Genomic DNA, 54996 nt, shown 5'->3' on the forward strand with positions numbered 1-54996 from the left:
ACGATCGTCATGACCGAGGCGTGCAGAGCAATGGCGGGAGCGAACCGGAACAACAGGATCGCGCCTGCGTTGACGACACCGGCGTGCATCAGGGCGGACACAGGAGTGGGTGCCGCCAAAGTGAACGGCAACCAGCCGTGAAAAGGGATCTGGCTGGAGCGTGCGAACGCACCTGTCGCCAGCAGCCCGGCCACGATCACCTGCACCGGCACCGGCAGGCCCGTGACCACAGCACCCAGCCGGGCCCAGGACAGGTCCCCGCCACCCGCCACCAGCAGCACCACCACCGCGGACACGAACGCGGCATCGGCGAGGATGAACCTCACCGCGGTGGCCCGCTTCCCGCGCCGAGCCTGAGCTAGCGGAAAATACGTTCCCAGCAGCAGTACCAACGCCGCTCCCGCGCCGATCCACCCGACTGCAAATACCGCGACGGAGCCTGCACACACCATCAGAACGGTGAACCCTGTCAATAAGGCGGAGGCGGCCACAAACCAGAGCTGGCGTGAGTCGCCTCGAAGGTAGCGGATCGCGAAGCTCTGGATCAGGGCGCTGAGGCCTAGCACCAACGCCGATAACACCACTGCCAGGCCATCCACCTGCAGCGTCGACCGCTGGATCCCCACGCGCAGAGAGCCCGAGGAGAAGATGACCGGAATGGCAACGACCGTGACCAAAAATCCGACCCCCATGACCACCGCTACGAGACGTGCGACCACCTCCGCCGGCTGGTTCAGTTGGTTGCCGTTCATACCCGCCCCTCATAACACGTAACATAAAACACGATAAATATAACACGTGTTGTGGATCGGAAATTAGCAATGGGGAAAAGCGGGTCCCGTGGGGGTCAATAATTTGATGACGCACTGGACGTTTCTGACCAATCACGCGCACGTGCTGCTGTGTGTGGCCGATAACCCGAACGTTCGGCTGCGGGACGTGCCAGTGCAAGTCGGCATCACCGAGCGGGCAGCGCAACGCATTGTCACCGAGTTGGAAGAGGCCGGCTACCTGGAGCGGGAGCGAGACGGGCGGCGCAACCTCTACCGCCTGAACACGGCGATGCCGCTACGGCACCCGCTGGACCGCGACCACCGCATCGGGGAACTGCTTGCTTTTCAAGCTCTACGGCCCGCCGGCACGACCGGGCTGCCTCAGGGCTCCAAGGCCCAGGCCGAGCAGGTCCGCTCGATCGCCGTCGATCGACTGGGCGCGATCCTCTGGCACGCCCCTGCAGAGGTCATGGCGCGCCTTGACTTCACTTGCAGCTATAGAGAAACTGCCCTCCACGGCGAGATCCACTCCCGAACGTTGGGGTGTCCGCTGACCGTTCGGCTTACGGTCGGTGGTGGATGGTGGCATTCTTCAACTCTGGCTATCCATAGACAAATTCGAGGATGATCGTTTGGGGAAACGGATGAGTGTGAATTGCTTGTATTTCAGGTTTTTCTCCTGTGCGATCAGGCGTGTGTGTTGGCAGAATTGTGTGCACCGGTCGAAGTGAACTTTCTGTCTGATGACCATCTGCCTACGGATCTGGATCCGACCATTCAGGCCATCAAGCCGACAACAGTCCCTCTGGTTAGAGTGGCGAGGCCCTATCATTCTGGGATACACGAGTAAATCGTTCGGGGCCAAGCCTGGGAGGGACCAATGGAGATTGTTGAACTTGGTGAAACTGCCGTCATCGGAATCGAAGTTGTCGCTGACTTCGGCCAGCTACGCTCCGAGATGCCTGCGGCCTGGCGCGAGCTGTTTTCCCGTCAAGACGAGCTGCCCGCCTTAGGCACAGGCGTCTTCGTCGAGGCCAGCAACCATTTAGGCGATGGCCGTTACCGCGAGATTATTGGAGCAGTAGCTGTCGTCGCCGACGTTGCAGTGCCTGATGGTATGGCTGTTGCGCTCCTTCCCGGTGGAAGATTCGTCCACCACCGGCATGACGGTTCGGTGGCAACCATCGCAGGCGGTTACCAGACGATTTATGACTGGGCTGCAGAGCAGGGATTGACTCTCGGGAACCGCAAGCTCGATGTCGGATACACGGCCGATGATGTTCAACAACCGCACGAACTTTACGTCGACATTCTCATCTGACGGCCGCCCCCATTCACGACGAGATCAGGCTATACCGGCCGAACCGCCGTGCAATGCCAGTGATCCGCGCAGCTGTCGAAGTCGTCCGGATGCGGCAGCCTCGTCTACTTGTTGAGAGAGGGACTCGGTGGCAGGTCATCTTTCCCGTGTGGCACAAAATCAGCGAGTTCGGCAATTCACGTAGTCCACCCGAGATCTCTCCCGTTGACTGTTTCCCTTGCGGGCGTTCTCGTCCAGCCCGCCCACATTGCTCCTCCGACTCGCTGGGTGGAGCAGCCTTCGGTCGACAGACCTTGATGGCCGGAGGCGTTCTCGTCCTCGTCGCACTCATCGCATTTTTCAAGGCAGTGCTGAGTCTGCGGAAGCTATCGCGAGCGACCGGGTGGTTTTCCGCGCAATGACAAACCCAGATACGGCCAACCGCTCGGGCTGTCAGATGGCCTGGACGAATCTCACCGGCGCGTCTCGATTGCCCTCTTCGACGGTTTCGAGCTACTCGACGTTTTTGGCCCGTTAGGCCTACTCGGAATGCTGCCGCAGGCGTTTTCTGTCGAATTGGTCGGCTCCTCTCAAGGGCTTGTGAGGAGCAGCCAGGGTGCCGAGGTCGTGGCGACCGTTGGGTATCGTGACGCGAAACTTCCCGGCATCGTCTTGTTCCTGGAGGACGAGGTACTCGCTCGCTCGTCAACGACGCCGAATTCTTCGAGAGGCTGGCAGCGTGGGCGAGCGAGGCAAGACTCGTGACGTCGGTGTGCACCGGGGCCGCTGTGCTCGCCGTGGCCGGGCTGCTCGACGGGTTTCGAGCGACGACTAATAAACGTGCGTACTGATGGGCGACGTCGTATGGTTCGTCCGTCGAATGGGTCACTCAAGCACGGTGGGTAGAGGACCGCAGCTGATGGACGTCTTCAGGCGTTGCGGCAGGAATTGACATGACCGCCGCATTGGTTGCGCATCTCTTCGGACCAGAGACTGCTGCGGCGGTGGCCGCCGCTGCCGAGCTCAAGATCCACACGGACCCGCGCTGGGATCCCCTCGCTGCGGCAAACGGACGAAAGCCGTCCCGCAGAGGGTTCCCTTTCAAACACGAGGTGCTCGAGACCCCGCCTCGCGTGCTGGCACAGCCCGATGTCCCCCTGACGTGCCGATCCGTACACTGGTCACATGTCAGCCAGAGTTCGCCTTGCGCGATCGGGAGACCTCGACGTCATCGAGAAGATTGAAAACGATGCCGACCAGCTCTTGATCAACACACTCAAGCCGGAGGGTTGGGCTGCCGCCCCCTCGGGAGCTGCTTGTGAGTCGCAGCCCGGCTTCATCCTTGTCGTCGAGCTCGACGACGGTCACGTTGGCGGGTTTGTTCATGTTCTCGAGGTCGACGGCCTGTGCCACTTGGAGCAGCTGTCCGTAGCGCCGGCGGAGGCGCGGAAGGGTTGGGGGCGGGCGCTCGTGGAGGCCGCCAAAATCCAAGCGCAGGAGCGCGGGTACCACCGCATCTCGCTTCGAACCTACGCGGACGTCTCGTGGAATGCCCCGTTCTACGCAAGTGCCGGTTTTGTCGAGGAAGAGCCATCCACGCAATTTCATCGTTCCCTGGTCGGCGTCGAGGCCGAACTTGGACTTGACCGATATGGGCACCGGGTACAGATGGTTGCCTACGCTGAACCATCAACCCCGTAAGAGGTTCGTCTTTCGGAGTGAGGTCGTTGTGGAATCGGGCGGCCAATCCGGCGATGCGACGAAACCGTTCACTGTGATGAAGATCGTGCGCTACCCCGGCAAGTTCGACCCGACGCCGAAGCAGGGCGTTGGCGCGCATAAGGATTCCGGCGTGTTGACACTCCTGCTCGTCGAACCGGGCAAGGGCTGCCTGCAGGTCGAGAAGGACGGTGCCCGGATCGATGCGCCGCCGCTGGATGGGGCCTTCGTGGCGAACATCGGCGAGCTGCTCGAGGTGGCCACCGACGTCTACCTGAACGCGACCGTGCACCGGGTGATCTCGCCGCTCCTCACCCTGCCCGACGAGTTGGAGACCCCAGGCATCATGGCAGAACCGGAGAACCCGATCTTCACCACGTACGGCGAGAATGCGCTTAAGAGCCGGCTGCGCACGCATCCGGATGTGGCCGCGATCCACTACTCCGACCTCGCCAAGTAACCCCCGGCCGCGGGCCGCGGTTATGGCTGGAGCCGCTCCATCGTCCAGCCACCCGCGTCACCGGCCGTGAACCGCAGGCGGTCGTGCAGCCGGGACGTGCGGCCCTGCCAGAACTCGATCGCGCGGGGAACCACACGGAACCCGCCCCAGTCGTCCGGCCGCGGAATGTCCGTGTCGTCCGGATAACGCTCTTCCACCCGGCGTACCTGCTCCTCGATCAGGGCGCGGCTTGCGATGGGCCGCGACTGGTCGCTGGCGACCGCGGCGACGCGAGACGCCCTCGGCCGGCCTACGAAATAGGCGTCGCTGGTGGCGGTATCCGTGGGGCTTGCCGTGCCGTAGACGATCACCTGGCGCTGCATGGCATACCAGGGGAACAGCAGCGAGACGTCCGGGTTGACGCTCAACGCCCGGCCTTTGCGGGACGCGTAGTTGGTGACGAATTCGAAGCCGCTGCCGTCGAGGCCCTTGAGCAGCACGGTTCGGCTGCTCGGCCAGCCTTCCGGGTCGACGGTGCTTAGCACCATGGCATTCGGCTCGTAGAGCCCGGCCTGCTCCGCGGCAGCCAGCCACACGTCGAACTCGACCATCGGGTCGGGGTTGACCCCGGACTCGTTCAGGCTCACTGCGCCGTAGTCGGTGTGACTCGTCAGGGATTCCATCAGTATTCTCGCCCTCGGTTTGAGCCGGCGGAATACGAAAGCTCCCCGGCCTGCCCCTCCAGCCTAGGAGGAACAGGCGGACGGGGAGCCTGTGGCCGCGTGTGTGTCAGTCGCGCTTTTCATAATCGTGGCCTGAGTTGTGGCCCTGTAGTGGTTCCCTTTGCGGGTAGTTCGACTTCCGATGGTGCGCTCGAAGTTCGTGAAATCCTTCGACGTGGACATCATGGCGTCAGTGCCCGGTGTACAGTCCCGCCATGCCCTCGCTTATTCAGCAGAGAATGGCCCTAGAGCGTATTCGCACGTCCGCCATTGTGTGGACCGTGTTCGGCGGGTTTTGGGGCCTGCTTTCAATCGCCAACCTGCTTGTGGGCACAGAGCTGACGCGAGGGGCCCTATACCTCGCCGTCGCGGGAGGGCTGATCGCCGTTGGGCTTGTCAAAATGAGGCGATACCGACGTGAAATTACAGCGTTTGCGGTCGAGAATGGCCCCGACGCAGGCTAGCGTTAACTCCAGTCCGGGCGTCTCGCAGAGGGTTCCGCATACGGCCTGCGTTAGCGCCCGTAGTGGTATCGACATCCGGCGATACGGACTTCGTCGTTCTCGACCTTGTAGATCAGGCGATGTTCGTCTGTAATCCGACGTGACCAATACCCGTGGAAGCCGTGCTTGAGGGGTTCGGGTTTTCCGATTCCTTCATTGCCGTTTCGAATAACGTCGCTCAGGAGCGTATTGATGCGTTTGAGGATCTTGCGGTCTTGCGTCTGCCACCAGCAGTAGTCGTCCCAGGCGTCTTCGTCCCAGATCAACTTCATTCGTTAAGGTCATGCTGCGTGCCGTGGCCAGCCTCGAGCCGCTCGATCGATCCGAGGAGGCGGCGCGCGTTCGCAGGGTTCTTCAGCAGATACGCGGTTTCCTTGAGCGACTCGTAGTCGTCGAGCGAGACGATGACCACGGGTTCGTGTCCTGCACGAGTGATAACAACTTCTTCTCGGTCATCCACCACTGCTGAGAGTGTCTCGGCGTACTTCGCCCGGGATTCTGAATATGTCATGGTGCGCATTGGGATCCCTTCACGTACAGAAAATTGTACGTCATCTTGGTCGCGACTACAAGATGCACCCACGGCTCCACCATCGTCGCGTAAGCCGTTCGGCTTGTGGGATATCCCTGCGGGGCAGGTCGCGCGTGGTGCTCAGCCTGACCAGCGGTGGGCTGTCAACCTATCGAGCGTGATACCGGGCTGGCCGGGTGACCGGTCAGGTCAGGCATTGCGCCCGTCAGAGCCAGAATTATTTAGTGGAGCTTGCGCTTGTACTGCGTTTCAGTCGATCGGCGAGACACGAATGAGGTTGCCATCCGGGTCGGCGACCACGAACGTGCGCCCGAAGACGTCTTCGTGCGGCTCTTCGATGACAGTGGCGCCCTTGGCCGTCCACGCGGCGAAGCAGGCGTCGACTCCAGATGCTGATCCCGGCAGCATGAGCCCCAACTCGCTGGTTCGCGGCGTCGCAGTCGTGACTGTGTCGCCGCGGCCAGACCACAGGGCGAAGAGCACGCCCGGGGCTACTTCGAACGGGACGTATCGCGGGGTAATAGTGACAGGTTCCATCTCGAAGAGATCGGTGTAGAAGCGAGTGGAGCGCTCAACATCCGTGACGTACATGAGGAACAGGTTCGGTGTTGCCATGGGATCTCCTTGGTTGACGTTCTCGGCTCCGCCTAGCATTTCATCAATACATGACAAAGCATGTCTGGTATCCGTCGATACTGGTGAGATGAAGTCCCAACGCCTGCTTTCGATGATGTTGCTGCTCCAGACGCGCCACCGCATGACGGCACCTGAGCTGGCAGAGCAGATGGGAGTGTCGGTCCGAACGGTACTGCGCGACGTCATCGCTCTGGCGAACGCAGATGTACCGGTGTTCGCAGAGCGAGGCCGATATGGAGGCGTAGTCCTCCTTCCGGGGTCACAACTGGATGTGTCCACACTCAGCCCCGCCGAAGTCGACGCGCTGAAACTTCTGGGTCTGGACACTGGGCAAGCCCGCCAACTTGGCATCGATTCAGCGACGCGCAGCGCCCAAAGGAAGATCGCAGTCCGACGCCCGCCGTGCCGCGAGTCGGAATTGCCGTTGTCTGAATTGATTGTTGTCGACAACACTCCATGGTTTACCCCGATGCCAAGCGTCGCCGGCATCTCCGAACTCGCCAGAAACCTGCAGTCGGGCAGGCGTTTGCGGATTCGCTATCGACGAAGTGCCGAGAAAGGTGCTTCATGGCACCTCGTTGACCCGTACGGTCTTCTGGCGAAGTCCGGCCGCTGGTACTTGGTAGCCGATGTTGACGGCCTCCCGAGGCTGTATTCGCTCGAAAGATTGGAGGGCTGGGAGGTCCTGCCAGAGGTTCGGCACCTTCAACCGAACGCAACGCTCGCCAATGTAAGCCGAGACTTGAGTGCGGCGGTGGAGAACCTGGGAGCCATCACAATCAGCGCAACGTTGAAGAAGGACAGGCTTGACCTCGCTCGACGGATTCTAGGCTCGCGTCTCGCCGCCAGTAAGCCCATTGATGCTGAACAAGTCGAGATCACCGTGATCTACGACCAAGTGGATTCCGTGCGTCAGCTGTTGCAATTCGGCGCCCACCTCCACGTCACGAGTCCGCCGGAGGCACAGGCCGTTATGCGTGACGTTGCCAGTGCCACGGCAGCCCTGTACTAAGGCTGATCCTGCCGCAGAGCCCGAAGCACCCCACCCTACGGCTTTGCCTCTGGGCAATGGTGAGTCCGAAACGTGGAGCCGAACGCGTCCCGCAAGGGGTTCCCCTTACGGGGCTTGGAAATCTTCGTGCCATCACGCTCTATCGCCACTAGCCTTGACCCACAAGTTAGCAGGAGCAATTCTTGACTGTGATTCACTCTCCACTGCAGAGCCCAGCCGTACTTCTGCTGGGAATCGCTGCCATGTGCACGTTCGACCAGAATGGCATCGCGTGGTTTTGGGCCGATCAACCGCAGGGTGCATTTATTCTTCTCGCCGCTTTCACCGGTCTTTGGGTTTTGGTGCTTCGTAGCGCTCGCAGGGCCCGCACTGCCAAGGACTGAACGTTTCCGCAGGGGTTCCCTTCTGGGCGTTCTCGTCCAGCCCATGCAGTCGTCGGTCGACAGGGCAGATGTCCATGCCCGGTTAGTGCGACAGCCCGCTCTGGTAGGCGTGGGCGACGATTTGGGCGCGGGAGGTGAATCCGAGTTTGGTGAGAATGCTGCTGAGGTGTGTTTTCACCGTTGACTCGCCGATATGAGCGCTGTGGGCGATGTCGCTGTTGCTCAGCCCGCGCGCAGCGAGCAGAAAGATTTCCCGTTCGCGTGACGACAACGTGGCGATCGAGTCCCAGTCAGTGAAATCAGGCCGAGGATCGGGTACGGGAGACGACGCGTCTCCCGTCAGCGCGGGCCGATTCCGTGGCACCTCCGCCGGATGTTGGCGGATCAAGATGGATGGAGTCAACGGATCGTGGTGGGCCGTCCCCATTGCCTTCCCAAGCGCCGACCAGACGGCAGGCGACGGAATGTCAACCTTTACGAAACCGGGCGTCGACTACTTCAATCGATCGGGAATCGTCAAGGTGAAACTTCGGCCGGATGCAACAAGCGCATCTGACCTCGGGCTTCCTGTCACTGGAGAAACCGTGACGACATCCCTGCGTCCGCTGGAGATCCGGGTAGTGGGGCACAAGAGGGCACTCATCTTGGGCGCGGTTGACTCGTTCACGATCCGGTCGAAGAGCGATCGAATCGTTTCAGTCGACGCCACGTACGCGGGAAACGGCGACTACAAAGAGGTCTTCTCCGTACTGGAGCAGCTAGCCCCCAAACTGCGGCTGGACGGCGGCGGACCTCAAAAAGCTTGAGTCGGATCTGGTTGTGGACCAGCGCGCCAAGCAAGGAGATCTCTACTCCGCACAAATTGGCCCATCGGATGCCATTGGCGCGGGCGTATCTGCAACGGTAACCGTCGACCTGAAGGCAACGGGGACTCAACTGACCTTCCATGTAGCTGCTGAATCGCCGTGACGACTCGGTCAACGGGCCAGCTAAACGCTCGAGCGATCCGGTTTTCAACACTCGAGGCAATCTGCCGCGTCCTGAGTTTCTAGCCCGGCGACATCCTGGTCTGCGACGACGAGCCCGGAGGCTAGCCCTATCCGATAGATTCGGCCCATGACCAAACCACAAAGCGTTGGCCCGTATGTGAAAGTGACGAAGCGCGGATGGCCGGAATGGGTTGCCGTGATCGACGCTATGGGTGGCCGGGAGCTTCCCCATCCCGACATCGTGCCGCTGGTACAACATGAAATCGCGCATCTGGAATTGAAAAATCACGGGTGGTGGGCGCAGGGCATCACGATCGCTTACGAACAGCACATCGGCCGCCGGACAGCGCGGCCCTCACTGCTATCAAGATGAACAGTCCGCTGATCGACCATGGCCAGAGGTTCGGGTTGAGGATCATGAATGGTTCGGCGTCGAGGTGCACAAAACCCTGAAGTCGGTCCCAGAGCAGCGCTACAGCCGGGTGGCACACCGTAGTCAAAGATGCACATTCCCGCCGGGCGTCAGCACTGTGCCAGTCTCAATGAATGGATTGGCCAAGATCTGCACCTATTACGACTGCGCGCCTCGTGCTGGAACCGCTGTCGGTACTTCATGCCCCTTCTATGGTCGACGTCCTGGCCGCCCCCTCGCTCTATGACTTCACCGGCGGGGACGCGCCGTCGCTCGAGCAGTTGGAAGACCGTTATGCGGCACAGGCAGTCGGGCACTCGGCGGATGGTTCGCAGTGGTGGTTGAACTGGGTCGTCATTCAGCGAGATGGCGCCCAGCGGCTCGGGTTCGTGCAGGCAACCGTCGAGAACGACGGATCGACACTCATAGCCGACATTGCCTGGGTGATCTCACCGACCTGGCAAGGGCACGGTTTCGCGTCGGAGGCCGCTCAGGGGATGCTCGAATGGTTGCGATCAAACGGGGTGAACCATTTCACGGCACACATCCATCCGGCCAATCATGCGTCAATGCGCGTCGCGCACAATCAAGGATTACACGTGACGTCGTCGAAGAAAGATGGCGAAAATCGTTGGGAATAGGGGCTGCGCTGGGGGCTTCGGCCACCCCTCAGATCAATTTTGCCTTGTGGTCACACTCGGCTGGCGCACGCCGAACCATCCGAATCTCCTTGATTGCGTATTCTTCCTTGCACGAACCGTCGGGAATAAAACCGTGCTTACGGTAGAACGCCTGGGCTCGCGGATTGGGGTCTGCTACCCAGAGCCCCGCCGCTGTCTCGGGAGAGATGACAGCGTCGAGGAGAGCTTTCCCGGCGCCGGTGCCGTGCGCGGATGCAAGCACGTAGAGGACGTTGAGTTGCTGGCTCCATGTCGCATCGGTTTCCGCGGGGGCCGCGCTCTGTGCGATTCCGATCAGGTCGCCGTCCTGTTCAGCGACCGCGATTCGATCGTGAGCGAATCGATCATCCGTGAGCCCGATCGTCCAGAAGCGCTCTCTCGTCGACACGAACGCTGGGTCGTCCAACATCTCGTCGCGCATGATGCCCCGATAGGTTTCCTGCCAGGTCGCAACGTGCAGGCGTGCCATGGCCGCCGCGTCCGTTGGTACCGCCGATCGGATGACAGGTTGCGTCTTCATACGTTCGATACTAATAACGAATGTTTCGTCAGGCTACTGATCAGCAAGTTTGGTCTCCTAGGCGCCATGTAGACGACTAGCCGAATGGCGACCGACACGGGATCGACCGGGTCGGATGCGGCAAGAGACGATGCCTTGGTCAGAGCGCCAACCGGGGAGACGGCGACGAGATAAGCAGTCGCAGCGACTAGAGCGGATGCGGGGCGGTTGGCGGTATGCCCGCCCTGCGACTACGCCCCCGCGCCGAGACCTTGTTGGGGGAACGCAGCTACGGCTTCGATTTCGACGAGAGCGCCCGCGCGTGCTGGGGTGACCGCTAGTACCGTGACCGCGGTGCGACGGTTTTCCCAGACCGTGGCAGTGGCGGCGTACGCTTCACCGGGGTCGATGCCGGTCGCGAGATAGATCGTCAGCTTGACCACGTACTCCGCTCCGGTTCCCGCTTCGGCCAGAACGGCGAGCACGTTGCGCAAAGCCTGCTCGGTTTGCGCTCCGAGCCCATCGAGCAGCGCGCCGCTGCCATCAGTGCCGTTCTGCCCGCCAACGTAGAGCGTGGGCCCTGCGGGCGCGATCATGCCCTGCGCGAAGGCGGGGCTCTGAAAAAGCTCGGGCGGGTCGATCGGTGTGGGAAATGAAGTCATGGTGGTGTCCCTTCAGTCGGTGCGCAGGCCGTAGGTGAGCAGGGCATTGCCCTTGCTCGTCATCAAAGACCTTTGCAGGGTCAATCGCGTCAGGGGATCGGTCGGCTCGAACAGGTGACGGCCAACGCCCGCCACGACGGGGTGCGTCATCACGGTGAGCGAGTCGAGCAGGCCGGCGAAGAGCAGTTGGCGTACGAGCGAAATTCCGCCGACCAGCGAAATCTCCCCGCCCGCCGTGTTCTTCAGGTCGGTCACGAACTCTTCGAGGTCGCCGGTGATCAGCGTGGAATTCTGCCAGGCCAGCCCGCCGGTCAGCGTGCGCGAGGCGACGAGCTTCGGCACGGGATTGATGAAAGCGCCGAACGGGTCGTTATGCTCGGCGCTCGGCCAGTAGCTGGCCCACTGTTCGTAGCCAACCCGGCCGAGCAGCACGGTGTCGACGCGGTCCATCATCGCGGTCATTTCCACGCCGAGCTCTTCATCGAAGCTGTCGAATTGCCAGAGGTTGGGCGATTCGACGACGCCGTCAAGGGACATGAACAGGCCGGCGGTCAGTTTTCGCATCAGGGCTCTCCTATGAGTCGGTGTGAAAGGGCATACTAACGCAGCCGGTCGAGGTAGCGAAGAATGACGCCTTCGCGCAGTGCCCACGGCGACACCTCGAGTTCGGCAGCCCCGAATGCGGCCATCGCTGCGCCCAGTACGATGCCTCCGGCCACGATCTGAAAGGTGCGGTCGGCGGTGATCCCGGGCAGGGCTGGGCGGGCTTCGGCGGGGATGCGCGCGAGCCGCGGCACCCAGTCATCCAGCTCGGCACGCCCCAGGCGCAGCCGGTCGGCGGCACCGACGCCATCGGAGGTGGTGCCGGCCAGGCGGGCCAGCGAACGGATCGCCTTAGATGACCCGACAATGTGGTGTGGGGCCGGCAGGTGCGCGAACGCGTCAACCGCATCGCGCAGAACGGATGCCGCGTGCTTACGCAACGCAGACACCTCCTCCGGCAGCGGGGGATCGTGGTGCAGAAAACCGATCGTGCTGCGTCCGGCCCCGAGCGGAAGCGACAGCGCGACCTCGGGAAACTCAGCTCCGCCGGCCGCGATCTCCAAGGACCCGCCGCCGATGTCGAACAGCAGAATGTTGCCGGCCGACCAGCCGTACCAGCGCCGCACCGCCAGGAAGGTCAGCCGGGCTTCGTCTTCGCCGGATAACACCTGCAGGGCCACACCGGTTTCCCGTTCGACCCGGTCGAGCAGTTCGGGGCCGTTGGTAGCGTCGCGCAGCGCCGAGGTCGCGAACGGCAGCAACTCGTCGATGTTGTGCTGCTGGGCAACATCTGCTGCGTGTTGTACAGAGGTGAGAACCGCCGAGACACCCTCGTCATTGATCGCGCCCTCGGGAGTGATGTAACGCATGAGACGCAAGACGCTCTTGTCGGCGGCCATCGGCACCGGCGGAGCGCCTTCGTGCGCGTCGACAACCAACAGGTGGACGGTATTCGAACCGACGTCGAGAACTCCTAGGCGCACATGTGTACGATACCGCTTGCAGCGCGCTAGCGCTGAGCGGGCGTGACGAACCGCTGCCAGGCCCACGCACTGGCGCACACTGCGGCGAAGGTTGCCGCCGTGATCCACAGCGTCAGGCCGGTACCCGCACTCTGCACCTGATCCACCATCGGTGACAGCGCCGCGAACAGGATTCCGTACGTGACGACGGTCAGACCGGTCCAGACCAGCGGCGACCAGGACAGAATGCGACGCCCGCTAGTATGACCGACGGGAACCAGAATCAGCACCGCTGAACCGATGGCGGCGAGCACGATCGTGTTGCCCGTCTCCGCGGCCAGCGACGTGACGAAATCACTGGCAGCGGGAAGCAGCGAGCCGAGCGACCAGGCGAGAACGGCGAAGGCAGCCAGCGCGCCCACCCGCACCGCGGCGAGCTGGCCGCGCTGTGCGGTCGTGGGCTCTGCGGCCGCGGGGTGCGCGCCGTGCGGGCTTACGGCATCCGTTGCGGCGGTGAGGGTGATGCTGCCGAGCAGCCCGAACAGCAGGGCGGGGTGAATGTCGAACAGGCGGGACGCGATCGCGGCCGCCGCGATGAGCAGCAGGTAGCGCGGCAGAAAGGTGATCGTTCCGCGCAGCCGCAGTACGCGCGAACTCCACCACAGCGGAACCAGAATGGCCACCGCATTGACCAGTACCAGCCCGATGATCACGGCGACGAGCAGGCGCAGGTAAGCCGGTTGGTCGACGATCGGACCGGACAGCATGACGAACGTCGCGGCCGCCAAGAGCGCCGCTCCGCCAGGCAACCAGCGGTTGAGCCGCACGGTGGGCGCGACCTCGTACTCCTCGCGCACCCGGTTGCGGCCCGCCAGTGAGGGCAACGCCCGAAGTGGTCGGCCGCCGCGGGAGCGGGAGATGGTGCCCGCGAGCAGGCGCAACGGTACGGCGATCAGCAGCAGCGCCCCGAGGGCGAGCAGACCGGCCTGCAACCAGGGAAACGGCGAGCCGGTGCCCGTCGGGCCGATCGCCGCCGCAAACCGAGTCGGGTCATTCCACTGGCCGGGAAAAGCGGATGCCGCAGCCCCCTCGTTCTCCGGCTCCGCCGCTTGCGGGTCTGGCGCGGTGGTCCCCGGCCCCGGGGTCGGCGACGGCTCTGCCGTCGGGCCGGGTGCGGCAACCGCGCCATCCGGTGACGGTGAAGCCGATGGGCTCGGAGTCGGCGTGACCGGTGGCGTTGCCGAGGCGGACCCAGACGGCGTCGGCGTGCTCTCAGCCACATAACTGACCGATGCGGGCGTCGAGCCCGGGCCGACATTGCCGGCGTTGTCCTTCTGTACGGCGATGACCGAGTACGACCCGGCGGCCACTCCACCGGCCGAGCAGGTCCAGGTTCCGCCGATCACCGGGGCGGAGCAGACCGAGTAGGCGCCGGCAAACACCGTCACCGTGGCGCCGGTTTCACCGGTACCGGTGTACTGGGCGCCGGCCACGGACACCTGCGCACCAGCGCTCGGAGAGGTCACGACCGGGGCATTCGGCGCGGTGACGTCGAACACGATCGCGACGGGCGTACTTGAGTTCGAGGAAGACGGTTCACTGAACGATGATGTCTGGCTGGCCGTGACGTTCAGGCTGCCGTTGCCGAGGCCGGAGAACAGGCAGGCCCAGGCACCGGAACTGTCGGCGGTGCTGTTGCAGGTATCGCCGTTGGGCAGGGTCGCCGTCACGACGGCCTGGGGGTGCCCGGTTCCGCGCACCCAGCCGTTGGACTCCGACCCGGTCAACCCGCCGAGCACCGTCGGGGCGCCGAGTACGGCAACGGAGATCTCGGCGCTCAGAGTCGGACTGCCGGTCACCACCACCCGCAGCGTGATGTTGGGTCCGTTCTGCAGGTAGACGTTGTCGCAGCTCCACGAGGTCGACGTGTCGTTGACGATGCACAAGGGGTCACCGCCGCGCGGCGACAGCAGCTGGATTTCCTGGCTGGCAGCCTTCGACCCCAATACGGTGGTGCGGTTGCTGCCGACGAATTGCCCGTTCTTCGGTTGGCTGATCTGCGGAGCCGGCGCCGGGCCGGTCGTCGCGCTGGGATTCGGTTCCTCGGTCGCGGTCGGAGTAGACGCGGCCGGTGTTGACTCGGTCGCTGTCTCGTCTGCCGTAGTCTGCGGCGCCGAAGTCGCCGGAGTCTCTTCGGCCTGTGCGGTCGATAGCGCGGGAGCCGCGAGCGCAATGGCGCAGCCGAGCAACAGGGCTGCGATCGCCGCAACGCTGCGGGAGTGCCGTGGGCGCGCCGACGTGCTCAAGACTGCGGTACGAGCCGATGCGGACACAATTCACCCCCTGCCCCAATTTGAGGGGTAGTCGGCGGCAAAGTCAACCTCCCGCGCCTGCAAACAGAGTAACAAACCAGAGGAATTCTTCGCGGACCCCAAAACCTACCGTCAGTCGGTCGTAAACGTGACACCCTCAAGAGAAGCGGATGCCCCGCGCCGCCCGCCGAAAAGAGCCGCACCCACCATGAATCCCCCGCCCCGCAGCCCCGCAGCACCAGCGAATCGCGCCATCGCCGCCCGGGACTGGGAACACCGCGCCGGCGAGCTCGGCGACCGCCTGCCGACCGGGTTCGAGGTGGCCGTGGCCACCTCCGCCTTTCAGATCGAGGGCGCCGCGCGCGACGGCGGCCGCGGCGACAGCGTCTGGGACACCTTCAGCCAGGTGCCCGGTCGCATCCGCGACGGCTCGAACGCCTCCGTCTCGACCGACCACGTGAAGAACTACGGCGAAGACACCTCCCTGCTGCGCGACCTCGGCGTTGATTCCTACGCGTTCTCCTTCGGCTGGACCCGGCTGCAGCCGGAGGGCCGTGGCGCCCTGAACCGTAATGGACTCGCGTTCTACGATCGTTTGCTTGACGCGTTGTTGGCTGACGGCATCCGTTCGAGCGCTACGCTTTCGCACTGGGACCTGCCAGCGGCCCTGCGCGGCGGCTGGCTGAACCGCGACACGGCGGGCCGTTTCGCCGACTATGCGCACGCCGTGGGGGAGGCATTCGGCGACCGGATCGACGCCTGGGTCACCCTGTTCGAGCCGGCCACGGTCACTACGAAGGGGTATGCGCTCGGCACCCACGCGCCCGGCCGTACCCTGCTGTTCGACGCGCTGCCGACGGCGCACCACCAGCTGCTCGCACACGGACTCGCCGTGCAGGCCCTGCGCGCAGCGGACGTGCGCGGACGCATCGGCCTCGTCAACTCGCACACCCCCGTGCAATCCGTCACCGACCGTGACCAAGACCGCTCCTACGCCGCCCTCTACGACCTGCTGCAGAACCGCCTGTTCGCCGATCCCGTGCTGCTCGGGCACTATCCTGACCCGCTCGAACCGTTCGCGGTTGAACTGCGCACCCTGCTCGAGGCCGACCCCGAGGACCTCCGCACGATTCACCAGCCGCTCGATTTCTATGGCCTGAACTATTCTGAGCCCGCTCGGGTCGCCTCCGGCGCGACGGTGCTGAAGGCCCCCGATGGTCGAGCGATCCCGATCACGTCGTGGCCGTTTCACCTCGAGGCCTTCCGCGAACACCCCACCACTTCGGCCGGCGTCGTCAACGCCCCCGAATACGTCGCCGTGGCGCTCGCCGAAATTCTCGCACGCTACCCCGACCTGCCCCCGGTGTACCTCTCGCTGGCCGGCGGCGCCTTCGCTGACCAAGCGGATGCCCGCCACCAGGTGCAGGATCCCGCCCGCGTCGACTATCTGGCCGAACACCTCGTAGCAGCGCTCGACGCGACCGCGCCCGGTGGTGCGGCCGCCGCCATGGATCTTCGCGGCGTCACCTTCTGGTCGCTGCTCGACGCCTTCGAGTGGAACGCCGGCTACACCCAGCCCACCGGTCTCGTGCACGTCGATTTCACCGACGACCGCCGCACCCGCACCCCCAAGCTGAGCTACCGCTGGCTGCAGCACGCCCTGGCCAACCGCTAAGAACCGCTACACGTAGCGCTGGGTCGGGTTTTCCGCGGAGTTGCGAGTGTTTGAGTGGGGAGCGGAGACCCGGCTCAGCGCCCCCTGACCGGCCTCATGGCGTGCGCCGCCGCAGCGTCACCGAGCCGAGCACGACGGCTCCCACGATCCAGGCGCCGATAATGATCAGTTCCCCGCCCACATAGGCGGCATTCTGCGAGTCGGTCGCGACCGCCTGCAGGGCGTCGATCGCGTGTGACAACGGCAACCAGTCGCTGATGGCCCGCAGCACATCGGGCAGCTGGTCGCGAGGCAGAAAGATGCCGCCGAGCAGAATCTGCGGAAACACCAGCGCTGGCATGAACTGCACCACCTGAAATTCCGTGCGAGCGAACGCGCTGGCGAGCAGGCCGAGGGTCGTGCCGAGCACAGCATCCGCTACCGCGACGGCGAGCAGCAGCCAGAGCGATCCGCTGATCTCCAACCCGCACACCCACACCGCGAACCCCACGGCGACGGCCGATTGCGCCACCGCGAGCAGCCCGAACGCGAGCGTGTAGCCGAGAATGAGATCGCCCTTGCCGAGCGGCATCGACAGCAGGCGCTCGAGTGTGCCGGTGCGGCGTTCCCGCAGGGTGGTGATGCTGGTCACGAGAAACATCACGATGAAGGGAAACAGCGCGATCATGCCCGGCCCGATCGTGGCGAATACCGGGGTGTCCGAGAAGATCCAGGCCAGGAGCCCGATCAGCAGGCTCGGCACCACGAGCAGCAGCACGATCGTGCGCGGGTCGTGCCGCACCTGGCTGAGTACCCGACCGGCAGTCGCGAGGGTGCGCTGCGGATTCATGAGTGGCTCCCGTCGCCGGGACCGGCAAGCGGATGCCGCGCGATCAGCACCAGGAACGCCCCCTCGGTATCCGCGGTGCCGGTCGAAGCCAGCAACCCCGCCGGGGTGTCATCGGCCAGAATCTCGCCGTCCCGCATGAGCAGCAGCCGGTCGCAGCGGCTGGCTTCGTCCATCACGTGGCTGGAGACGAGCAGGCTCGTTCCCGACGCGGCGAGCTGATGAAAGAGCGTCCATAGTTCGACTCGCAGCAGCGGGTCGAGGCCCACGGTCGGTTCGTCGAGAACGAGCAGATCGGGGGAGCCGAGCAGGGCGCCGGCGAGCGACACCCGGCTGCGCTGCCCGCCGGAGAGCGACCCGACCAGCTGACCCGCCTGAGACGTGAGGTCGGTCAGGGCCAGTACCCGGTCGACGTCGGTGCGCGGGGCCCCCAGCACGGCGCGGAAATACTGCAGGTTCTGGCGCACGGTGAGGTCGTCGTAGACGCTGGCATCCTGCGTCACGTAGCACACCCGGTGGCGCAGCGACGCCGATCCCGCCTCCCGGCCGAGCACCGTCACCGTACCGGACTGCACCACCTGCACGCCGACGATCGTTCGCAGGAGCGTGGTTTTGCCGCATCCGCTCGGGCCCAGCAGGCCCACCACGACGCCGCGGGGAACACTGACCGACAACCCGTGCAGCACCGGATGCTTCCCCCGTCGCACGTGCAGATCGGTCACGTCGACCGCGGGGGCGGATTCGTTCACCATGGTCGAACTCTCCGCCGCTGCACCCGCCGTGTCAAGCCCACAATGGGCGGTTTTGGCGGGCTCCGATGACCCATACGTCTGTCATCGCAACGAACTCACTGCAGAGAGGCCGTGATCTCCTCGGTGGTGGCGATACGTGCGAAGCCGCCGGCCTGCAGGTTCAATGCGGTCGTGGCCATGAGTTCATCAGCGCTACGACTTATCGTTCCCAGACCCGGAACCGTGGTGGTTAAGTCGAAAGTTCTTGTGGCGTCGAGTGGGACCACGACGTCGTAGCCCAGATTTCCGGCCATTCGCGCCGTGGTTTCGACACACATGTTGGTCTGGATGCCGCAGATAACCAAGCCTTCGATGTCATGCGCCTGCAACCACTCGTGCAGCGCGGGATCTCCGTAGAAAGCCGAGTTGACCTGTTTCGTGACGAAGAGACTTGGGGCCGCGTCGGCGATGAAGGACATGAGCCGATTTCCGTCCTGGCTGGGATGCAGCGTTGATTCCGGCGATTCGGAGTCGTGGCGCACGACGATGATGGGCCAGTCGTGTGCCCTCCACACGGTGAGGAGGGTTTCGATCTTGTCTTCACACTCGGGGTTGGAAAAATTTCCCCAGAAAGCGGTGTCGTTGAATCCCTCCTGCACGTCGATCACGATCAGGGCTTGGCGCTCGCGGTTCTGTTTCTGACTCATGAGATCCATCGAAGCGGATTCTCTTCGAACAGAACAGTGGCCGAAGCGACAGTGAACGATGAAATCGCGCCAGATGTCTTGGTGTCGCACGCTGGTGAGTGGCTTGACGGCCGCACTTGGGAGCGAGAACCCAGTCATCTGCAGTAGCTTCGGTGCGTGACCGAGCAACAGCCCTACCAAATTGTGAAGCAATATGAGGATTTCGAATTGCGCCGATACCCCGCGCATCTGGTGGCCGAGGTCACCATCGATGGCCCATTCGAAGACGCCGGTAATCGGGCCTTTCGCTACCTGTTCGCGTACATCACCGGCGCCAACCAGTCACTTCGTAAAGTCGCCATGACGGCGCCAGTGCTGCAAACGGATGCCGCCGAAAAGATCGCGATGACCGCGCCGGTACTGCAGCAGAGCGTGAAAGATGTCTCTGGCGCTGCGGCCGGGGAACAGTTCCGGGTGGCTTTCGTGCTGCCCAAGGCGATGACGGCCGAGACCGCGCCGCAACCCACGGACCCGACCGTGCACCTACGCACGGTGCCCGCCAGCCTGGCCGGTGCCCTCCGCTTCAGTGGACGCTGGACTCAGACTCGATACGAACAGCATCTCGAGGAGTTACACGCGGCGCTCGGCGCCGCCGGCCTCACAGCCCTGGGGGCACCCAGATTCGCCCGATTCGACCCGCCGTTCAAGCCATGGTTTCTACGCCGCAACGAGGTACTGCTGGACGTCGAAGAGCCCGGCTGAGCAGCGCTCGCCCTGCCTTTCCGGAAATCCCTACGCGCCTTGAGCTTGCTTGGAGTGTCATGGGAAGCGGGTGGGAGCCTCCGGGGTCGCGGTTAGTATTGGCAGGTACGCACGGGGGGTCGTTTTTGGCCAGTTCATGTCTCCGTGCCAACGTACACATCTCGCCAATTTGCAAGGAGACGCTGCCATGGAATGGCTCATCCCGGTTTTGATCGTTGTCGCACTCGTCGCCATCGTGGGTATCTACCTGTGGTCGACCTACAACTCCCTCGTCACGCTCAACGTGCGCGTCGACGAAGCGTGGAGCGACATCACGGTGATGCTCAAGCGTCGTGCCGACCTGCTGCCCAACCTGATCGAAACGGTCAAGGGCTACGCAGCGCACGAGAAAAGCGTGTTTGAGAACGTGACCAAGGCTCGGGCCGAGACGCTGTCTGCACAAGGTCCGGCCGACGCATCCGCTGCTGAGAATCACATGCAGACCGCCCTGAAGAGCATCTTCGCCGTCGCCGAGGCGTACCCGCAGCTTCAAGCCAGCCAGAACTACCTGCAGTTGCAGGGTGCAATCGTCGACACCGAGGACAAAATCCAGGCCGCACGCCGTTTCTACAACGGTGGCGTGCGCGAAATGAACACCAAGATTAAGGTGTTCCCGAACCACCTCTTCGCCGTGAACCTCGGTTTCACCGAACGCGAATTCTTCGAGGTGGCCGATTCCGCAGCGATTGCGGAGCCGCCCCGCGTGCAGTTCTAACGGAGCACTAGATGTACAGCGCGATCGCCAAGAACAAACGCAACACCGTCTTCATCATCATCTTTTTTCTCGCCCTGATCACCGGCCTCGGCTGGCTTGCGGGCGTGGCCTACGGCATGAATGGGTATACCGCCCTTATTCTCACGCTTGTCATTGCGTCGGCCTATGCGCTGATTCAGTACTACGCGGCGGGACGCCAGGCCATCTCGATGAGCGGCGGAATCAGAGTCAACAGCCAATCCGACCACCCGAGGCTGTGGCGCACGGTCGAAAATCTTTCCATCACGACGGGCACACCCATGCCTGAGGTCTACATCATCAACGACCCGGCCCCGAACGCGTTCGCGACCGGTCGCGACCCCAAGCACGCGATCGTCGCGGCAACGACAGGCCTGCTCGACATCATGGATGACGCCGAACTCGAGGGCGTCATGGCCCACGAGATGGGCCATGTGCGTAACTACGACATTCGGCTCTCGATGATCGTCTTCGGACTCGTCGTGGCCATCGGCTTCGTGTCAGACATCTTCTTGCGCATGGCGTTCTTCGGGCGCAACAACAACAGCAACGGCAACCCCGTTGTCATGGTGTTCGGCCTCGTCGCCATGATCGTGGCTCCGCTGATTGCGACGGTCGTTCAGCTCGCCGTGAGCCGCCAACGCGAATACTTAGCGGATGCCACGAGCGCGCTGACCACGCGCCACCCCGATGCACTCGCCTCAGCCTTGGCTAAGCTCGGCGAATACGGTCGCCCGATGAAGAAGCAGAACACCTCGATGGCGCACCTGTGGATCGCTGACCCGCTCAAAAAGGGCGCAATGGCGAAGCTCTTCGCTACGCACCCGCCGCTTGAGGACCGCATCGCGCGCCTCACCGCCATGGGCAGCAAGTTCTGACCTAACCGTCCCCCAAACCGGTGCGCGTCGGTCGATGGCGGTTTCGACGAGCTCGACCAGCGACTTGATGGCGACGCGCCTACTGAAGTTCGGCGGCCAGGCCGTCGGCGAGGTTGCCGCGGGGTGCCACCACGATCTCACCGAGCCCCTGCCACAGCGCGGCCTCCCGCAGCACCTGCGCGAGCCGGCCCGCGGAATCCGCTGGCGCTGCAGGCTCGGCCCAGACCGCCTGCACGCGCAACACCCCGGCCTGCCGGTCGTTTTTGAGGTCAACCCGACCCACGACCGTATCACCGAGCAGAATCGGCAGCGAGTAGTACCCGAAGATCCGCTTTGGTTCGGGGGTGTAGATCTCGATGCGATAGTGAAAGTCGTACAACCGCAGCGCCCGGGCGCGCTCCCAGACCACCGGGTCGAACGGTGACAGGATCGCCTGGGCGTCCATGGTGCGAGGGAGTCTGGCGTCCCGATGCAGCCAGGCCGCCCCGACCGTGCCGCGCGGCCCCCAGCCCGGCACCTCCACCGGAATAAGCTCGCCAGCGTCGGCCAGCTCCCGAATGGCCACCAGGGCGGGTGCTGACTTCAGCCGAAAGTAGTCGGCGAAGTCCTTCACGGTGCCGATGCCGTGGGCACGGGCCGAGCGGCGCACCAGCTCGCGGTGGGCATCCGCTTCTGAAATATCCTGGCCGAGCAGCTCCGGCGAGAAGACCTGCTGGGGCAGGGCATAGACCCGTTCGAAGCGGATGCGCCCAGCGCTCACCACGTCGCCCCAGCGGAACAGCACTTCGAGCCCGGTCTTCACGTCGGACCAGCCCCACCACGGGCCGCTGCGCTTGTTGGCGTCGTGCTCGATCTCGCTCGCACGCATCGGGCCGTTGGCGGCGAGTTCGGCCAGCAGCCAGGCCAGCATCTTCTGGTTGGCGCTCGACCAGTTGCCCACGGTGCGCGCCGACCGGTCCCGATTTTGGTGCATGCGCCAGCGAAACAGCGGCCAGACGTCGGTCGGCAGAAAGGATGCTTCGTGCGCCCAGTACTCGGTGAAACGGGCCTCGCGTCCGGTCGTGAGGCGGTCAAGCTGGGACTTGTCGTACGGGCCGAGGCGGCTGAAGGCCGGCATATAATGGCTGCGTTCAAAGACGTTCACGGAGTCGATCTGCAGCAGCTCGAGCCGGTTCACCAGGGCGGTCAGCTGGCGGATACCGACGGGAGTCGTCGGGCGGGCGCCGAACCCCTGCGCGGCCAACGCGATTCGCCGCGCCAGTGCGGGGGAAATCGTCGCGGGGGAGACTGTGTGAACCATCTTTTCGACTCTATCCGGCGAAGCGGTATACCGGCCATTCGGGCGGCGCAATCATCTGTTACGCCGCACGTGAGGATCGCGTCGTGAGGCCACGCAGCAGTCCTAGACTGGGCAAGTGAGTGAATCTACGGGCAATCCGGGCGCGCGCGCCCTGCTACGTCTGCGCCGCCGGCAGGGTCTTCAGCGAGCCCGTGCTGAGCGTGCACGGGCGAGCGCCGATCAGGCCGGTTCCGAACTCCTCCTCACCCCGGTTGAGGTGGTGACCCCGGCCCCCGTGCCCAACGGGGTTGACGAGAATCTGCCAGCCGGCATCCGCTTGGCTGGAGCGTGGTCCTGGCGCCTGATCATGATCGCCGCGGCTATCGCCATTCTGATTTTTCTCATCATTCAGCTACGCCTCATCATCATTCCGCTGCTGGTCGCGGTGCTGGTGTCCGCGCTGCTGGTTCCCCTCGTGGCCTTTCTGGTACGGCATCGGTGGCCCAAGGGGCTTGCCGTAGCCGTTGCGATGTTGGGCACGCTTGTGCTCGTCGCCGGCCTGGTCACTTTGGCTTCCACCCAGATCGCTGAGGGCACGGTCGGCTTGAGCGATCGCCTCACGGCAAGTTTCGACAGCCTCAAGTCAGTGCTCGCGGCCTCACCGCTGCAATTGTCCGAACAGGAGATCAGCAGCTATCTGGATCAAGGGTGGAAAGCGATTCAAAACGACAGCGCCGTATTCATCAGCGGCGCCCTCTCGGTCGGTACCACCCTCGGGCATCTGCTCACCGGCCTGCTCCTGGCGCTGTTCAGCCTGCTGTTCATTCTTATCGACGGCAAGGCCATCTGGGCCTGGATCGTGCGATTCTTTCCCCTGCGCGCCCGCGCCGCCGTCGACGGCGCCGGCATCGCCGGCTGGACAACCCTCGGAAACTTCGCCAAGGTGCAAATTCTGGTGGCCTCCATCGACGCCGTCGGTATTGGTGTCGGTGCCGCTCTGCTCGGGGTTCCGATGGCCATCCCGATTGGTATTCTGGTGTTCCTTGGCTCCTTTATTCCCATCGTCGGTGCCGTGGCGACCGGCTCTGTCGCCATTATCATCGCCCTGATCTTCAACAACTGGGCTGTCGCCCTCGGCATGCTCGGAGTGGTTCTGCTCGTGCAGCAGGTTGAAGGCCACGTTCTGCAGCCGCTCATCATGGGAACGGCCGTGAAGGTGCATCCGCTTGCTGTCGTACTCGTGGTTGCCGCCGGTGCGTTGCTCGCCGGCATTCCGGGCGCCCTGTTCGCCGTACCGATAGCCGCCGTTTTGAACGCGATGACCAGTTACATTGCCGGTGGTACCTGGCGGTCGAGTCCGCCGACGGCGGTGCCTCCGACCGGATCGGTGCTGTGGCAGACAGTGCCGCAGAGCAGACCCGGCTACCGTTCGAGCGGTGCACCGGAACGCACCGCGCGGGTGCGTCCGCGGAGCATCCGCACGGCTCGTGATGGCTCAGCCCGCAGGACCCCCTCAGATTTGAGCGCACCTCGCGCGCCGCAGGACAGTTCGGAGAACTAAGACATGCCAGAGACCACCCTCGTCGCACCCACCCTCGCTGAGTTCGAGGCGGCGCGCGCGGTTGTCGCCCAAGTCGCCGATGTGACACCGATGGAGAGCTCGCGGTACCTCGCCGACGTGCTGGGAGCGCCGGTGTACCTCAAGTGTGAGAACCTGCAACGAACCGGCTCCTACAAGATTCGCGGCGCCTACAATCGGCTGTCCAAACTGACCGACGAAGAGAAAGCCCGCGGCGTCGTCGCGGCCTCGGCCGGCAACCACGCCCAGGGCGTGGCCTTCGCTGCCCGTGAGCTGGGCATCAAAGCCACCATCTTCATGCCAGTCGGCGTCGCGCTGCCCAAGCTGTCGGCCACCCGGGACTACGGCGCCGAGGTCATCCTGCGCGGCACGACCGTGACCGAACCGCTGCTCGCCGCAGCCGAATATGCCCGCGAGACCGGGGCGATCCTCATCCCGCCGTTCGACCACGTGGACGTTGTCACCGGGCAGGGCACACTCGGCCTCGAAATCCTCGACCAGGTTCCCGACCTCGAGACGGTCATCGTTCCCATCGGCGGCGGCGGCCTGATCTCCGGGGTGGCCAGTGCGCTCAAGCAGCGCGCCGCACGCGATGGGCGCCGCATCCGCATCATCGGGGTGCAGGCGGAGAACGCCGCCGCCTACCCGCCCTCACTCGAGGCCGGTGAAGCCACGATGATCAGCATGCTGCCGACCATCGCCGACGGCATCGCCGTCGCCAAACCGGGACTGCTCAACTTCGAGATCGTGCGCGACGCCGTCGACGAGATCGTCACCGTCAGCGAGGACGACACCGCCCGGGCGCTACTCGTGCTGCTCGAGCGCGCCAAGCTCGTCGTGGAACCGGCCGGAGCCGTGGCGGTCGCCGCCATCCTGGCCGGCAAGGTCACGCCCGCGGGGCCGACCGTCGCTATCCTCTCCGGCGGCAACATCGACCCGCTGCTGATGCAGCGGGTGATCAGCCACGGCCTCGCCGCGTCTGGCCGCTACCTCACGCTGCGCATCATGCTGCCGGACCGCCCCGGCCAGCTCGCGCGAATCTCCGAGCTGCTGGCCGAGGCCACCGCGAACGTCATCGAGGTACTGCACACCCGGCACGGCGTCGGCCTGCAGCTCAGCGAGGTCGAGCTCGACGTCAGCGTCGAAACACGGGGGCCAGAGCACCGCCAGCACGTCGTCGACACCCTGCGCGCGGCCGGCTACGACCCGCAGATCGACTAGCCGCGCTTCCGGGCTCCCGTTACGGGCCCGGCCCCCGCGTATAACTCCTGCATTTTGTGACCGTTCCCCAACGGATGCCCGGAATTCCGGGCATCTTTTCTGCCCCGTCAGCAAATTGCAGGAGTTGTGGTGCTAAACCGACGGGTCGGGTCGGGTCGGTCAGGCTCCGGTGAAGGTCTCCACGTTGGTGACGTGCACGGTGATTTCCTTGCCGTTCGGCGTGGTGTAGCTCGTCTTCGCGCCCACCTTCAGGCCGATGATGGCTGCGCCGAGCGGGCTCTGCTCGCTGAATACGTCGAGGTCGCTGTTGGCGCCGATCTCGCGGCTGCCGATCAGAAAACGGCTCTCGTCGCCGGCGATCGTGGCAGTGATAACGGTGCCGGGAACGACGATGCCGTTGCTTTCGGGGGCGTGGCCGACTTCAGCGGTGCGCAGCAGCACGGTGAGGGTGCGAATGCGCGCCTCCATCTTGCCCTGCTCTTCTTTGGCCGCGTGGTAGCCGGCGTTCTCCTTGAGATCGCCCTCTTCGCGAGCAGATTCGATCTTCTTCGCGATGTCACCCCGGCCGAAGTTGCTCAGTGTCGCCAGTTCCGCTGCGAGGCGGTCGTGGGCTTCCTGAGTTAGCCAGGTGACCGTTGTGTCGGTTGTCACGAGTGATCTCCTTTATTACGGTCGAATGTGACGCCCGAGCGCAGAAAAGCCCGAAGGTCGCGGATACAGTCGACGCCCCGACGATTGCCGAGGCGAATACGTCAGTTTAGGTCAGCCAGCACTCGTAAATCAAACCAGTGTTGCTCAGGTCGGTGGTACGTAAAATCTCGGTGAATGACCGGTTGTACAGCGTCGACGGCGGCAGATCGATGATCTTCCAGCCAACCACAGAATAGCTTTCGTTGAGGGCCTGCACCGCGCAACTCGCCGTGCGGTTCACTGGGAGCGACACTTCGAACGTCACGCTGACGGTGTGCTCATCGATGATGGTGTGCCCAATATCGCGTGCCTCGATTTGAGTGGATGCTCCATCCAGACCGGTCCACAACACCCACGCTCCGAGTACCAGCACAAAAATACCGCCCAGAGCCCAGAGGATCCGTCGGTCGCGACGCTTGCGATCGGGTGTACGCCCGTAGCGCGATTGGATCACGGCACTCTCGATCGGCGTGGGGGCCGACGTGCCTTCGGATTCGTCCAGGCGGTAGGGCTCGCGGCTCGGCTGAACTCCGGCAGGCGTGCTGTTTTGGGGCACTGGCGATTTCACACTTTCACGGGAGCGATTAGGCTGGTAACTAGGTTATCTGGCCTAAGGTTATCCGGCATTCCTGAGGAGTATGGTGACGCTGCGACTGATGGCTGTGCATGCCCATCCCGACGACGAGTCGAGCAAGGGCGCTGCAACGTATGCCTACTACCGCAGCCTTGGCGCCGAGGTGATGATCGTGAGTTGCACGGGCGGCGAGCGGGGCAGCATCCTGAACCCGGCCCTGAACGGCCATGCCATGGCTGAGCGCGATATCTCAGGCCTCCGCCGCCTCGAGATGCTGGGCGCGCAGCGTGCCCTCGGGGTCCAGCACCGCTGGCTCGGCTTCGAGGATTCCGGCATGAACGAGGACAAGTCGGTGCCGCCGAACTCGTTCGCTGATATTCCGCTGGAGTATTCGGCCGAACCCCTGGTCACGCTGGTGCGGGAGTTTCGTCCCCAGGTTCTGATCACCTACGACGAAAACGGCGGCTACCCGCACCCCGATCACATCCGTTGCCACGAGGTCTCCCTCGAAGCTTTTCGCGCGGCCGCTGCCCCCGACCGGTACCCGCAGTCGGGCGAGCCGTGGCAGATCGACAAGCTCTATTACGACCGCATTTTCAACCTCGAGCGCATCGATGCGATGTACCTGGCGCTCAGCGTCGCCGAGCCCGATTCTCCGCTGCTGGAACCGCTCGGGGCGGCTCGGGAACGCATGGAGAATTACCCGCAGCTGGCCACCACTCACGTGCCGGCAGGAGACTTCCTCGAAGCGCGCGACGAGGCCCTGCGCTCGCACGCGAGCCAGGTCGCCCCCGACAGCAGCTTCTTTTTCTGGCCGAACGATTTGGTACGCGAGGCCTGGCCGTACGAAGACTTCCAACTCGTCGAATCGAAAGTAGACACCGCAATGCCTGAATCTGATCTCTTCGCCGGAATCCCGGACAACGAATGATCTCCCTGTTGAACGTCGTACTCGCCGTCACACCGACCCCCGACCCCGATTTCGACCCGAACACTGTCACCCCCGGTGTCGTCGGGTTCATCGTCGTCTTCCTGATCGGAGCGGCGACCCTGCTGCTCGGTTTCGACCTGGTGCGTCGCATCCGCCGCACCACCTACCGCGCGGAAATCACCGCCCGGCTCGAAGCCGAAATCGCCGAGCGTGACGCCGACCAGAGCACACCGAAGACCCCGGGCGACAAGCCCGAATAACCAGCGTTACGGGTAGAGCGGATGCGTGGCGATCAACAGAATCGCCGCGAAATGACACAGGAACGCCACGACCGTCAGGGTGTGGAAGATCTCGTGAAATCCGAACACACCCGGAACCGGGTTGGGCTTCTTCAGCCCGTAAACGACCGCTCCGACGGTGTAGCAGAGCCCGCCGATCAGAATGAGCGTCATCATGGTGGCGTTGGCCTGAAAAAAGTCCACGATAAACAACAGCGCGCCGTAACCGAGCACCAGGTAGAGCGGCACGTAGAGCCAGCGCGGCGCGTGGATCCAGAACACCCGAAAGATGATGCCGAGCCCGGCGCCGCCCCAGACCAGCCAGAGCAGCAGCGTGGCCTTCTCCGGCGGCAGCGCGAGCACGGTGATCGGCGTGTACGACCCGGCGATCAGCAAAAAAATGTTGGCGTGGTCGATGCGTTTGAGAATGATGCGGGTGCGCGGCTGCCAGTTGAAGCGATGGTAGAGCGCCGAATTGCCAAACAGCAGCATCGAGCTCAGCACGAACACGGCCGAGCTGATTTTGGCCGCCGACCCCTCAGCCAGCACCAGCAGCACGATTCCGGCCACGATCGTGACGGGAAAAGTTCCCGCGTGAATCCAGCCACGCCAGGTCGGTTTCACATCCTCCGGATGGGCGTCAGCCGCCTCGATCAGCGGCAGATTGGGGATATCGCGCTCGGTGGCCATGCTGCAAGGATACGACAGGGCGAGCCCCGCGTGCCCCGAAGGCCCGTCGGAGTGGACTAGCGTAACTGTGTGCAGAAACCCCAAGTTCCCTCAGCGCGCGGCCTCCTCTACAGGCTGTATCAGCGCCGCCTGAGACGCGGACTGACGCCGGAGCATCTGCCCCGTCACGTGGCCATGATCATCGACGGCAACCGCCGCTGGGCCAGACAACTGGGGTTTCAGACGGCCGCACACGGTCACCGTGCCGGTGCCGCGAAGATGCGCGAATTTCTGGAATGGTGCGACGACCTCGGAGTTTCGGTCGTCACCCTGTACCTGCTCTCCTCCGACAACCTCACCCAGCGGCCCGCTGACGAACTCGCCGATCTAATCGAGATCATCGCCGATCTGGCCGAAGAGCTCTCGCACTATCGCGATTGGCGGGTGCAGCAGGTGGGGTCCAAAGCCGGCCTGCCCCTTCCGCTGGTCGCAGCCCTTGACGCAGCGGATGCCCGCACCAGCGACCGTAGGGGCCTGCACGTGAATCTCGCGGTCGGCTACGGCGGGCGCACCGAGATCACAGACGCGATGCGCAGCATCGTCGCCACCCACCACGCGCACGGTGGCACGCTGGAGGACCTCGCTGAGACGCTCACGCCCGAACTGATCGGCCAGCACCTGTATACCGGCGGTCAGCCCGACCCCGACCTCGTGATTCGCACCTCGGGTGAGCAGCGGCTGAGCGACTTCATGCTGTGGCAGAGCGCGCACAGCGAGTTCTACTTCGTCGAGGCGCTCGGCCCCGACCTGCGTCAGATCGATTTTCTTCGGGCATTGCGCGACTTTTCCCGCCGGCAGCGCCGGTTCGGCGGCTAGACCCGTTGGCGGGGTGAGACCAACGGGGGAGTATTCGTTTTCCAATTGATTGGACCCAAGCATGAATTCGCTCCTGAGCTTCACCGATGGCTTTCGTGATGAACCCGGCTATCTGAACTATGGCCGGGTCGGCCCGCTCTCCGACGCCGTCGTCGCCGAAACCCTCGGCCAGACCGAGGTGCTCTCGCGTGCCCGCTACGGCAGCCTCGACCACCTCGCCGAGCAGGATCTGCGTGCGCGCACCGCGGTATCCGCTCTCACCGGTTTCACGCCTGAACAGGTCGTGCTGCAGCCCAACACCAGCTCGGGTCTGATGCAGGCCATGTTCGGTCTGACCGGTTCGGTGCTGTTATCTGCGGGGGACTTTCCCAGCGTGCCGTTTGCCGCAGTTCGGGCCGCTGAGTCCCTGCACGTGGTCACTCCGCTCTGGTTGCAGACCGAGCACGGCCGCGTCACTCCGGGGCAGATCCGCGACCAGCTCACCCCGGCCGTCGCCGCCGTCGCTGTGTGCCTCGTCGATTCCCGAACCGGCTATCGGGCTGACCTCGAGGGCATCCGTCAAGTCATCGGCGATCGCCTGCTCATCGTCGACGCTATCCAGGGCTTCGGCATCGTCGATGCCGCCTACGAGGCAGCGGATGTTGTCGCTTCCGGTGGACAGAAATGGACGCGGGCCGGCTGGGGCACCGGCTTTCTGGCCCTCAGCGAACGGGCGCTGGAACGCCTCGTGCCGGTGTATTCGGGCTACGTCGGCACCGATACCGACGAGCCGTGGGACGAGGTGACCCCGCCGAGCCGCGCAGCCAGAGCCTTCCGGGTGACCAACGGCGACTCCATCGCGCAGGCCCGGTTCGCAGCGGCCCTCGAGCAGATCTCCGACGTCGGTGTCGACGTCATCCAGACCGCCATGAATGACAACGTCTCGCAGATCATCCAACTCGTCGACGAATTCGTCATCGAGATCGTCTCGCCCCGCGATGTTCGCGAACGGGCGGGCATCGTCGTACTCGAGCCGCCGGCTGAGCTGCTGACCACCCTCGTGGCCAGCCTGCACAACCACGGCATCACCGCGACCACCCGCGGCGCCACCGTGCGGCTCAGCGTGCACGCGGCCCTCGACCCTGACACGGTAACCATGCTGAGGGGTGCACTCACCGCCTACACGCTCGCCGCTACCTACTAGCAACACCGCGGCCCAGACTCTGCGTCTGCCCCAACGTCAGGTGAACGTCAGATTTCGGTGGGCGTGTCGGGTTCCATTTTGCGCCGGTAAGTCGTAGCGTCACTTTTATCAGGTACGGCACCTGATCGAGACGGCCATATAAGTACGGCTCGAGAATTGCTTGATGGCCAGCTCGCCAAAGTGATCCGCGTCCTCGTGACGCAGGGTGGGAGTGGCTGTGACCGCTAATCGAACCGACCTTAATGCGACTGACCGGGTGGAGACATCCGCTTCGCAAACCGAGCGCACCTTTGTGTTGGACACCTCGGTGCTTCTGTCAGATCCGAAAGCGATTTTCCGCTTTGCCGAGCACGCCGTTGTCTTGCCCGTGGTGGTGATCAGCGAGCTGGAGTCCAAGCGCAACGACCCGGAGATCGGGTATTTCGCTCGGCAGGCGCTGCGTAACCTCGACGAGCTGAGGCTCAAGCACGAACGCCTCGACTTTCCGATTCCGGTTGGCGAGGGCGGCAGCCTGCGCGTGGAACTAAACCACTCGAACATGTCGGTGCTGCCGTCGGGCCTGCAATTGAACGACAACGATTCGCGCATTCTCGCCGTGGCCCTGAACCTGGCCAACGAAGGAATGACGGTGACCGTCGTCTCGAAGGACCTGCCGCTGCGGGTGAAGGCCGCATCCCTCGGCCTCGCTGCCGATGAATATCGGCACGAACTCGCGGTCGATTCCGGCTGGACCGGTATGGACGAGATCACCCTCAGCGCCGAGCAGATGAGCGTGCTCTACGACAAAGAGACGCTCGACTCGCGAACGGTGCAGGACATGCCGATCAACACCGGGCTGGTCATCCACTCCGATCGCGGGTCGGCCCTCGGCCGGGTGACCAGTCGCGGCACGCTCAAGCTCGTGCGCGGCGACCGTGACGTCTTCGGGCTGCACGGACGGTCGGCCGAGCAACGACTGGCCATCGACCTGCTGCTCGACCCGGAGATCGGCATTCTGTCGCTTGGCGGACGAGCCGGTACCGGTAAGTCGGCGCTCGCTCTCTGCGCGGGCTTGGAGGCCGTGCTCGAGCGCCAGCAGTACCGCAAGATCATGGTGTTCCGGCCGCTGTACGCGGTCGGCGGGCAGGACCTCGGCTTTCTGCCCGGTGACCAGGGCGAGAAGATGGGGCCGTGGGCGCAGGCGGTGTTCGACACGCTCGGCGCGATCGTCTCGGAGAACGTGGTCGAGGAGGTGATGGAGCGCGGCATCCTCGAGGTGCTGCCGCTCACTCACATTCGCGGTCGGTCCCTGCACGACGCCTTCGTGATCGTGGACGAGGCACAGTCGCTTGAACGCAACGTGCTGCTGACCGTGCTGAGCCGCATCGGTCAGAACTCGCGCGTGGTGCTCACCCACGACGTCGCCCAGCGCGACAATCTGCGGGTCGGCCGCTTCGATGGTGTGGCCAGCGTGATTGAAACGTTGAAGGGGCATCCGCTGTTTGCGCACATGACCCTGACCCGTTCGGAGCGCAGCGCGATCGCCGCCCTCGTGACCGAGATGCTGGAGGGCAACGAGGTCATGTAGCTGGTACGGCAAAGCGCCCGGTCCCTCGCGGGGCCGGGCGCTTTGTCGTGCTGTTACTTCTGCTGCGGGGGACGCGTCATGCTGAGCACGTCGAGGGCAGTGTCGAGCTCGGCGAGCGTCAGGTCACCTCGTTCGATGTGGCCCAGGGCGATGACGGCCTCACGCACGGTGAGTCCCTCAGCGACGGCCTTCTTGGCCACCTTGGCGGCGGCTTCGTAGCCGATGACCCGGTTGAGCGGGGTGACGATCGACGGCGACTTCTCGGCCAGCGCACGAGCGTGCTCGAGGTTGGCGACGAGGCCGTCGACGGTCTTGTCGGCCAGAACGCGGGTGGCGTTGGTCAGCAGGCGGATCGATTCGAGCAGGGCGGTTCCCATGACCGGGATACCGACGTTGAGCTCGAATGAGCCTGAAGCGCCGGACCAGGCGATGGTGGCATCGTTGCCGATAACGCGCGAGCAGACCATGAGCACGGCCTCCGGAATGACCGGGTTGACCTTGCCGGGCATGATCGACGAGCCGGGCTGCAGGTCGGGGATGTTGATCTCGCCGAAACCGGTGTTCGGGCCTGAGCCCATCCAGCGCAGGTCGTTGTTGATCTTGGTCAGTGAGACGGCGATGGTGCGCAGGGCTCCGGAAGCGTCGACGAGGCCGTCGCGGTTGGCCTGGGCCTCGAAGTGGTCACGCGCTTCGGTGATCGGCAGCTCGGTCTCCTGAACGAGCAGCTCGATGACCAGCTGCGGAAAACCGTAGGGCGTGTTGATGCCGGTACCGACCGCGGTTCCGCCGAGCGGAACCTCGGCGACGCGGGGGAGCGCTGTGCGAATGCGCTCGATGCCGAGGCGCATCTGGCGGGCGTAGCCGCCGAATTCCTGGCCGAGGGTGACCGGAGTGGCGTCCATCAGGTGGGTGCGTCCCGCCTTGACGGCCTCTTTCCACAGTTCAGCCTTGGACTCGAACGCGACCGCGAGGTGGTCGAGCGAGGGGATGAGCTCGTCGATCAGGGCGCTCGTGACGGCGATGTGCACCGAGGTGGGGAACACGTCGTTGGAGGACTGGCTCGCGTTGACGTGGTCGTTCGGGTGCACCGGGCGGCCGAGGGCGCGGGTCGCGAGGGTCGCGATGACCTCGTTCATGTTCATGTTCGAGCTGGTGCCGCTGCCGGTCTGGTAGACGTCGATCGGAAACTCGTTGTCGTACTGGCCGGTGATGACCTCGTCGGCGGCCGCGGCGATCGCGTCAGCGATGTCCTGCTCCAGCACGCCGAGCTGGGCGTTGGCGAGAGCTGCGGACTTCTTGATGCGAGCGAGAGCTGCGATCTGCGCGGACTCGAGCGTGGAACCCGAGATCGGGAAGTTCTCCACGGCTCGCTGCGTCTGGGCACCGTAGAGTGCGTGAGTTGGAACCCGGACCTCACCCATCGTGTCGTGTTCGATCCGGTAGCCGGCGTTTGCGGAGGTGTCCACCACTATGTGCATTCCCTTTCGGTGCTGTATGAGAGTCGTGCTGTGCGCAACGGGTGCGCGATTGTGAAGCGGCGGGTCTAAATGACGCCCACCACGATGTTGGGGTCGGCGTGCCCTTCGCGAAGAACGTAATTCGCACCGACGATAGCCAATGTACCTTCTGCGATGGCCGCGCTGATCAACTCGGACTGCTCGAGCATCTCGGTGACCGTGTCTTTGAGATGTTCCCGGCCCACGTGGCCGGCATCGACCAGCTGAGGGTCCAGAAAAGCGGATGCCGTCACCCCGCTCACGCGACGCACCGCCGGAACGATCTTTTCGATAACGTGATTGATGTGAACGGGCAGGGGCGGGGCATCCGTGCCTTGCGAATCGATGGCGGCGCGCACCGCACCGCACTCGTCATGCCCGAGCACGAGAATGAGTGGAACGTGCAGCACCGCGACGGCGTATTCGAGCGAGCCGAGCACGGATTCGGAGATGATCTGGCCGGCGTTGCGCACGACGAACAGGTCGCCGAGACCTTGGTCGAAGATGATCTCGGCGGCGAGTCGGGAGTCGCTGCAGCCGAACAGGGCGGCGTGCGGGGTCTGCTGGCCGACGAGCTCTGCCCGTCGGTCGACATCTTCGCGGTGCCGGGGGGTACCGGCGACGAAGCGCACGTTGCCCTCGCGCAGTTCGTTCCAGGCCTCAGCCGGCGACGGGGGAGTCGTCCAGGCGCGGTTCATTCGGCGGCGTTCTCTGCCACGTTGGGCGCCAGCGCGGTAGCGAGGGTCTCGAAGTCGCCGGTGGGTGCCGTGCCGATGAGCACGTAGGTGCTCGTGCCGGCGGTGGTGACGAGGGCATAGTCGAAGTTGCCGCGATCGGCGGCAGCCGCGCTGTTGCGGTAAACGTCCCAGGTGACTCCGGCGATGCTGACCGTGTCGACGACGGGGGAGTCCGGCAGTTTCTGGGCGAGCCAGGTGGGGTTGGCGTCGAAGGCCTGGTTGAAGCCGATGTACTGGTTGTCGGGTGTGAGCAGCCCGATGTACCAGGAGGGTACCTGGCCGTTAGTGCCGGCCCGCCACTCGGCGTCGTTGGCGCTCCAGCCGCCCGGCAATACGGGGCTCGCGAGGGCGTGGTCCACGACGGGCTGCGTCTGGGCAGCGATGCTCGCGTAGTCGATGTCGCGAGTGATCGGGTTGTCATTGCGCGGCACCAGCAGCACGAGCACGAGCACAGCGCCCACGGTGACGAGCAGGGAGAGCACCAGATTGTTCACCGTCTTGTGCGAGCGGTACTTGCGCGAATTCTCGGCGAGCCGGTCGGCGGTCTCCTGCGGAGTCTCCGGCCGGCCGAGTTCGGCGACAACGCGCGGCGGTTTAGGGGCGCGGCTCATCTGGCGGTCGCGGTGTCTTCGCTGGCGGGCGCCGTCGCTGCCAGACGGGCGGCATCCAGTCTGGCTTTGGCGCCGATCAGCCATTCTTCGCAGCGGCGGGCGAGGGCTTCGCCGCGTTCCCACAGTGCGAGCGACTGCTCGAGGGTGCTCGAGCCCTGTTCGAGCTCGTTCACCACGCGGATGAGCTCATCGCGGGCCTGTTCGTAGCTGAGTTCACTGGTGTCTGCGGCGGGCGAGGTCATGGCATCCATTCTATTTATTTCGACGCGGCGGCGTTGGTGGTGGCGGGAACGGTGCCGCTGGCCAGGGTGAGCAGAAGTTCGGTGCCTTCCGGGGCGTCGTCGGCGCTGCGCAGCACGTGGCCGCTCGGCAGCTGGGCGATCGCGTAGCCGCGGTCGAGGGTGCCCTGGGGCGACAGGGCGCGCAGCTGGGAACGCAGTTCCACCACCGTGGCCCCGGCGCGTTCGAGAACGCGCCCGGTGAGTTCGGCGCCGCGCGCCACGTAGCGGGTGAGGTCTTCGCTGCGGGAGTCGATGATCCAGCGCGGGTCGACCAGCGCCGGACGGCTGCGCAGCTGTGAAATGCGGTCGATTTCCGACGAGAGGATGCCGGTGAGCCGGCTGCTCAGGCGTGCCCTGGCCTGCTGCACCCGGTTCAGTTCGTCGCTGACGTCGGGAACGACGCGTTTGGCGGCATCCGTGGGGGTAGAGGCTCGCAGGTCGGCGACGTCGTCGAGCAGCGGACGGTCGGCCTCGTGTCCGATCGCGCTCACCACTGGCGTCATGCAGGCAGCGGCGGCACGCACGAGGCTCTCGTCGCTGAAGGTGAGCAGGTTCTGAAAGTCGCCGCCGCCACGGGCGACGATGATGACGTCGACCTCTGGGTCGGCGTCGAGCCGCTGGATCGCGCTGGTCACCTCGCCGACGGCACGGTCACCCTGCACCGCGGCGTGCGCGACCCGAAAATTCACGGCCGGCCAGCGCAGCTGCGCGTTGCGGATGACGTCTTTCTCGGCGTCGGAATCTTTGCCGGTCACCAGGCCGATGCAGTGCGGCAGAAACGGCAGGCGCTTCTTGCGAGAGGCATCGAACAGGCCCTCGCTCGCGAGCTGTTTGCGCAGGCGTTCCAGTCGCTCGAGCAGGTCGCCGAGCCCAACGTGCCGCATCTCGAAGGCCTGCATGGTCAGCGTGCCGCCCTTGACCCAGAAGTTGGGCTTGACCAGGGCAACAACGCGGTCACCGGCTTTGAAATCAGCGGTCAGTTTGGCGCGCACCGACGACCAGATCGTGAAACTCACGGTGGCGTCTTCAGAAAGGTCTTTGAGCTTGCCGTAGACGTTGCCGCCGCTGGCACCCCACTGGGTGATCTCGCCCTCGACCCAGACCATGCCGAGCCGCTCGATGTAACCGCGGATCTTGCCCGAGAGCAGGGCGACCGGCCACGGCGTTTCGACGGTGGCGGGGGCATCCGTCATGCGGTGATCCTGGCGGTGGTGCTGATCGTGGCACTGGCGTTGGGCACAGGCGGATCCTCCCAGAGTTCTTCGGTCGTGCGTGCGTAGACTGAGGCGGTGAACACCAGCGCGCACACTACTAGCAAGCCGACTTCTATTGGCCTGGGCATGCCGCGCCTTCCCAGCGCTCGCAACAGGCTTAAGGATACCCCGGTGGTCGGACATAAGCGGGTGCTGCTCGCTGCCCCGAGGGGTTACTGCGCCGGAGTCGACCGCGCGGTCATAGCCGTGGAGAAGGCGCTCGAGCACTACGGCGCCCCCGTGTACGTGCGCAAGCAGATCGTGCACAACATTCATGTGGTTTCCGAGCTGGAAAATCTGGGTGCCATCTTCGTCGACGAGGTCGACGAAGTGCCGCATGGTGCGCACATCGTGTTCAGCGCCCACGGGGTCTCGCCGGCCGTCGTCAACGCGGCCGCCGAGCGCGGACTGCAAGCCATCGACGCCACCTGCCCGCTCGTGACCAAGGTACACCGCGAAGCCGTGCGCTTTGCCCGCGACGACTTTCAGATTTTGCTGATCGGCCACGAAGGCCACGAAGAGGTCGAGGGCACCGCCGGTGAAGCCCCAGAGCACACCACGCTCGTCGGCAGCCCCGAGGAAGCCGACACCGTTGTCGTGCGCGATCCCGACAAGGTGGTCTGGCTGTCCCAGACCACGCTCAGCGTCGACGAGACCATGGAGACCGTGCGCCGACTGCGGGCGCGCTTTCCCAACCTGCAGGATCCGCCCAGCGACGACATCTGCTACGCCACCCAGAACCGCCAGGTCGCCATCAAGAAGGTCGCGCGCGACTCCGACCTCGTGATCGTGGTCGGCTCCGCCAACTCGTCGAACTCCGTGCGCCTGGTCGAAGTAGCTCTGGAATACGGCGCGAAAGCTGCCTACCGCGTTGACTTCGCGAGCGAGGTCAAGCAGGAGTGGCTCGACAACGCGGCCACCGTGGGCGTGACGAGCGGGGCATCCGTTCCCGAAGAACTGGTCGACGAATTGCTCGCCGCTCTTGCCGATGCCGGCTATGCCGACGTTGTGCCGGTCAAGACGGCCGAAGAAGACCTGATCTTCTCGCTGCCCAAGGAACTGCGCAAGGACCTTTCGGGCGAAACGGATGCCCGTGCCTTCGGCGGTCGCGCCGACGCCGCCGAGTAGACGGCCGAGCAACCGAAGGGCGGGAGCGCGATCGTTTCCGTCCCTCGGGGTTGCGCACTGCGTTACTGGCGGCTGAGAAACTCTATTAAGGTCGTGTCGATGGAGAGTGCAGCCACGGTGAACGCGAACAGCACGACGAGGGACACGGCTCCACCGACAATCGGCACGTAGAAAGCCCGTCGATGACGCAGCAGCAGCCGCACGGATATCGCTGCCGCGGCGAGCCAGACGAATATCAGCACGATTGCGCCGGACGTCGTAATCGCACCGATGGATGCAGCGGGATCGTACGTTCCCAGGCCCTCCTGCGTGTAGAACATTTGCATGGCCACCGGGAAACCGCCTAACGAGAATACGCCGTAGACATTTGCCAGGAGTCCGAAGGCGAGTAGGCCGATGGTCCACGGGCGGTCCCAGCCGGGAACGGTTCGCGGTCCGGCCACCGCCGCGGGAGCCTGCTGATTGTTGGGCGACGGTGTTCCCGCTCCCGCCCCGGCAGTGGGGGAGGGAGCGGGGTCAACCCGGTTTGTGTCCTGCGGCGGCTGCCAGGTCCAGCCTTCAGGGGCGAGTTCGCCGTACTGGGGGCGCGGGCGTGGGTCTTTCGCGGGTGGTGGAACGGAGTCCGGGTTGTCTGTCATTGCTCTAACTGTTTGAGTGCCCGGCGGAGCCGAGCTGGCGGGTGGAATCAACCACGCGAGCGGCCATGGCCGACTCGGCCACCTTGCCCCAGGCGCGCGGGTCGTAAACCTTCTTGTTGCCGACTTCGCCGTCGACCTTGATCACGCTGTCGTAGTTCTTGAGCATGTAGTCGGCGATCGAGCGGGTGAAGGCGTACTGGGTGTCGGTGTCGATGTTCATCTTGACGACGCCGTTGGCGACGGCTTCGGCGATTTCGGCATCGGTCGAGCCTGAGCCGCCATGGAATACCAGGTCGAGAGGCAGCGCTGCGAGTCCGAACTTGGCGGACAGGCCGGTCTGAATCTGCTTGAGGAGTTCCGGGCGCAGCTTCACGTTGCCGGGCTTGTACACGCCGTGCACGTTGCCGAAGGTGAGGGCGGCCATGTAGCGGCCCTGCTCGCCGAGGCCGAGGGCCTCGACCATCTTGATCGCATCGTCGAGCGTCGTGTACAGGTTCTCATTGACGTCGGCCTGCACGCCGTCCTCTTCGCCGCCGACGGCGCCGATCTCGACCTCGAGAATGGCGTTGATCGCGCGGGTGCGTTTGAGGATGTCAGTGGCGATATCCAGGTTCTTGTCCAGCGCGATGGCCGACCCGTCCCACATGTGCGACTGAAAAATGGGGTTGCCGCCATCGGCTACCGCAGACTCCGAGGCTTCGATGAGCGGAATGACGAAGTCACCGAGCGCGCCCTCGGGGCAGTGGTCGGTGTGAAGTGCCACGGTGATCGGGTAGTTGTCGGCGACCGAGTGCGCGAAACGGGCGAAGGCGAGCGCGCCGGAGGCCCGGTTCTTCACGGTGTGGCCGGCGAAGTAGTCGGCGCCGCCGGTGGTGACCTGGATGATGCCGTCGGATCCGGCTTCGGTGAGGCCCTGGAGGACGGCGTTGATGCTCTGCGACGAGGACACGTTGAACGCCGGGTAGGCGAACCCGCCTGTCTTCGCTTTGTCGAGCATGGCGGCGTACTGGTCGGGGGTTGCGATGGGCATTGCTTCTCCTCGAAAGTGTGCGGGGGTGTGACCCGAGTCTAGCCACGCCCGCCTCGGCGTGGTCCGTGCGCGATAAGGTGACTCGGGCGGACAATCCGCGCGACCCGCCGCGCATCCGTCGTATTCGAAGTCGAACTTACGTCCGGGAGGACCTTTTGAACAGCACCGAGACCGCCACTCTGTTTCAACACCCCGACCGTAACCTCGCGATGGAGCTCGTGCGCGCCACCGAGGCCGCCGCTATCCGTGCCGTGCCCTTCATTGGCCGCGGCGACAAGAACGCCGCCGACAAGGCCGCCGTCGACGCCATGCGCGCCTTCCTCGGCACCGTCAACTTCGACGGACTTATCGTCATCGGTGAGGGCGAAAAAGACGAAGCCCCCATGCTTTTCAACGGTGAGCACGTCGGCAACGGCCGCGGCCCCGCCTGCGACATCGCCGTGGACCCCATCGACGGAACGAGCCTCACCGCAGCAGGCCGCCAGAACGCCGTCTCCGTCATCGCCGTGTCGGACCGCGGCACCATGCTGGACGCCTCGTCGATCTTCTACATGGACAAGATCGTCACCGGTGCAGCCGGTCGCGGCGTCGTCAGCCTCGACCAGTCGATCGCCGACAACCTGCGTGAGCTTGCCAAGGCAGTGAAGAAACCAGTCGGAGAGCTGACGGTTGCCGTACTCGACCGCCCCCGCCACGCCGGCCTGATCGACGCGATTCGCAGCGCCGGCGCCGGAACCCGCCTCATGCTCGACGGCGACGTGGCTGGCGGTATCAACGCTGCGCGCTACGAGACCCGAATTGACATGTGCGTCGGCATCGGCGGAAGCCCGGAGGGCATCACCACAGCCTGCGCGCTCAAGGCGCTCGGCGGCTACATGCAGGGACGCCTGGCTCCGAAGGACGACGCTGAGCGTGCTCGCGGAGTCGCGGCCGGCCTCGACATCGACAAGCTGCTCGAAATCGACGACATGGTCAGCGGGGACAACACGTTCTTCGTGGCGACCGGTGTGACCGACGGCGGACTCGTCGACGGCGTGCGTCGCAAGGGCCCGATGATCCGTACCGAAAGCATCGTGCTGCGCTCGCGTTCGGGCACGGCCCGTCGCGTCATCGCCGAGCACCTTGCCGAGAAGTGGCTGTAGTCGCTTCGACCGGCTCGGAGCTCGCCTGCAAGACGGGCTCGTAACGCAAACTGCACGCCTCGGGTCTGTTTGTTCAGACTTGGGGCGTGCGGTTCTTCGTTCACACTCTCTGTCACCGACTTACACGTGTACCTCGGAATCCGATTCGTCGGCATCAGCGAGACGCCGGTCGATCACGCTGTGTCTGGCCTCATTCAATTCAGCGCCGTCCAGTTGAACGGGCAGGTCCAGCTCGTCGGAAACAGATGCCGGCGCCTCCAACTCGGGCGCGGTCAGCTTGCGCGGCGAATCGTGAATGATTGCCGGTTCAGTGAGCAGCCCAATCTTGGTCTGGTCGATCCCCGGAAACTGCCGAGCGGTTACGAGCACCCGGGATTCGAGTGAGTTGGCGAATTTGTTGTAGCTGTCCACCGTGCGCTCGAGCGCCTTGCGCAGCGACTCGGCATGGCCGCTGAGCGCACCGAGCCGCTGGTACAGGGCATTGCCGAGGTCGAAGAGTTTCTGCGCCTCATCGGTGACGGCCTGCTGCTGCCAGGTGAAGGCCACCGTTTTCAGCACCGCCCACAGGTTCACCGGTGAGGCCAAGGCAACTCGTTTGCTGAACGAGTAGTCGAGAATTGACGGGTCGGCCTCGAGCGCCGCGGACAGCAGGGATTCGCTCGGAATGAAGGCGATCACGAACTCCGGGCTGGCATCGAAGCCTTCCCAGTAGGTCTTCTTGGCGAGCGCGTCAATGTGCGCACGCACGGCCTTCACGTGCTTGTCGATCAGCAGCTTGCGGCGGGCGCCCTCTTCGCCTGTGGCCGTGTAGGGAATAGTGCTGGCTTCGATGTAGTGCTCCAGCGGAACCTTGGCATCGATCGCGATCGACTTATTGCCGGGCAGCCGTACGACCATGTCGGGACGGCCAAGGCCGGCATCCGTCGTGATATTGGTCTGCGTGTTGAAGTCGACGTACTGGGCCAGACCGGCAGCTTCGACGACGCGCCGCAGCTGGGTCTCGCCCCAGACACCACGGGTGCTGTTGGAACGCAGGGCACTCGCGAGTGACTCGGTGGTCACCCGTAATTGCTGATCCGAAATTTGCGCCTGCTTGAGCTGCTGCGAGAGCGAACCGTACTGTTCACTGCGCTGCGTCTCGAGCTCGGTGACTTTCTCCTGCATGGTGCGCAGCGTCTCACGAACGGGGCTGAGGGCCTCGAGTACGAGGTGCTCGCGCTTCTCCCGCTCGGACTGCAACTGCTGATCTGACCGCTGGCGCTCGACGGCCTCACGTGACGTGGCCCGGTCGTGGTCGATCTGCGCCGAGAGACCGTCGACGGTGGCGAGAGCGGCCGACAGCTCACTCTGCAGGGCAGCGCGAACCGTGGCCTCGCTCGCTCGTACCTCGGCGAGGGCTACCTGATGACGGGCTTCGAGCACGGCCGGGTCGTCACCCCCGGTAGCGGTGGGGCGCGCGCGGTTGCGTTGCAGCACCACCACGGTCAACAGGGCGCCCAGCGCGGCACCGACGACGAGACCGATGATCAAACTCAGCAGTGGATCCATGCTTTAAGTCTGCCAGCGACCACTGACATCGCTGGAATGACACTCGGACCGGTCCACATGCCCGAGCCAATCCAGCCGGCTGAGCGCCGCTAGTTGAGCGCCATCGGCCCGTGCGTCGACGCGTGCTCCTTGGTGGCCGCTGGCCCGATCACGCCGATCTTGACCCGGGTCACGTGGGCCAGCTGCTCGATCGTGTCGACCTCGTGACGCCCTGCCGCATGGATCATGATGGCCGCACACGCCTCGGCGTCGGCCAGCGCGTTGTGGTGCGAGAAGTCCTCGAACCCGGCCGCCATGGCCGCGACCGGCAGGCGGTAGGAGTCCAGATGGTAGGTACGGCGAGAAACCTGCAGGCTGCAGACGTAACGAAAATCGGGCACTGGCTGGCCGGTCACGAGCGATGCTGTCTTGACCACGCCGAGGTCGAAACCGGCGTTGTGGGCGACGAGATAGTCGTCGCCGACGAAGGCGACCAGCTGCGGAAGCTGCTCGGCCCAGCTGGCGGCATCCACGACATCCGCTGCGGTGATGCCGTGGATGCGCGTGTTCCACTCGGAGAATTCGTCGTGGCCGGGCGGGGGTGCGATGAGCCAGTAGGCCGAATCGACGACCACGCCGTCACGCACTTTCACCATCCCCACTGAGCACGCCGAGGCGCCCGAGGAGTTGGCGGTTTCGAAATCGATCGCGGTGAAATTCAGCACGCCTCATGGTCTCACGGGCCACCGACAGAGCCCGCGCAGACGTGGCCGGTAGAATAGTCTCTCGTGGCTCTTACAATTGCAATCGTCGGACTCCCCAATGTGGGCAAGTCAACCCTGTTCAACGCCCTGACCAAGAACAACGTGCTCGCAGCGAACTACCCATTCGCCACGATCGAGCCAAACGTTGGAATCGTGAACCTTCCCGATTCGCGCCTGGCCGACCTGGCGACAATCTATGGCAGCAAGACCCTGCTGCCGGCACCGGTGTCGTTCGTCGACATCGCCGGCATCGTGCGTGGCGCGAGCGAGGGTGAGGGGCTCGGTAACAAGTTCCTCGCCAACATTCGCGAAGCGGATGCCATCGCCCAGGTCATTCGCGGATTCGCCGACCCCGACGTGGTGCACGTCGACGGCAAGGTCAACCCGGCCGGCGACATGGAAACCATCAATACCGAGCTGATCCTCGCCGACCTGCAGACCCTCGAGAAGGCCGTGCTGCGCTTCGAGAAAGAGGTCAAGGGGCGGAAGCTGCCGCCGCTCGTTCTGGAGACCGCACTCAAGGCGCAGGCCATCCTCGACGGCGGCCAGCCGCTGTCCTCCGCCACACTGGACATCGAGCCGATCCGTGAACTCGGCCTGCTCACCGCTAAGCCCTTCATCTATGTCTTCAACGTGGACGAGGCCGTGCTGCAGGACCCGGCCAAGCTCGACACCCTCGCCGCGCTCGTCGCTCCGGCGAACGCCGTGTTCCTCGACGCCAAGCTCGAGAGCGAACTGAGCGAACTCGACGCCGAAGACGCCGCTGAGATGCTCGCCTCGACCGGCCAGGCCGAGAGCGGTCTCGACCAGCTCGCCCGCATCGGCTTCGACACCCTCGGCCTGCAGACCTACCTCACGGCAGGTCCGAAAGAATGCCGTGCCTGGACCATCCACAAGGGCTGGACCGCGCCGCAGGCCGCCGGAGTCATTCACACCGACTTCCAGAAGGGCTTTATCAAGGCCGAGATCTTCTCCTTCGAAGACCTCATGGCCGCCGGTTCGATCGCCGAGGCCCGTTCCAAGGGCAAGGCCCGTATCGAGGGCAAGGAATACGTCATGCAGGACGGCGACGTGGTGGAGTTCCGCTTCAACGTCTAAGCTCGACCTTTTCGCGATCGTTATCACAGCAACATCAATCGAAGGAGACCATCGTGCCTGTCATCGCCATCATCGGAGCCGGACTGGGACTCGGCGCAGCAGTTGCGCGAAGGTTCGGGCGCGAAGGCTTCTCAATTGCCCTGATCGCCAGGAACCCGTCGAAACTAGACGCCATGGCAGCCGAGCTCACCACTGCCGGCTTCACCGCGAGTGCTTACGCTGCGGATGTCCGCACGCCGGCGTCACTCGAAGCTGCCCTTGAGAACGCGGCGGCAGAACTCGGGCCCATCACCGCGCTGCAATATAGCCCGCTCCCGTCGCGCGACTACCTGAAGCCGGTGCTTGAGATGACTCCCGAGCTGGCGTTAGAGGCCCTGCAGTTCTCGGCCCTCGGGCTCATCCACGCGGTGCGTGCAGTGCTCCCGGCGATGCGTCAGGCAGGTAGCGGAAGCATCATCATGATCAACGGTGGAACCTCCGTGAAGGCCCGCGCCGACTTCGCCGGCACATCGGTCGCCTTCCCGGCCGAGAGCGCCTACGGCGAGATGCTCCACGATGCCCTCGCGGGTGAGGGGATCCGTGTCAACCAACTTGTGATTCCCGGCGGCATCCCACAGCTTCAGCTTGCCAACGGCATCGATGGGGTCGCCGATCGCATCTGGGACCTCCACGCCGTTGCCGGTCCGTTCCGCACCATGCTCATCCCGCTTGAGGACGGTCGGGAGTAGGGCAGTAGCTGTCTCTATTCTCAATCGGACTGTAGGACGAGAGCAAAGTCAATTCTCTGACGTTGATCGGTTCGGCGGACGTCATCGCGGGTTTCGGCGGCCCATTTCACGACGTGGAACGGGTCGGCGCAGCGGATGGCGTTGGGGGCTTTGTCCGCGACAACACTGGCGATCCAGGCTGCACCATCGGCAGAAACATGCGTGATCTGGGCCGACCGCTCCGGTCCTAACGCGTCGATACATGTCGCGAGGGTGGCTTTGTCCTGGCCCGGTGCTGCCCACACAAGACGGCCGGAATCGTGGTCGACGACGCAGGTCAAATACCTGTGGCCGCGCTTTTAACTGATCTTGTCAATTCCGATCCGCGATGCGCATCAGCACAGGGAGGGCGGTCTTGGACGTTTGTGTGGCCAGCCATGGGACTTGGTCGTCAAAAAATAGGGTCTGACCGCTCTGGTGCCGGGCCCACCGCACGCCGGCGACGGTCACATCGTGGACGCGGCAGGACACACGCGGCGCGTCAGCTTCAAGGTGAACTTGAATTGAGCACACGTCCAACCCCCGCCAGCGACGCCGCCCGTCACCGAGGTCGCAGCGTGGGCTGCGCTTCTGACAGGACCCGCATCGGTTCCGTTTCGACGCCATCGGACGCACCAACGCGATCAAAATCCTGCCCTCCAGATCAAGATCGACGTCCTCGACGAACGTGTTCTCGACACCGAGGAGAGTTCGCCATATTCTCCGTGCTCGCATGCCGCTTTTTCCGTTCCCGAGTTTCTTACCTTTGACAGTTAGAAACCTAGGAGGAGAGCCGCGTGCGGCCGTTAAGGCGCTCCCAACGAACCCACGGATACTTCAGGTGAGCCAAAAATCATTCTCTTTGATTTGGCATCTCGATACGCAATACTTACCTGGTCGGCACCGCGGTAGTGGCGGCGAGAAACTTCAGCGACGATGCTAGGAGACCGGATGACCATGACACAGACGACTCTCGACGAGACCGTTGCGGAGGTGACGGCAGTGGCCGCCGCTCACGCCGAACAGGTCGATACAGACGGTACGTATCCGATCGCTGCGGTCGAGGCGCTGCGCCGGAGTGGGCTGCTCGGGCTGGTGATCAGCGAGGACGCCGGGGGCATGGGCGCCGGTCCGACCGAGTTTATCCAGGTGGTCGGCTCCATCGCTGCGGCCTGCGGCTCGACCGCGATGATCTACCTGATGCACGTCGCGGCGGCGGTGACAGTGGCATCCGCCCCTCCGACCGCGATGCCGGACCTCCTGTCGCGAATGGCGTCGGGCGAGGTGCTCGGCACGCTCGCCTTCAGTGAAAAAGGATCGCGGTCGCACTTCTGGGCCCCCGTGTCGGAATCCGTCACCGACGGCGACGATCTGCGCTTTTCCGCCTACAAGAGCTGGGTAACCTCGGCCGGTCACGCAGACGTCTACGTCATGTCGTCGAAGAGCGCTGTCGACCCAGAGACCGTCGACCTGTACGCGATCCCCTCAGCCACCCCCGGTCTGGAGATCGCCGGCCCCTGGCGAGGGCTTGGGCTGCGTGGCAACGCGTCGAGCCCGATGTCGGTGTCGGTGAAGATTCCATCCGGCTATCGCATCGGCGAGGCGGGGAGCGGGTTCGGCACCATGATGGCCACCGTGCTGCCGTGGTTCAACCTGGGCAACTCGGCAGTGTCGCTCGGGCTCTCGCGGACCGCGGTGGATGCGGCGACGACCCATGTGACTGGGACCCGGTTGGAGCATCTGGATCAGGCGCTGTCGGCGTTACCGACCATTCGCGCTCAGGTGGCGAAGATGAGCATTGCGCTTGCGGCCCAGGGTGCCTACCTGGCTCTGGCGGCGGCACGGGTAGCGAGTCCCGCTGACGACACCGGATTGTTCGTGCTCGGGGTGAAAGCCTCGACGAACGACGCCGCGCTGACGATTACCGAATCGGCGATGCGGGTCTGCGGCGGTGCGGCATTCTCGAAACATCTTCCCATCGAGCGAGCATTTCGGGATGCGCGGGCCGGCTCGGTCATGGCCCCCACGGCCGACGTGCTCTACGACTTCTACGGCAAGGCCCTCACCGGCCTTCCCCTGTTCTGAGCGCCGGATGTCACAACTAATCGGAGCGCCCCTGCTCGTCGGAGCCGTCGCGTATACGCCCAATGTCGTTCCCATCTGGGAGGGCATCCGTGATTACTTTGACGAGCCCGACACGGCCATGGATTTCGTGCTGTTCTCCAACTACGGCCGTCTGGTCGACGCTTTGCGGGCCGGAATGATTGACATCGCGTGGAATACCAACCTGGCTTATGCTCGCACCGTGCTGCAAACCGATGGGCACGTGCGGGCGCTCGCGATGCGCGACACCGACGCTGCGTTCTCGACGGTGTTCGTGGCGGCGGCGGGCAGCGGATGGTCGGGTCCCGGCGACATCGGCGCCCGGCGGCTGGCACTCGGCTCGGCGGACTCCGCGCACGCCGCGATCTTGCCCCTGCACTACCTTCGCGCGGCCGGCGTGAATGTGGACCACATGCAGCTGAAACGCTTCGATAGTGACATCGGCAAGCATGGTGACACCGGGCGAAGCGAGCTGGACGCGATCGACGCGGTTCTTGCCGGGGACGCCGACGTCGCCGCTATCGGCATCACGGTCTGGGAGAACATTGGCCGCGGTGAGCTGATGCCCGGGATGCTGGAACAGGTCTGGCAGACCGAGACCTACTCGCACTGCATGTTCACCGCCATGGACACGCTTCCCGATGCGGTGAGTGCTCCGTGGGTGGCAAAGTTGCTCGCTATGGACTGGGAGGTGCCCGCGCACCGGCGCATCCTTGAACTGGAAGGGCTCACCCAGTGGGTCGAGCCACACCTTGACGGCTACGCCGGCCTCTTCGAGGCGATTGCTGAGCAGGGCGTCGATTCCCGATGGTAGTCATGGCGCTCATGCGCACCGTCGAACAGTTGGCCGAGGGGGACACCGCCGAGTTCCCGGTGGCGTCGGCGAGCGAACTGGACTTGGTGCGCCGGTGGTGCGCGAAGACCGGCAACACGGTGGTCAGCACAATGATGGTCGAGCAGGATGCCGGTTACGTCACCGTCGGTCGCGGACGACCGCGCAACCCGGCGACGATGATCCCCGCCGATCGGATGCCCGGAGCCCGGCTGTGGCTCTATACCAATTTTCATTGCAACCTGGCCTGCGATTACTGCTGTGTGGCGTCTTCACCGAGAGCCGATCCGCGGCTGCTGGGAATCGAGACGATTGAAGCCCTCGTTGCCGAAGCCGCAGCGTGGGGCGTGCGCGAGCTCTACCTCACCGGCGGTGAGCCATTCCTGCTGCCCGATATCGATGCGATCGTGCGGTCCTGCGTCGACCGGCTGCCGACCACGCTGTTAACCAACGGGATGCTGTTTCGTGGTCAGGGACTGCGCAAGCTGCAGGCGATGCCGCGCGCTGGCTTCGCTCTGCAGATCAGCGTGGACTCGCCGACCGCGGAGGTACACGACTCGCACCGCGGCGTTGGGAGCTGGAAGCGGGCGCTAGCCGGCATTCGGGTGGCACTCGACGAGGGCTTCACCGTGCGGGTCGCCGCGACCATCTCGGCGCACGATGACCCAGCATTGGATGAGCTGCACGCGCTGTTCGATGGGCTCGGGATTCCGCGGGCCGATCAGGTGATCCGTCCGATCGCCCTCCAAGGGGTCGCCGATGACGGGTTCGCATTCTCGCGGGAGTCGCTAATTCCCGAGGTGACTGTGACGGCCGACGGCATCTACTGGCATCCGGTCGCTGCACTCGATGAGGATGCCCTCGTCAGCCGGCAGATTCTGCCGCTCGCTCCTTCTCTCGACCGGGTCAGTGACCTCTTCGCCGAGCAGTGGTCGTCGATGACGGCCGCGTCAACTCTCTTCGCCTGCGCCTGAATAGGAACACCATGACGGGTATCGGAACGCCAGTGAACGCCAAGGCACTGGACGTCAACGCCATCGCTGCCGGCCGGCCAACTCGCGTGGTGCTCGCGGCCGTGCGGATCGCTGTGGGGCTGATGTGGCTGCAGAACGTGAACTGGAAAAGACCGCCCGACTTCGGTCAAGAAGCGGGCAACGGGCTGTATCAGTACACGAATTACGCCGTGGAGAACCCGGTTCTGGCGCCCTTTACCTGGCTGGTGCAGAACGTCATCTTGCCGAACTTCGCTCTGTTCGGCTGGGCGGTACTCCTCGCAGAATTCTGCCTCGGTGCGTTCCTGCTGGTCGGGCTCCTGACTCGCTTCTGGGCGATCGTTGGAATACTGCAGACGATCGCAATCACGCTCTCGGTGCTGAACACACCGATGGAGTGGCACTGGAGCTATTACCTGATGTTTGCAGCCCAATTCGTGATCCTCGCCACCGCCGCCGGGCGTGTCACGGGAGTCGATGGACTGCTTCGCCCCCGCTGGTCCCTCCGCTCGGGCCCGGTGGCCCGGCTGGCGATGGCGGTCTCGTGAACGCTCCCGACGGCACCGCACCGGTACGCGTTCCCCGCGCCTTGAGTTGGCGTACCCGCGGTCTGCTCGTCGCCGGGTTCACCGCGCTCAGCGCATTGTTCTCCCTCGTGGACTACACACCGTTGCATTTTGTTTCGGTGAACCTCATACAAGGGTTACTGCTGGTCGGTTTGGCCGCTCTAGCCGCACTGGGCTGCGCGCTGCGCATGCCCGTGCTGCTTCTCGTGGCCGGCGCGATTCTGATCGTCGCGGGTCTGGTGCGGCTGGTGACCTACGCGCAAACGATCGGTATCATTTCCGGTTCAGTGAACGCCGCCGCGCTGATGGTCGGGTTCGGCGCCGCCTTGGTCGCGATCTGGATTACCTCGCGGCCGATGCCATCGACCGTATAAGGCGCGTCGGCGACACGACCGTCTTCCCAACGCACGGCCGACGGCTTCTCTGCGTGGTTGATGGCGCGCGCGTTGTCGGCGACGCGGCGACTCAGCGGTTTAGCGGTTCAGTGGCGCAGTGGCAGACTGGGCGAATGACGACACTGCACCTCACCGGCGATGCCGCAGCAGACACCCTGCTCAGCGAGAACCCGTTCGCCCTGCTTGTGGGCATGCTCCTCGACCAGCAGATTGCCATGGAGACTGCCTTCGCTGGCCCGGCTAAGATTCACGGCCGCATTGGCGCACTCGACCCGGCCACGATCGCGGCCTACGACGCCGAGGCCTTTGTGGAGGTGTTCCGCCAGTCACCGGCCGTGCACCGTTTTCCGGGCTCGATGGCCAAACGCGTGCAGGAGGTCGCCGCGGTCATCGTCCGCGACTGGAACGGCGACACGGCGTCTATCTGGACCGCTGACGACCCGGCCGGCCCGGAGATCCTGCGCCGGCTCAAGGCGCTGCCCGGGTTCGGCGAGCAGAAGGCGAAGATCTTTCTCGCGCTTCTCGGCAAGCGGCTCGGGGTCGACGCGGACGGCTGGCGCGAGGCATCCGCTCCCTATGGGGAAGAAGGGTCGTTCCGATCGGTGGCCGACATCGTCGACCCCGAATCACTCACTCGCGTGCGCGAGACCAAGCGGGCCGCCAAAGCGGCGGCGAAGGCGTAGCGGTGGGTGCGCACTTCAGCGCGGCGACCTTCGATTTTCTTGACGAACTCGAGCACCGCAACGAACGCGAGTGGTTTCAGGAACACAAAGCGATCTACGAGGTTGAGGTGAAAGAGCGGATGCTCGCGGTCATCGAGTCCCTCAACCGGGCGATGGGCGACTTCGCCGGTGACTATATCCGCCCGCCGAACAAGGCCATGTTGCGCATCTATCGCGATGTGCGTTTTTCCCACGACAAGACGCCGTACAAGACGCATCTGGCCGCCTCCTGGCCACGGCAGGGGTTGGAGAAAGCCGGAGGGGCTGGACTCTTTCTACAGGTCGGGGTGCACGGCGTGCTGGTGGCAGGAGGCGCCTACAGCCCACAGCCGCCGCAGTTGCGGGCTATTCGCGACTATGTGCTCGAGCATCACCTGAAGCTGCGTTCTCTGCTCGCCGCGCCCGCGCTCGCCCAACTGGCCGAGCCGTTCGGCGGCAACAAGCTCACCCGCCCGCCGCGAAGCTTTCCGATCGACCATCCAGCGGGTGACCTGCTGCTCAATCGCAGCTGGGCGGTGTTTTCACACTTGCCCGGCGACAAGGCCCTCGATGACAATTTTACCGACCTCGTCATCGAACGCTTTCGAGCAATCCAGCCGGTCGTTGACTTTCTGAACATTCCGCTGGCCACGGCCACCCCGCTCGAGCAGGAAGCGGCCGTGGGTCGGCGTCGCTCCGCCTGACCGCGACCGACCGAACGGATGCCCGCAAGCCAGCGCCGGCTAGACCAGCGCCGTGATGCGACTGAGCACTCGCTCCGGAACGGCGTGCTGCGGCACTTCGCCCACCAGAAAATCGCCGTCCGGCAGCGTGCCGGCGTCGCTCGACCAGAAATCCGCGCCGATCACCGCGCCGGTCAGAGGGCTGCCGTGCAGTTCCACGCGATCGTCGTGCCGTTGGCCGAGCGCCCAGCGGTAGTGGTCGGTCACGTTCGTGATCGGCGAATAGGTCGACAGCGGCACCGGCTCGAGAGCGGGGCCACGATCATCCAGCAGCACCGCCATCAACGGCAGGGCGGCGAATCCGCGCAGCCAGTCGGCGACATACATGGAGGCGTTCTCGGCATTGTCGGCGTCAAGCCCCGAGACGTCGTCCGACCCCGAAAACGGATGCGTGCGCGCCAGCCACTGCATCGGCGACGGAATCTGCAGCACGACCGGTACCCGCTGGGTCTGACTGAAAACGGTGGCTAGTTCGACGACGAACGCGGTCGTCTCGGCATCGTTGAGCAGGGCGCGGAGGGCAAAGCCGGTGCGGGATTTGGCACCCATCGCCGCTTGCAGCTTCGGGTCGGCGGCGACACGTTGCTCGTAGAACCGGTCGAGGCTCAGCAGCGCGAGGTCAGACTTGAGAACGCCCTGGACCTGGCCGAAAAAATTGGCGAAGGCCATCGGTTCCTGCCACGGCACGGGCTTGCCCTGCAAGAACACGGATTGGGCATAGTCGTGGCTGTCCAGCGCCACTGCCCGACGGCGGCCCGATGCGGGCGCGGCCAGAAACTCATCCAGCGAAATCGTCACGGTATCTCCCATCAATCAATCAAACAAACAAAACGTTCGACCCGCGGCTGCGGGGCCGTAAGGAGACGGCCCCGCAGCCGCGGGTCAGCAGGTGGATATTAGGACTTGTGCGCGACGACTTCGCCGTACTTCTTCTCAAGTTCCCGCACGCGGGCTTCGAGCTTGCCGATCTTGAGAACCCGACGGTCCGGAATCATGATCAGCGGGAGTTCGGCGAGCTTGCCCTTGACCCGTTCCGGCTCGGCTCCACCCCAGTGGGTGGCAATCAGATTTTCGTCGTCGTCCTGGCCCCAGGAACCGAAGTAGTGCAGCTCGGCCGGCGGTTCTTCCTGCACGAACTTCTGCACGAACTCCTTGTAGGGAGTGCCGCGCGAAATACGATCGCGCCGCATCTGTGCCCGCAGCTCGGCCGTCTGGTGCTCGTGCACGACGTAGGTGCCGGGCTCCCAGACCACGCCGTACATGGTCGACGCCGTGTGGGCGCTGATGCGGTCGAGTTCCAGGTCGGTCACCACGAGCTCAGGGTCGCGCTCGAGCACGTCGCCGTAGCCGCCGCCCGCTCCCTGGGCGATCATGTAGAGCTCGCCCTCCTTCGCCACGTCGAACTGCAACCCCATGTGCGAGGACTGGTAGTCGCCGCCCTCAAACGGCTGCTCGTTCATCACTCGTTCCATCGAGAGGTTGAACTGCGTCGGGTCCTTTTTGATGATGTCGTAGATGTTGACATTTTTCACCATCGCGAGGGGATACACGGGGCAACCGTAGCCACCGAACATGCCGGGCACGGAGGAGAACTTCGATCCGCTCGTGACGGTCATGAAACCCCAGCTGGGTGTGCCGCGCGAGGCGACCATCATTTCGTAACCCATGCCGCCGCGAAACTTGCCGAAGCCCTGATTGTCACGAACGAGACGCTTACTGACCAGCTGGAGAAAGGGGACTTCCTCTTCCATCACTTCCTGCTCGCCGATGTCGGCCATCGCGCAGAACAGCGGGGCAACAGCATCCTCGCCATCACGGAACGCTTTCGCTCCGCCGCCCATGCCGTTCAGGTCGGCGCAGAGGTTGCCGACCTGTTCGCCGTTTTGGGTGGTGCCGCCCCAGAGAAAGTCGTTGATCTGGTTGAACCAGGGCGCGACGACGTTGGAGTATTTCTGCGGTGCCGAGAACTGCATTTTGGCAAACGCACTCTGCAGCGCGGAGAAGCCGCGGAAGGAGGCTTGCAGCGACTGGCCTACGGGGGCGTCGTAACCGGCATCCGCCCAGCTGTGCTCTTCGGTGATGACTTCAATCGGGCTCATGGCGCCGGTGGAGCGGGGCAGGTCGGGCCACCAGTACGACAGAATCGCCTGCACCATGAACGCCTTGGTTGAGGCGAGTGGCGAGTTGATGGCACGGTTGAGAATTTCGGGGCCGGTACCGGTGAGGTCTACGATCATACGCTCGCCCTTGATGGTGATCTTGCAGGCGAACTTGATCAAAATATTTTCTTTCAGCGTTGAATCGACGAACTGGTTGAAAGTAACCGTGCCGTCGGGTAGTTCGCCGATGCGGCGACGCACCTCGGTTTCAACGTCTTCCACGGTGACGCGCAGAGAGGCAACGAATGTCTCCTGCCCGACCTCGTCGATGAGGCGGTCGACGGTGTCCATGATGCGGCGCACGGCGCCCATTTTCACCTTGATGTCGGCGAGCATGAGTTTCGGGTCGCGGGTCGAGTGCTGCAGAAAAGTCAGCAAGTCGCGCCGCAGGTGGCCCTTTTCCACGATCTTGATCGGCGAGGCCCGCAAGCCGTCGTCGAACGGTGTCTCCGAGCCGCTGGGCATACCGCCCGGCTCGCAGGCGCCGTTTTCACCCTCGTGAATGGTCGCGCCGACCCAGGCGATGATGATGCCGCCGCGAATGACCGGTACGAGCATCGATTGGTCGGTGTTGTGCACCATGCCGAAGCGGGAGTCGTTGTGGAAGAAACCGTCACCCTCGTTGATACCGACGGTGGGCTCATCCTTCCAGTTCTTCATGATGTAACGGATGGGGTGGTGCAGCACCGAGGAGAATGCGATCACACCACGGTTGGAGAGGTAGGTGACGTCACCCTCGGCGGTGTAGACCGCGCAGGACAGGTCCGCCCATTTGGCGCCGGGAGCGGCGCCCATGCTCTCGCACATTTCGAACGCTTCGTCGAGGGCGCCGGCCAGGCGCTTGCGGATACGGTCGATCTCCAGCGGGTCGATGCCTTGCGAGATGCACTTCTCCTCGTAGGCGGTACGTGGCATGATTTCGTGGTGGCGCATGATGGCCGGGTCAGGTCCGAGAAAGAGAGTGGTCTCGTCCATGAACTTGTCGACCCACTGCTGTTCCTGCTCGGTCAGCAGCTGGGCTGCGCCGTCGTCGTTTCCACTGCTTGGTACGAATTCGTCAATTGTCAGTGTCATGGTGCTCAAGCTCCTTTGCTTATGCGAAATGTGACGGGGATGGTGGGAACGCTTAGTCGCTGAGCAGCCATACCGCTCCCTGCACGGTCGGCTCCAGGCGCCAGCCCGGTTCCACCAGATAGGTGGTGTTCTCGGTCGTGACGATCGCCGGACCGTGAATCACGTATTCGTGGTGGAGCGCCTCGGCATCGTAAACGGGGGTGTCGACCGGGCCGGCAATGCTGGTGAAGTGCACCGTACGGTGTGAGACCGGCGCCGGCTTGGACTTCTCGCCGCCGATCTTGATCGACTCGAACTTGATGACTTCGCCCTCGATGAACGACGCCACTCGAATCGTCTGTACGCGGATGCCTGCCTCCGGTGCCTGGGTCCCCTCGCCATAACGCTCGCCAAAGATCTCGGAGAACGTTTTGATCAGGTGCAGCACATCGGCGACCCCGTTGACCCGGTTGATGTCGAACGCTACGGCCGTTGTGACGAGTTGGTTGCCGTATCGCATGTCCATTTCGAGCCGGTAGCGCACGTCGGCGCGATCGTAGCCCTGGCGCACGAGGTCTTCGGCGCCCTTGGCCTCAAGCTCCTCGATGTACCCGTTGAGCGCGTCGTACTGGTTGTACAGGCTGCGCTTAATGGCTTCGTAGAGCACGACGTAGGCGCTGCGCTCGTGAATGTGCAGCGGTCGCATGTTGCCGGCTCCGAGCGCCGAAAACACCGACGCGAAGGGC

Annotated in this window: 60 protein-coding genes and 2 pseudogenes (2 of these 62 running past the window's edge); 31 read left to right on the top strand and 31 right to left on the bottom strand. The window is 64.3% G+C overall.

Translation table 11 applies throughout. The features are described from left to right. A protein-coding gene (locus E3T35_RS17330; RefSeq protein WP_092340664.1) for a proton-conducting transporter membrane subunit crosses the window boundary here: on the bottom strand, nucleotides 1-752 show its 5' portion. Its footprint begins 703 nt before the window's first position; the window shows 752 of its 1455 coding nt (coding positions 1-752); it begins with the start codon at nucleotides 750-752; its stop codon lies beyond the left edge, outside the window. An 88-nt stretch (nucleotides 753-840) separates the two neighbouring features. Between E3T35_RS17330 and E3T35_RS19950 the strand changes: the two genes are divergently transcribed. The 5 genes and pseudogenes from E3T35_RS19950 to E3T35_RS17355 all read left to right on the top strand — a co-directional run. Further along, nucleotides 841-1401: a hypothetical protein gene (locus tag E3T35_RS19950; protein ID WP_241988896.1), complete on the top strand. Its 561-nt coding sequence runs from the start codon at nucleotides 841-843 to the stop codon at nucleotides 1399-1401. Between the two features lie 252 nt (nucleotides 1402-1653). Then, the gene (locus tag E3T35_RS17340; RefSeq protein ID WP_134380279.1) at nucleotides 1654-2094 is read left to right on the top strand and encodes a GyrI-like domain-containing protein; all 441 of its coding nucleotides are present in this window, start codon (nucleotides 1654-1656) and stop codon (nucleotides 2092-2094) included. A gap of 710 nt (nucleotides 2095-2804) precedes the next feature. Next, complete coding sequence (locus E3T35_RS20320) at nucleotides 2805-2924, top strand: hypothetical protein (protein WP_370449352.1); 120 nt, start codon at nucleotides 2805-2807, stop codon at nucleotides 2922-2924. A gap of 334 nt (nucleotides 2925-3258) precedes the next feature. Beyond that, the gene (locus E3T35_RS17350) at nucleotides 3259-3774 is read left to right on the top strand and encodes a GNAT family N-acetyltransferase (RefSeq protein WP_134380281.1); all 516 of its coding nucleotides are present in this window, start codon (nucleotides 3259-3261) and stop codon (nucleotides 3772-3774) included. A gap of 61 nt (nucleotides 3775-3835) precedes the next feature. After that, nucleotides 3836-4252: pseudogene (locus E3T35_RS17355) on the top strand (2OG-Fe(II) oxygenase family protein); the annotation flags it as partial. 20 nt (nucleotides 4253-4272) lie between these two features. Here the strand turns inward: E3T35_RS17355 and pdxH are convergent. The 4 genes from pdxH to E3T35_RS17375 all read right to left on the bottom strand — a co-directional run bounded on the left by pdxH (nucleotide 4273) and on the right by E3T35_RS17375 (nucleotide 6603). Next, nucleotides 4273-4914: a pyridoxamine 5'-phosphate oxidase gene (gene pdxH, locus E3T35_RS17360; RefSeq protein ID WP_174777112.1), complete on the bottom strand. Its 642-nt coding sequence runs from the start codon at nucleotides 4912-4914 to the stop codon at nucleotides 4273-4275. 553 nt (nucleotides 4915-5467) lie between these two features. Then, nucleotides 5468-5728, bottom strand: a complete 261-nt coding sequence (locus tag E3T35_RS17365; RefSeq protein ID WP_134380285.1) for a Txe/YoeB family addiction module toxin — start codon at nucleotides 5726-5728, stop codon at nucleotides 5468-5470. Further along, nucleotides 5725-5976 (bottom strand): type II toxin-antitoxin system Phd/YefM family antitoxin, encoded by a 252-nt coding sequence (locus tag E3T35_RS17370; protein ID WP_134380287.1) that lies wholly within the window; start codon nucleotides 5974-5976, stop codon nucleotides 5725-5727. The genes E3T35_RS17365 and E3T35_RS17370 overlap by 4 nt, the downstream gene beginning before the upstream one ends. 261 nt (nucleotides 5977-6237) lie before the next feature. Further along, the gene (locus E3T35_RS17375; RefSeq protein WP_134380289.1) at nucleotides 6238-6603 is read right to left on the bottom strand and encodes a VOC family protein; all 366 of its coding nucleotides are present in this window, start codon (nucleotides 6601-6603) and stop codon (nucleotides 6238-6240) included. An 88-nt stretch (nucleotides 6604-6691) separates the two neighbouring features. Here E3T35_RS17375 and E3T35_RS17380 point away from each other — a divergent pair, with 88 nt between their 5' ends. After that, entirely contained in the window at nucleotides 6692-7636 is a 945-nt protein-coding gene (locus E3T35_RS17380; protein ID WP_134380291.1) for a YafY family protein, read from the top strand. Nucleotides 7637-8101: 465 nt separating this feature from the next. Here the strand turns inward: E3T35_RS17380 and E3T35_RS19955 are convergent, their stop codons facing one another. Then, on the bottom strand, nucleotides 8102-8290 hold the full coding sequence (locus E3T35_RS19955; RefSeq protein WP_241988897.1) for a response regulator transcription factor: 189 nt from the start codon (nucleotides 8288-8290) through the stop codon (nucleotides 8102-8104). A gap of 193 nt (nucleotides 8291-8483) precedes the next feature. Between E3T35_RS19955 and E3T35_RS17390 the strand changes: the two genes are divergently transcribed. The 3 genes from E3T35_RS17390 (at nucleotide 8484) to E3T35_RS17400 (ending at nucleotide 10061) form a co-directional block, all read left to right on the top strand. After that, on the top strand, nucleotides 8484-8825 hold the full coding sequence (locus E3T35_RS17390; protein ID WP_134346340.1) for a hypothetical protein: 342 nt from the start codon (nucleotides 8484-8486) through the stop codon (nucleotides 8823-8825). Between the two features lie 310 nt (nucleotides 8826-9135). Then, complete coding sequence (locus E3T35_RS17395; RefSeq protein WP_134346339.1) at nucleotides 9136-9381, top strand: hypothetical protein; 246 nt, start codon at nucleotides 9136-9138, stop codon at nucleotides 9379-9381. 173 nt (nucleotides 9382-9554) lie between these two features. Continuing rightward, nucleotides 9555-10061, top strand: a complete 507-nt coding sequence (locus tag E3T35_RS17400) for a GNAT family N-acetyltransferase (protein ID WP_134380295.1) — start codon at nucleotides 9555-9557, stop codon at nucleotides 10059-10061. Between the two features lie 28 nt (nucleotides 10062-10089). On the opposite strand, the gene E3T35_RS17405 is transcribed toward E3T35_RS17400, so the two are convergent. The 5 genes from E3T35_RS17405 to E3T35_RS17425 all read right to left on the bottom strand — a co-directional run bounded on the left by E3T35_RS17405 (nucleotide 10090) and on the right by E3T35_RS17425 (nucleotide 15099). Beyond that, complete coding sequence (locus E3T35_RS17405; protein WP_134380297.1) at nucleotides 10090-10569, bottom strand: GNAT family N-acetyltransferase; 480 nt, start codon at nucleotides 10567-10569, stop codon at nucleotides 10090-10092. Nucleotides 10570-10850: 281 nt separating this feature from the next. Next, nucleotides 10851-11261, bottom strand: coding sequence for a RidA family protein (locus E3T35_RS17410; protein ID WP_134380299.1), 411 nt, complete (start codon nucleotides 11259-11261; stop codon nucleotides 10851-10853). Between the two features lie 12 nt (nucleotides 11262-11273). Continuing rightward, nucleotides 11274-11825: a dihydrofolate reductase family protein gene (locus E3T35_RS17415; RefSeq protein ID WP_134380301.1), complete on the bottom strand. Its 552-nt coding sequence runs from the start codon at nucleotides 11823-11825 to the stop codon at nucleotides 11274-11276. 35 nt (nucleotides 11826-11860) lie between these two features. After that, entirely contained in the window at nucleotides 11861-12787 is a 927-nt protein-coding gene (locus E3T35_RS17420) for a Ppx/GppA phosphatase family protein (RefSeq protein WP_134346334.1), read from the bottom strand. Between the two features lie 26 nt (nucleotides 12788-12813). Then, complete coding sequence (locus E3T35_RS17425) at nucleotides 12814-15099, bottom strand: hypothetical protein (protein ID WP_134380303.1); 2286 nt, start codon at nucleotides 15097-15099, stop codon at nucleotides 12814-12816. A 187-nt stretch (nucleotides 15100-15286) separates the two neighbouring features. On the opposite strand from E3T35_RS17425, the gene E3T35_RS17430 reads away from it, so the two are divergent. After that, a complete protein-coding gene (locus E3T35_RS17430) occupies nucleotides 15287-16753 on the top strand; it encodes a glycoside hydrolase family 1 protein (RefSeq protein ID WP_134380305.1) in 1467 nt (488 codons plus the stop codon). Nucleotides 16754-16847: 94 nt separating this feature from the next. Here E3T35_RS17430 and E3T35_RS17435 read toward each other — a convergent pair whose 3' ends face one another. The 3 genes from E3T35_RS17435 to E3T35_RS17445 all read right to left on the bottom strand — a co-directional run bounded on the left by E3T35_RS17435 (nucleotide 16848) and on the right by E3T35_RS17445 (nucleotide 19155). Then, complete coding sequence (locus E3T35_RS17435; RefSeq protein ID WP_134380307.1) at nucleotides 16848-17582, bottom strand: ABC transporter permease; 735 nt, start codon at nucleotides 17580-17582, stop codon at nucleotides 16848-16850. After that, a complete protein-coding gene (locus E3T35_RS17440) occupies nucleotides 17579-18331 on the bottom strand; it encodes an ABC transporter ATP-binding protein (protein WP_134380309.1) in 753 nt (250 codons plus the stop codon). The genes E3T35_RS17435 and E3T35_RS17440 overlap by 4 nt, the downstream gene beginning before the upstream one ends. A 95-nt stretch (nucleotides 18332-18426) precedes the next feature. After that, complete coding sequence (locus tag E3T35_RS17445) at nucleotides 18427-19155, bottom strand: cysteine hydrolase family protein (RefSeq protein WP_241988899.1); 729 nt, start codon at nucleotides 19153-19155, stop codon at nucleotides 18427-18429. An 18-nt stretch (nucleotides 19156-19173) separates the two neighbouring features. Between E3T35_RS17445 and E3T35_RS17450 the strand changes: the two genes are divergently transcribed. From E3T35_RS17450 to E3T35_RS17460, 3 genes are all read left to right on the top strand, one after another. Next, complete coding sequence (locus tag E3T35_RS17450) at nucleotides 19174-19758, top strand: heme-binding protein (RefSeq protein WP_134380311.1); 585 nt, start codon at nucleotides 19174-19176, stop codon at nucleotides 19756-19758. A 187-nt stretch (nucleotides 19759-19945) separates the two neighbouring features. Continuing rightward, the gene (locus E3T35_RS17455; protein WP_092108227.1) at nucleotides 19946-20512 is read left to right on the top strand and encodes a LemA family protein; all 567 of its coding nucleotides are present in this window, start codon (nucleotides 19946-19948) and stop codon (nucleotides 20510-20512) included. 11 nt (nucleotides 20513-20523) lie between these two features. Beyond that, a complete protein-coding gene (locus tag E3T35_RS17460) occupies nucleotides 20524-21408 on the top strand; it encodes a M48 family metalloprotease (protein ID WP_134380313.1) in 885 nt (294 codons plus the stop codon). A 79-nt stretch (nucleotides 21409-21487) separates the two neighbouring features. Here E3T35_RS17460 and E3T35_RS17465 read toward each other — a convergent pair whose 3' ends face one another. Then, nucleotides 21488-22708 carry a winged helix-turn-helix domain-containing protein gene (locus E3T35_RS17465; RefSeq protein WP_134346327.1) on the bottom strand — a complete coding sequence of 407 codons (1221 nt, stop codon included), beginning with the start codon at nucleotides 22706-22708 and terminating at the stop codon, nucleotides 21488-21490. Nucleotides 22709-22823: 115 nt separating this feature from the next. On the opposite strand from E3T35_RS17465, the gene E3T35_RS17470 reads away from it, so the two are divergent. Together E3T35_RS17470 and ilvA are read left to right on the top strand one after the other, a co-directional pair. Next, entirely contained in the window at nucleotides 22824-24248 is a 1425-nt protein-coding gene (locus E3T35_RS17470; protein ID WP_241987833.1) for an AI-2E family transporter, read from the top strand. Nucleotides 24249-24251: 3 nt separating this feature from the next. Beyond that, nucleotides 24252-25487 (top strand): threonine ammonia-lyase, encoded by a 1236-nt coding sequence (gene ilvA, locus E3T35_RS17475; RefSeq protein ID WP_134346326.1) that lies wholly within the window; start codon nucleotides 24252-24254, stop codon nucleotides 25485-25487. A 159-nt stretch (nucleotides 25488-25646) separates the two neighbouring features. Here the strand turns inward: ilvA and greA are convergent, their stop codons facing one another. After that, on the bottom strand, nucleotides 25647-26138 hold the full coding sequence (gene greA, locus E3T35_RS17480) for a transcription elongation factor GreA (protein ID WP_092340688.1): 492 nt from the start codon (nucleotides 26136-26138) through the stop codon (nucleotides 25647-25649). Nucleotides 26139-26244: 106 nt separating this feature from the next. Then, nucleotides 26245-26733, bottom strand: a complete 489-nt coding sequence (locus E3T35_RS17485; protein WP_166790001.1) for a DUF4307 domain-containing protein — start codon at nucleotides 26731-26733, stop codon at nucleotides 26245-26247. Nucleotides 26734-26833: 100 nt separating this feature from the next. Between E3T35_RS17485 and mca the strand changes: the two genes are divergently transcribed. Both mca and E3T35_RS17495 read left to right on the top strand, forming a co-directional pair. Beyond that, on the top strand, nucleotides 26834-27682 hold the full coding sequence (mca, locus tag E3T35_RS17490; protein WP_092340792.1) for a mycothiol conjugate amidase Mca: 849 nt from the start codon (nucleotides 26834-26836) through the stop codon (nucleotides 27680-27682). Beyond that, nucleotides 27679-27942, top strand: coding sequence for a hypothetical protein (locus E3T35_RS17495; protein ID WP_092340690.1), 264 nt, complete (start codon nucleotides 27679-27681; stop codon nucleotides 27940-27942). Before mca ends, E3T35_RS17495 begins: the two co-directional genes overlap by 4 nt. 6 nt (nucleotides 27943-27948) lie before the next feature. Here the strand turns inward: E3T35_RS17495 and E3T35_RS17500 are convergent, their stop codons facing one another. Then, the gene (locus E3T35_RS17500) at nucleotides 27949-28650 is read right to left on the bottom strand and encodes a hemolysin III family protein (RefSeq protein ID WP_134346324.1); all 702 of its coding nucleotides are present in this window, start codon (nucleotides 28648-28650) and stop codon (nucleotides 27949-27951) included. Between the two features lie 69 nt (nucleotides 28651-28719). On the opposite strand from E3T35_RS17500, the gene E3T35_RS17505 reads away from it, so the two are divergent. The 3 genes from E3T35_RS17505 (at nucleotide 28720) to E3T35_RS17515 (ending at nucleotide 32255) form a co-directional block, all read left to right on the top strand. Then, nucleotides 28720-29505, top strand: a complete 786-nt coding sequence (locus E3T35_RS17505) for an isoprenyl transferase (RefSeq protein ID WP_134346323.1) — start codon at nucleotides 28720-28722, stop codon at nucleotides 29503-29505. A 61-nt stretch (nucleotides 29506-29566) separates the two neighbouring features. Then, the gene (locus E3T35_RS17510; RefSeq protein WP_134380317.1) at nucleotides 29567-30688 is read left to right on the top strand and encodes an aminotransferase class V-fold PLP-dependent enzyme; all 1122 of its coding nucleotides are present in this window, start codon (nucleotides 29567-29569) and stop codon (nucleotides 30686-30688) included. A 217-nt stretch (nucleotides 30689-30905) separates the two neighbouring features. Then, entirely contained in the window at nucleotides 30906-32255 is a 1350-nt protein-coding gene (locus tag E3T35_RS17515; RefSeq protein ID WP_370449178.1) for a PhoH family protein, read from the top strand. 53 nt (nucleotides 32256-32308) lie between these two features. Here the strand turns inward: E3T35_RS17515 and E3T35_RS17520 are convergent, their stop codons facing one another. The 5 genes from E3T35_RS17520 to xseA form a co-directional block, all read right to left on the bottom strand. Next, on the bottom strand, nucleotides 32309-33733 hold the full coding sequence (locus E3T35_RS17520; RefSeq protein ID WP_134380319.1) for an aspartate ammonia-lyase: 1425 nt from the start codon (nucleotides 33731-33733) through the stop codon (nucleotides 32309-32311). Nucleotides 33734-33798: 65 nt separating this feature from the next. Beyond that, the gene (locus E3T35_RS17525; RefSeq protein ID WP_092340695.1) at nucleotides 33799-34449 is read right to left on the bottom strand and encodes a carbonic anhydrase; all 651 of its coding nucleotides are present in this window, start codon (nucleotides 34447-34449) and stop codon (nucleotides 33799-33801) included. Next, complete coding sequence (locus E3T35_RS17530) at nucleotides 34446-35099, bottom strand: DUF4245 domain-containing protein (RefSeq protein WP_166790002.1); 654 nt, start codon at nucleotides 35097-35099, stop codon at nucleotides 34446-34448. Before E3T35_RS17530 ends, E3T35_RS17525 begins: the two co-directional genes overlap by 4 nt. Then, complete coding sequence (locus E3T35_RS17535; RefSeq protein ID WP_104089319.1) at nucleotides 35096-35350, bottom strand: exodeoxyribonuclease VII small subunit; 255 nt, start codon at nucleotides 35348-35350, stop codon at nucleotides 35096-35098. The genes E3T35_RS17530 and E3T35_RS17535 overlap by 4 nt, the downstream gene beginning before the upstream one ends. Nucleotides 35351-35355: 5 nt before the next feature. Continuing rightward, nucleotides 35356-36573 carry an exodeoxyribonuclease VII large subunit gene (xseA, locus tag E3T35_RS17540; RefSeq protein ID WP_134346319.1) on the bottom strand — a complete coding sequence of 406 codons (1218 nt, stop codon included), beginning with the start codon at nucleotides 36571-36573 and terminating at the stop codon, nucleotides 35356-35358. Between the two features lie 147 nt (nucleotides 36574-36720). Here xseA and E3T35_RS17545 point away from each other — a divergent pair, with 147 nt between their 5' ends. Continuing rightward, nucleotides 36721-37761, top strand: coding sequence for a 4-hydroxy-3-methylbut-2-enyl diphosphate reductase (locus E3T35_RS17545; RefSeq protein ID WP_134346418.1), 1041 nt, complete (start codon nucleotides 36721-36723; stop codon nucleotides 37759-37761). A gap of 62 nt (nucleotides 37762-37823) precedes the next feature. Here E3T35_RS17545 and E3T35_RS17550 read toward each other — a convergent pair whose 3' ends face one another. Both E3T35_RS17550 and fbaA read right to left on the bottom strand, forming a co-directional pair. Further along, the gene (locus tag E3T35_RS17550) at nucleotides 37824-38399 is read right to left on the bottom strand and encodes a DUF6264 family protein (protein ID WP_134346318.1); all 576 of its coding nucleotides are present in this window, start codon (nucleotides 38397-38399) and stop codon (nucleotides 37824-37826) included. Nucleotides 38400-38403: 4 nt separating this feature from the next. Beyond that, nucleotides 38404-39429, bottom strand: a complete 1026-nt coding sequence (gene fbaA, locus E3T35_RS17555) for a class II fructose-bisphosphate aldolase (protein WP_092340701.1) — start codon at nucleotides 39427-39429, stop codon at nucleotides 38404-38406. A 209-nt stretch (nucleotides 39430-39638) separates the two neighbouring features. On the opposite strand from fbaA, the gene glpX reads away from it, so the two are divergent. Continuing rightward, nucleotides 39639-40571 carry a class II fructose-bisphosphatase gene (glpX, locus tag E3T35_RS17560; RefSeq protein ID WP_092340794.1) on the top strand — a complete coding sequence of 311 codons (933 nt, stop codon included), beginning with the start codon at nucleotides 39639-39641 and terminating at the stop codon, nucleotides 40569-40571. Nucleotides 40572-40691: 120 nt separating this feature from the next. Here the strand turns inward: glpX and rmuC are convergent, their stop codons facing one another. Beyond that, nucleotides 40692-42119: a DNA recombination protein RmuC gene (gene rmuC, locus E3T35_RS17565; RefSeq protein WP_134380321.1), complete on the bottom strand. Its 1428-nt coding sequence runs from the start codon at nucleotides 42117-42119 to the stop codon at nucleotides 40692-40694. A gap of 89 nt (nucleotides 42120-42208) precedes the next feature. Further along, a complete protein-coding gene (locus E3T35_RS17570; protein WP_134380323.1) occupies nucleotides 42209-42823 on the bottom strand; it encodes an exonuclease domain-containing protein in 615 nt (204 codons plus the stop codon). A gap of 63 nt (nucleotides 42824-42886) precedes the next feature. Between E3T35_RS17570 and ychF the strand changes: the two genes are divergently transcribed. Further along, nucleotides 42887-43960, top strand: a complete 1074-nt coding sequence (ychF, locus tag E3T35_RS17575; RefSeq protein WP_134346315.1) for a redox-regulated ATPase YchF — start codon at nucleotides 42887-42889, stop codon at nucleotides 43958-43960. A 53-nt stretch (nucleotides 43961-44013) separates the two neighbouring features. Next, the gene (locus tag E3T35_RS17580; protein ID WP_134380325.1) at nucleotides 44014-44688 is read left to right on the top strand and encodes an SDR family oxidoreductase; all 675 of its coding nucleotides are present in this window, start codon (nucleotides 44014-44016) and stop codon (nucleotides 44686-44688) included. 71 nt (nucleotides 44689-44759) lie between these two features. On the opposite strand, the pseudogene E3T35_RS19960 reads toward E3T35_RS17580, so the two are convergent. After that, a pseudogene (locus tag E3T35_RS19960) lies at nucleotides 44760-45441 on the bottom strand (transposase); the annotation flags it as partial. A gap of 216 nt (nucleotides 45442-45657) precedes the next feature. Between E3T35_RS19960 and E3T35_RS17590 the strand changes: the two are divergent. The 7 genes from E3T35_RS17590 (at nucleotide 45658) to E3T35_RS17620 (ending at nucleotide 50999) form a co-directional block, all read left to right on the top strand. Continuing rightward, the gene (locus E3T35_RS17590) at nucleotides 45658-46791 is read left to right on the top strand and encodes an acyl-CoA dehydrogenase family protein (protein WP_198412712.1); all 1134 of its coding nucleotides are present in this window, start codon (nucleotides 45658-45660) and stop codon (nucleotides 46789-46791) included. 7 nt (nucleotides 46792-46798) lie between these two features. Next, on the top strand, nucleotides 46799-47623 hold the full coding sequence (locus tag E3T35_RS17595; protein ID WP_134380329.1) for a phosphate/phosphite/phosphonate ABC transporter substrate-binding protein: 825 nt from the start codon (nucleotides 46799-46801) through the stop codon (nucleotides 47621-47623). A gap of 2 nt (nucleotides 47624-47625) precedes the next feature. Further along, nucleotides 47626-48615 carry a radical SAM protein gene (locus E3T35_RS17600; protein ID WP_198421047.1) on the top strand — a complete coding sequence of 330 codons (990 nt, stop codon included), beginning with the start codon at nucleotides 47626-47628 and terminating at the stop codon, nucleotides 48613-48615. 11 nt (nucleotides 48616-48626) lie between these two features. After that, complete coding sequence (locus E3T35_RS17605; RefSeq protein ID WP_134380333.1) at nucleotides 48627-49181, top strand: TQO small subunit DoxD; 555 nt, start codon at nucleotides 48627-48629, stop codon at nucleotides 49179-49181. After that, nucleotides 49178-49573 (top strand): hypothetical protein, encoded by a 396-nt coding sequence (locus E3T35_RS17610; RefSeq protein ID WP_134380335.1) that lies wholly within the window; start codon nucleotides 49178-49180, stop codon nucleotides 49571-49573. Before E3T35_RS17605 ends, E3T35_RS17610 begins: the two co-directional genes overlap by 4 nt. 134 nt (nucleotides 49574-49707) lie before the next feature. Beyond that, entirely contained in the window at nucleotides 49708-50277 is a 570-nt protein-coding gene (locus E3T35_RS17615) for an HhH-GPD-type base excision DNA repair protein (RefSeq protein ID WP_134346311.1), read from the top strand. Nucleotides 50278-50279: 2 nt separating this feature from the next. Further along, complete coding sequence (locus E3T35_RS17620; protein ID WP_134380337.1) at nucleotides 50280-50999, top strand: DUF2461 domain-containing protein; 720 nt, start codon at nucleotides 50280-50282, stop codon at nucleotides 50997-50999. Nucleotides 51000-51038: 39 nt separating this feature from the next. Here the strand turns inward: E3T35_RS17620 and E3T35_RS17625 are convergent, their stop codons facing one another. From E3T35_RS17625 to E3T35_RS17635, 3 genes are all read right to left on the bottom strand, one after another. Continuing rightward, nucleotides 51039-51836 carry a hypothetical protein gene (locus E3T35_RS17625; protein WP_134380339.1) on the bottom strand — a complete coding sequence of 266 codons (798 nt, stop codon included), beginning with the start codon at nucleotides 51834-51836 and terminating at the stop codon, nucleotides 51039-51041. Between the two features lie 98 nt (nucleotides 51837-51934). After that, nucleotides 51935-54271 carry a hydantoinase B/oxoprolinase family protein gene (locus tag E3T35_RS17630; RefSeq protein ID WP_134380341.1) on the bottom strand — a complete coding sequence of 779 codons (2337 nt, stop codon included), beginning with the start codon at nucleotides 54269-54271 and terminating at the stop codon, nucleotides 51935-51937. A gap of 52 nt (nucleotides 54272-54323) precedes the next feature. Further along, nucleotides 54324-54996, bottom strand: partial view of a hydantoinase/oxoprolinase family protein gene (locus E3T35_RS17635; RefSeq protein ID WP_134380343.1) — the final stretch only. The gene runs 1454 nt beyond the window's last position; 673 of the gene's 2127 nt are visible here — the last part of the coding sequence; its start codon lies off the right edge, out of view; its stop codon occupies nucleotides 54324-54326.

Origin of the sequence: Cryobacterium sp. TMT1-2-2 (assembly GCF_004403505.1) — a bacterium.
Taxonomy (GTDB): domain Bacteria; phylum Actinomycetota; class Actinomycetes; order Actinomycetales; family Microbacteriaceae; genus Cryobacterium; species Cryobacterium flavum.

Bases quoted from the DNA above. Each gene is read 5' to 3' on its own strand.
- E3T35_RS17340 (WP_134380279.1), top strand. From the start codon at position 1,654: ATGGAGATTGTTGAACTTGGTGAAACTGCCGTCATCGGAATCGAAGTT.
- E3T35_RS17350 (WP_134380281.1), top strand. From the start codon at position 3,259: ATGTCAGCCAGAGTTCGCCTTGCGCGATCGGGAGACCTCGACGTCATC.
- pdxH (WP_174777112.1), bottom strand. From the start codon at position 4,914: ATGGAATCCCTGACGAGTCACACCGACTACGGCGCAGTGAGCCTGAAC.
- E3T35_RS17365 (WP_134380285.1), bottom strand. From the start codon at position 5,728: ATGAAGTTGATCTGGGACGAAGACGCCTGGGACGACTACTGCTGGTGG.
- E3T35_RS17370 (WP_134380287.1), bottom strand. From the start codon at position 5,976: ATGCGCACCATGACATATTCAGAATCCCGGGCGAAGTACGCCGAGACA.
- E3T35_RS17375 (WP_134380289.1), bottom strand. From the start codon at position 6,603: ATGGCAACACCGAACCTGTTCCTCATGTACGTCACGGATGTTGAGCGC.
- E3T35_RS17380 (WP_134380291.1), top strand. From the start codon at position 6,692: ATGAAGTCCCAACGCCTGCTTTCGATGATGTTGCTGCTCCAGACGCGC.
- E3T35_RS17390 (WP_134346340.1), top strand. From the start codon at position 8,484: ATGTCAACCTTTACGAAACCGGGCGTCGACTACTTCAATCGATCGGGA.
- E3T35_RS17395 (WP_134346339.1), top strand. From the start codon at position 9,136: ATGACCAAACCACAAAGCGTTGGCCCGTATGTGAAAGTGACGAAGCGC.
- E3T35_RS17400 (WP_134380295.1), top strand. From the start codon at position 9,555: ATGGATTGGCCAAGATCTGCACCTATTACGACTGCGCGCCTCGTGCTG.
- E3T35_RS17405 (WP_134380297.1), bottom strand. From the start codon at position 10,569: ATGGCACGCCTGCACGTTGCGACCTGGCAGGAAACCTATCGGGGCATC.
- E3T35_RS17410 (WP_134380299.1), bottom strand. From the start codon at position 11,261: ATGACTTCATTTCCCACACCGATCGACCCGCCCGAGCTTTTTCAGAGC.
- E3T35_RS17415 (WP_134380301.1), bottom strand. From the start codon at position 11,825: ATGCGAAAACTGACCGCCGGCCTGTTCATGTCCCTTGACGGCGTCGTC.
- E3T35_RS17430 (WP_134380305.1), top strand. From the start codon at position 15,287: ATGAATCCCCCGCCCCGCAGCCCCGCAGCACCAGCGAATCGCGCCATC.
- E3T35_RS17435 (WP_134380307.1), bottom strand. From the start codon at position 17,582: ATGAATCCGCAGCGCACCCTCGCGACTGCCGGTCGGGTACTCAGCCAG.
- E3T35_RS17440 (WP_134380309.1), bottom strand. From the start codon at position 18,331: ATGGTGAACGAATCCGCCCCCGCGGTCGACGTGACCGATCTGCACGTG.
- E3T35_RS17445 (WP_241988899.1), bottom strand. From the start codon at position 19,155: ATGACTGGGTTCTCGCTCCCAAGTGCGGCCGTCAAGCCACTCACCAGC.
- E3T35_RS17455 (WP_092108227.1), top strand. From the start codon at position 19,946: ATGGAATGGCTCATCCCGGTTTTGATCGTTGTCGCACTCGTCGCCATC.
- E3T35_RS17460 (WP_134380313.1), top strand. From the start codon at position 20,524: ATGTACAGCGCGATCGCCAAGAACAAACGCAACACCGTCTTCATCATC.
- E3T35_RS17465 (WP_134346327.1), bottom strand. From the start codon at position 22,708: ATGGTTCACACAGTCTCCCCCGCGACGATTTCCCCCGCACTGGCGCGG.
- ilvA (WP_134346326.1), top strand. From the start codon at position 24,252: ATGCCAGAGACCACCCTCGTCGCACCCACCCTCGCTGAGTTCGAGGCG.
- mca (WP_092340792.1), top strand. From the start codon at position 26,834: ATGGCTGTGCATGCCCATCCCGACGACGAGTCGAGCAAGGGCGCTGCA.
- E3T35_RS17495 (WP_092340690.1), top strand. From the start codon at position 27,679: ATGATCTCCCTGTTGAACGTCGTACTCGCCGTCACACCGACCCCCGAC.
- E3T35_RS17500 (WP_134346324.1), bottom strand. From the start codon at position 28,650: ATGGCCACCGAGCGCGATATCCCCAATCTGCCGCTGATCGAGGCGGCT.
- E3T35_RS17510 (WP_134380317.1), top strand. From the start codon at position 29,567: ATGAATTCGCTCCTGAGCTTCACCGATGGCTTTCGTGATGAACCCGGC.
- E3T35_RS17520 (WP_134380319.1), bottom strand. From the start codon at position 33,733: ATGCACATAGTGGTGGACACCTCCGCAAACGCCGGCTACCGGATCGAA.
- E3T35_RS17525 (WP_092340695.1), bottom strand. From the start codon at position 34,449: ATGAACCGCGCCTGGACGACTCCCCCGTCGCCGGCTGAGGCCTGGAAC.
- E3T35_RS17530 (WP_166790002.1), bottom strand. From the start codon at position 35,099: ATGAGCCGCGCCCCTAAACCGCCGCGCGTTGTCGCCGAACTCGGCCGG.
- E3T35_RS17535 (WP_104089319.1), bottom strand. From the start codon at position 35,350: ATGGATGCCATGACCTCGCCCGCCGCAGACACCAGTGAACTCAGCTAC.
- xseA (WP_134346319.1), bottom strand. From the start codon at position 36,573: ATGACGGATGCCCCCGCCACCGTCGAAACGCCGTGGCCGGTCGCCCTG.
- E3T35_RS17545 (WP_134346418.1), top strand. From the start codon at position 36,721: ATGCCGCGCCTTCCCAGCGCTCGCAACAGGCTTAAGGATACCCCGGTG.
- E3T35_RS17550 (WP_134346318.1), bottom strand. From the start codon at position 38,399: ATGACAGACAACCCGGACTCCGTTCCACCACCCGCGAAAGACCCACGC.
- fbaA (WP_092340701.1), bottom strand. From the start codon at position 39,429: ATGCCCATCGCAACCCCCGACCAGTACGCCGCCATGCTCGACAAAGCG.
- glpX (WP_092340794.1), top strand. From the start codon at position 39,639: ATGGAGCTCGTGCGCGCCACCGAGGCCGCCGCTATCCGTGCCGTGCCC.
- rmuC (WP_134380321.1), bottom strand. From the start codon at position 42,119: ATGGATCCACTGCTGAGTTTGATCATCGGTCTCGTCGTCGGTGCCGCG.
- E3T35_RS17590 (WP_198412712.1), top strand. From the start codon at position 45,658: ATGACCATGACACAGACGACTCTCGACGAGACCGTTGCGGAGGTGACG.
- E3T35_RS17595 (WP_134380329.1), top strand. From the start codon at position 46,799: ATGTCACAACTAATCGGAGCGCCCCTGCTCGTCGGAGCCGTCGCGTAT.
- E3T35_RS17600 (WP_198421047.1), top strand. From the start codon at position 47,626: ATGGCGCTCATGCGCACCGTCGAACAGTTGGCCGAGGGGGACACCGCC.
- E3T35_RS17605 (WP_134380333.1), top strand. From the start codon at position 48,627: ATGACGGGTATCGGAACGCCAGTGAACGCCAAGGCACTGGACGTCAAC.
- E3T35_RS17615 (WP_134346311.1), top strand. From the start codon at position 49,708: ATGACGACACTGCACCTCACCGGCGATGCCGCAGCAGACACCCTGCTC.
- E3T35_RS17630 (WP_134380341.1), bottom strand. From the start codon at position 54,271: ATGACACTGACAATTGACGAATTCGTACCAAGCAGTGGAAACGACGAC.